Origin of the sequence: Pseudomonas sp. NPDC087029, assembly GCF_044745345.1 — a bacterium.
In the GTDB taxonomy this organism is placed as follows: Bacteria; Pseudomonadota; Gammaproteobacteria; order Pseudomonadales; family Pseudomonadaceae; genus Aquipseudomonas; species Aquipseudomonas faucium.
The window spans coordinates 1-54,421 of record NZ_JBIVAB010000015.1 but is presented as its reverse complement, the minus strand read 5'-3'; the positions used below and the strand labels follow the sequence as shown (position 1 = coordinate 54,421).

Annotated in this window: 56 protein-coding genes and 1 riboswitch; of the genes, 22 read left to right on the top strand and 34 right to left on the bottom strand. The window is 65.6% G+C overall.

Annotated features, from left to right (window positions below):
• Positions 1-8: 8 nt before the first annotated feature.
• From ACIPG5_RS20820 to hutC, 6 genes are all read right to left on the bottom strand, one after another.
• Positions 9-683, bottom strand: coding sequence for a TetR/AcrR family transcriptional regulator (locus ACIPG5_RS20820; RefSeq protein WP_401377783.1), 675 nt, complete (start codon positions 681-683; stop codon positions 9-11).
• 75 nt (positions 684-758) lie between these two features.
• On the bottom strand, positions 759-2,165 hold the full coding sequence (locus ACIPG5_RS20815; RefSeq protein ID WP_401377780.1) for a purine-cytosine permease family protein: 1,407 nt from the start codon (positions 2,163-2,165) through the stop codon (positions 759-761).
• Positions 2,166-2,267: 102 nt separating this feature from the next.
• Entirely contained in the window at positions 2,268-3,413 is a 1,146-nt protein-coding gene (locus tag ACIPG5_RS20810) for an acyl-CoA dehydrogenase family protein (RefSeq protein ID WP_176511521.1), read from the bottom strand.
• 2 nt (positions 3,414-3,415) lie between these two features.
• Complete coding sequence (locus ACIPG5_RS20805; RefSeq protein ID WP_401377777.1) at positions 3,416-4,573, bottom strand: CaiB/BaiF CoA transferase family protein; 1,158 nt, start codon at positions 4,571-4,573, stop codon at positions 3,416-3,418.
• 11 nt (positions 4,574-4,584) lie between these two features.
• Positions 4,585-6,264, bottom strand: coding sequence for a urocanate hydratase (gene hutU / locus ACIPG5_RS20800; RefSeq protein ID WP_401377774.1), 1,680 nt, complete (start codon positions 6,262-6,264; stop codon positions 4,585-4,587).
• 317 nt (positions 6,265-6,581) lie between these two features.
• Entirely contained in the window at positions 6,582-7,331 is a 750-nt protein-coding gene (gene hutC, locus ACIPG5_RS20795; RefSeq protein WP_176517554.1) for a histidine utilization repressor, read from the bottom strand.
• Positions 7,332-7,443: 112 nt separating this feature from the next.
• Here hutC and ACIPG5_RS20790 point away from each other — a divergent pair, with 112 nt between their 5' ends.
• On the top strand, positions 7,444-8,001 hold the full coding sequence (locus ACIPG5_RS20790) for a YdeI/OmpD-associated family protein (RefSeq protein ID WP_401377771.1): 558 nt from the start codon (positions 7,444-7,446) through the stop codon (positions 7,999-8,001).
• A gap of 99 nt (positions 8,002-8,100) precedes the next feature.
• Here ACIPG5_RS20790 and ACIPG5_RS20785 read toward each other — a convergent pair whose 3' ends face one another.
• From ACIPG5_RS20785 to ACIPG5_RS20755, 7 genes are all read right to left on the bottom strand, one after another.
• On the bottom strand, positions 8,101-8,589 hold the full coding sequence (locus ACIPG5_RS20785; RefSeq protein ID WP_401377768.1) for a DUF2878 family protein: 489 nt from the start codon (positions 8,587-8,589) through the stop codon (positions 8,101-8,103).
• A 2-nt stretch (positions 8,590-8,591) separates the two neighbouring features.
• A complete protein-coding gene (locus ACIPG5_RS20780) occupies positions 8,592-9,851 on the bottom strand; it encodes a class I SAM-dependent methyltransferase (protein ID WP_401377766.1) in 1,260 nt (419 codons plus the stop codon).
• Entirely contained in the window at positions 9,826-10,638 is an 813-nt protein-coding gene (locus ACIPG5_RS20775; RefSeq protein ID WP_401377763.1) for a DUF1365 domain-containing protein, read from the bottom strand. The genes ACIPG5_RS20780 and ACIPG5_RS20775 overlap by 26 nt, the downstream gene beginning before the upstream one ends.
• Positions 10,635-11,882: an NAD(P)/FAD-dependent oxidoreductase gene (locus tag ACIPG5_RS20770; RefSeq protein WP_401377760.1), complete on the bottom strand. Its 1,248-nt coding sequence runs from the start codon at positions 11,880-11,882 to the stop codon at positions 10,635-10,637. The genes ACIPG5_RS20775 and ACIPG5_RS20770 overlap by 4 nt, the downstream gene beginning before the upstream one ends.
• Before the next feature lie 6 nt (positions 11,883-11,888).
• Positions 11,889-12,641: an SDR family oxidoreductase gene (locus ACIPG5_RS20765; protein WP_286911896.1), complete on the bottom strand. Its 753-nt coding sequence runs from the start codon at positions 12,639-12,641 to the stop codon at positions 11,889-11,891.
• On the bottom strand, positions 12,638-13,060 hold the full coding sequence (locus ACIPG5_RS20760) for a nuclear transport factor 2 family protein (RefSeq protein WP_176517561.1): 423 nt from the start codon (positions 13,058-13,060) through the stop codon (positions 12,638-12,640). The genes ACIPG5_RS20765 and ACIPG5_RS20760 overlap by 4 nt, the downstream gene beginning before the upstream one ends.
• 61 nt (positions 13,061-13,121) lie before the next feature.
• Positions 13,122-13,919 carry a LysR family transcriptional regulator gene (locus ACIPG5_RS20755; protein WP_401377755.1) on the bottom strand — a complete coding sequence of 266 codons (798 nt, stop codon included), beginning with the start codon at positions 13,917-13,919 and terminating at the stop codon, positions 13,122-13,124.
• A 122-nt stretch (positions 13,920-14,041) separates the two neighbouring features.
• Here ACIPG5_RS20755 and ACIPG5_RS20750 point away from each other — a divergent pair, with 122 nt between their 5' ends.
• The 5 genes from ACIPG5_RS20750 to ACIPG5_RS20730 all read left to right on the top strand — a co-directional run bounded on the left by ACIPG5_RS20750 (position 14,042) and on the right by ACIPG5_RS20730 (position 18,094).
• Positions 14,042-14,773 carry an SDR family oxidoreductase gene (locus ACIPG5_RS20750; RefSeq protein WP_176517563.1) on the top strand — a complete coding sequence of 244 codons (732 nt, stop codon included), beginning with the start codon at positions 14,042-14,044 and terminating at the stop codon, positions 14,771-14,773.
• A 117-nt stretch (positions 14,774-14,890) separates the two neighbouring features.
• Positions 14,891-15,820, top strand: a complete 930-nt coding sequence (locus tag ACIPG5_RS20745; protein WP_401377752.1) for a malate dehydrogenase — start codon at positions 14,891-14,893, stop codon at positions 15,818-15,820.
• A gap of 37 nt (positions 15,821-15,857) precedes the next feature.
• The gene (locus tag ACIPG5_RS20740; RefSeq protein ID WP_401377749.1) at positions 15,858-16,496 is read left to right on the top strand and encodes a dihydrofolate reductase family protein; all 639 of its coding nucleotides are present in this window, start codon (positions 15,858-15,860) and stop codon (positions 16,494-16,496) included.
• A gap of 77 nt (positions 16,497-16,573) precedes the next feature.
• Positions 16,574-17,212 (top strand): LysE family translocator, encoded by a 639-nt coding sequence (locus tag ACIPG5_RS20735; RefSeq protein WP_401377746.1) that lies wholly within the window; start codon positions 16,574-16,576, stop codon positions 17,210-17,212.
• Positions 17,213-17,215: 3 nt separating this feature from the next.
• Entirely contained in the window at positions 17,216-18,094 is an 879-nt protein-coding gene (locus tag ACIPG5_RS20730; RefSeq protein ID WP_176517567.1) for a LysR substrate-binding domain-containing protein, read from the top strand.
• A gap of 36 nt (positions 18,095-18,130) precedes the next feature.
• On the opposite strand, the gene ACIPG5_RS20725 is transcribed toward ACIPG5_RS20730, so the two are convergent.
• Positions 18,131-19,348 carry an amidohydrolase family protein gene (locus ACIPG5_RS20725; protein WP_401377743.1) on the bottom strand — a complete coding sequence of 406 codons (1,218 nt, stop codon included), beginning with the start codon at positions 19,346-19,348 and terminating at the stop codon, positions 18,131-18,133.
• A gap of 327 nt (positions 19,349-19,675) precedes the next feature.
• Between ACIPG5_RS20725 and ACIPG5_RS20720 the strand changes: the two genes are divergently transcribed.
• Entirely contained in the window at positions 19,676-20,830 is a 1,155-nt protein-coding gene (locus ACIPG5_RS20720; RefSeq protein ID WP_401377740.1) for an MFS transporter, read from the top strand.
• Here the strand turns inward: ACIPG5_RS20720 and cynR are convergent.
• Positions 20,778-21,713 carry a transcriptional regulator CynR gene (cynR, locus tag ACIPG5_RS20715; RefSeq protein WP_401377738.1) on the bottom strand — a complete coding sequence of 312 codons (936 nt, stop codon included), beginning with the start codon at positions 21,711-21,713 and terminating at the stop codon, positions 20,778-20,780. The two genes, ACIPG5_RS20720 and cynR, sit on opposite strands and share 53 nt — an antisense overlap.
• A 110-nt stretch (positions 21,714-21,823) precedes the next feature.
• Between cynR and ACIPG5_RS20710 the strand changes: the two genes are divergently transcribed.
• The 3 genes from ACIPG5_RS20710 to ACIPG5_RS20700 are packed head-to-tail and all read left to right on the top strand — an operon-like array spanning position 21,824 to position 24,257.
• Complete coding sequence (locus ACIPG5_RS20710) at positions 21,824-22,483, top strand: carbonic anhydrase (RefSeq protein WP_401377735.1); 660 nt, start codon at positions 21,824-21,826, stop codon at positions 22,481-22,483.
• 24 nt (positions 22,484-22,507) lie between these two features.
• Entirely contained in the window at positions 22,508-22,978 is a 471-nt protein-coding gene (gene cynS, locus ACIPG5_RS20705; RefSeq protein WP_176517572.1) for a cyanase, read from the top strand.
• Positions 22,979-23,033: 55 nt separating this feature from the next.
• Positions 23,034-24,257, top strand: a complete 1,224-nt coding sequence (locus tag ACIPG5_RS20700; protein WP_401377732.1) for an amidohydrolase family protein — start codon at positions 23,034-23,036, stop codon at positions 24,255-24,257.
• A gap of 11 nt (positions 24,258-24,268) precedes the next feature.
• Here the strand turns inward: ACIPG5_RS20700 and ACIPG5_RS20695 are convergent, their stop codons facing one another.
• From ACIPG5_RS20695 to ACIPG5_RS20665, 7 genes are all read right to left on the bottom strand, one after another.
• Positions 24,269-25,198 (bottom strand): LysR substrate-binding domain-containing protein, encoded by a 930-nt coding sequence (locus ACIPG5_RS20695; protein ID WP_401377730.1) that lies wholly within the window; start codon positions 25,196-25,198, stop codon positions 24,269-24,271.
• Between the two features lie 16 nt (positions 25,199-25,214).
• Positions 25,215-25,724, bottom strand: coding sequence for a flavin reductase family protein (locus ACIPG5_RS20690; protein ID WP_401377728.1), 510 nt, complete (start codon positions 25,722-25,724; stop codon positions 25,215-25,217).
• A gap of 25 nt (positions 25,725-25,749) precedes the next feature.
• Positions 25,750-26,781: a methionine synthase gene (locus ACIPG5_RS20685; RefSeq protein WP_401377725.1), complete on the bottom strand. Its 1,032-nt coding sequence runs from the start codon at positions 26,779-26,781 to the stop codon at positions 25,750-25,752.
• A gap of 27 nt (positions 26,782-26,808) precedes the next feature.
• Positions 26,809-27,795, bottom strand: coding sequence for a DUF1852 domain-containing protein (locus ACIPG5_RS20680; protein WP_401377909.1), 987 nt, complete (start codon positions 27,793-27,795; stop codon positions 26,809-26,811).
• A gap of 134 nt (positions 27,796-27,929) precedes the next feature.
• Positions 27,930-28,940: an ABC transporter substrate-binding protein gene (locus ACIPG5_RS20675; protein WP_401377722.1), complete on the bottom strand. Its 1,011-nt coding sequence runs from the start codon at positions 28,938-28,940 to the stop codon at positions 27,930-27,932.
• A 120-nt stretch (positions 28,941-29,060) separates the two neighbouring features.
• A riboswitch (cobalamin riboswitch) is annotated at positions 29,061-29,259 on the bottom strand.
• Between the two features lie 32 nt (positions 29,260-29,291).
• Positions 29,292-30,008, bottom strand: coding sequence for a murein L,D-transpeptidase catalytic domain family protein (locus tag ACIPG5_RS20670; protein ID WP_176517578.1), 717 nt, complete (start codon positions 30,006-30,008; stop codon positions 29,292-29,294).
• 110 nt (positions 30,009-30,118) lie between these two features.
• Positions 30,119-31,153, bottom strand: coding sequence for a L,D-transpeptidase (locus ACIPG5_RS20665; protein ID WP_401377719.1), 1,035 nt, complete (start codon positions 31,151-31,153; stop codon positions 30,119-30,121).
• Between the two features lie 337 nt (positions 31,154-31,490).
• Here ACIPG5_RS20665 and ACIPG5_RS20660 point away from each other — a divergent pair, with 337 nt between their 5' ends.
• Positions 31,491-32,762 (top strand): RidA family protein, encoded by a 1,272-nt coding sequence (locus ACIPG5_RS20660; RefSeq protein WP_401377717.1) that lies wholly within the window; start codon positions 31,491-31,493, stop codon positions 32,760-32,762.
• 11 nt (positions 32,763-32,773) lie between these two features.
• On the opposite strand, the gene ACIPG5_RS20655 is transcribed toward ACIPG5_RS20660, so the two are convergent.
• A complete protein-coding gene (locus tag ACIPG5_RS20655) occupies positions 32,774-33,745 on the bottom strand; it encodes a GlxA family transcriptional regulator (protein WP_401377714.1) in 972 nt (323 codons plus the stop codon).
• 132 nt (positions 33,746-33,877) lie between these two features.
• On the opposite strand from ACIPG5_RS20655, the gene ACIPG5_RS20650 reads away from it, so the two are divergent.
• The 3 genes from ACIPG5_RS20650 to ACIPG5_RS20640 all read left to right on the top strand — a co-directional run bounded on the left by ACIPG5_RS20650 (position 33,878) and on the right by ACIPG5_RS20640 (position 35,941).
• Entirely contained in the window at positions 33,878-34,519 is a 642-nt protein-coding gene (locus tag ACIPG5_RS20650) for an HD domain-containing protein (protein WP_176517582.1), read from the top strand.
• 81 nt (positions 34,520-34,600) lie between these two features.
• Entirely contained in the window at positions 34,601-34,993 is a 393-nt protein-coding gene (locus ACIPG5_RS20645; RefSeq protein WP_401377711.1) for a RidA family protein, read from the top strand.
• Positions 34,994-35,014: 21 nt separating this feature from the next.
• A complete protein-coding gene (locus ACIPG5_RS20640; protein ID WP_401377708.1) occupies positions 35,015-35,941 on the top strand; it encodes an ABC transporter substrate-binding protein in 927 nt (308 codons plus the stop codon).
• Between the two features lie 45 nt (positions 35,942-35,986).
• Here the strand turns inward: ACIPG5_RS20640 and ada are convergent, their stop codons facing one another.
• Entirely contained in the window at positions 35,987-37,063 is a 1,077-nt protein-coding gene (ada, locus tag ACIPG5_RS20635; RefSeq protein WP_401377705.1) for a bifunctional DNA-binding transcriptional regulator/O6-methylguanine-DNA methyltransferase Ada, read from the bottom strand.
• Between the two features lie 79 nt (positions 37,064-37,142).
• The gene (locus ACIPG5_RS20630) at positions 37,143-37,757 is read right to left on the bottom strand and encodes a DNA-3-methyladenine glycosylase 2 family protein (protein WP_314615424.1); all 615 of its coding nucleotides are present in this window, start codon (positions 37,755-37,757) and stop codon (positions 37,143-37,145) included.
• A 69-nt stretch (positions 37,758-37,826) separates the two neighbouring features.
• Here ACIPG5_RS20630 and ACIPG5_RS20625 point away from each other — a divergent pair, with 69 nt between their 5' ends.
• On the top strand, positions 37,827-37,988 hold the full coding sequence (locus tag ACIPG5_RS20625; protein WP_286911926.1) for a DUF2986 domain-containing protein: 162 nt from the start codon (positions 37,827-37,829) through the stop codon (positions 37,986-37,988).
• A gap of 12 nt (positions 37,989-38,000) precedes the next feature.
• On the opposite strand, the gene ACIPG5_RS20620 is transcribed toward ACIPG5_RS20625, so the two are convergent.
• The 7 genes from ACIPG5_RS20620 to ACIPG5_RS20590 form a co-directional block, all read right to left on the bottom strand.
• Entirely contained in the window at positions 38,001-38,384 is a 384-nt protein-coding gene (locus ACIPG5_RS20620; protein WP_176517588.1) for a tautomerase family protein, read from the bottom strand.
• A 302-nt stretch (positions 38,385-38,686) separates the two neighbouring features.
• A complete protein-coding gene (locus ACIPG5_RS20615; protein ID WP_401377700.1) occupies positions 38,687-39,061 on the bottom strand; it encodes a RidA family protein in 375 nt (124 codons plus the stop codon).
• Positions 39,062-39,085: 24 nt separating this feature from the next.
• Positions 39,086-39,772 carry a DUF3726 domain-containing protein gene (locus tag ACIPG5_RS20610; RefSeq protein WP_401377906.1) on the bottom strand — a complete coding sequence of 229 codons (687 nt, stop codon included), beginning with the start codon at positions 39,770-39,772 and terminating at the stop codon, positions 39,086-39,088.
• A gap of 2 nt (positions 39,773-39,774) precedes the next feature.
• Positions 39,775-41,469, bottom strand: coding sequence for a hypothetical protein (locus ACIPG5_RS20605; RefSeq protein WP_401377697.1), 1,695 nt, complete (start codon positions 41,467-41,469; stop codon positions 39,775-39,777).
• A 27-nt stretch (positions 41,470-41,496) separates the two neighbouring features.
• Entirely contained in the window at positions 41,497-43,047 is a 1,551-nt protein-coding gene (locus ACIPG5_RS20600; protein ID WP_401377694.1) for a BCCT family transporter, read from the bottom strand.
• A gap of 52 nt (positions 43,048-43,099) precedes the next feature.
• A complete protein-coding gene (locus tag ACIPG5_RS20595; RefSeq protein ID WP_176517592.1) occupies positions 43,100-44,086 on the bottom strand; it encodes a dipeptidase in 987 nt (328 codons plus the stop codon).
• A gap of 12 nt (positions 44,087-44,098) precedes the next feature.
• Complete coding sequence (locus ACIPG5_RS20590; protein WP_401377691.1) at positions 44,099-45,541, bottom strand: aldehyde dehydrogenase family protein; 1,443 nt, start codon at positions 45,539-45,541, stop codon at positions 44,099-44,101.
• Positions 45,542-45,636: 95 nt separating this feature from the next.
• Between ACIPG5_RS20590 and ACIPG5_RS20585 the strand changes: the two genes are divergently transcribed.
• Together ACIPG5_RS20585 and ACIPG5_RS20580 are read left to right on the top strand one after the other, a co-directional pair.
• Positions 45,637-46,518, top strand: coding sequence for a LysR family transcriptional regulator (locus ACIPG5_RS20585; RefSeq protein ID WP_176517594.1), 882 nt, complete (start codon positions 45,637-45,639; stop codon positions 46,516-46,518).
• A 103-nt stretch (positions 46,519-46,621) separates the two neighbouring features.
• Positions 46,622-47,386: a hypothetical protein gene (locus ACIPG5_RS20580; RefSeq protein WP_286911932.1), complete on the top strand. Its 765-nt coding sequence runs from the start codon at positions 46,622-46,624 to the stop codon at positions 47,384-47,386.
• Positions 47,387-47,394: 8 nt separating this feature from the next.
• Here ACIPG5_RS20580 and ACIPG5_RS20575 read toward each other — a convergent pair whose 3' ends face one another.
• Positions 47,395-48,705 carry an MFS transporter gene (locus ACIPG5_RS20575; RefSeq protein ID WP_401377687.1) on the bottom strand — a complete coding sequence of 437 codons (1,311 nt, stop codon included), beginning with the start codon at positions 48,703-48,705 and terminating at the stop codon, positions 47,395-47,397.
• Between the two features lie 89 nt (positions 48,706-48,794).
• Positions 48,795-50,219 carry an amidase gene (locus ACIPG5_RS20570; RefSeq protein ID WP_401377684.1) on the bottom strand — a complete coding sequence of 475 codons (1,425 nt, stop codon included), beginning with the start codon at positions 50,217-50,219 and terminating at the stop codon, positions 48,795-48,797.
• 124 nt (positions 50,220-50,343) lie between these two features.
• Between ACIPG5_RS20570 and ACIPG5_RS20565 the strand changes: the two genes are divergently transcribed.
• The 5 genes from ACIPG5_RS20565 to ACIPG5_RS20545 all read left to right on the top strand — a co-directional run.
• Entirely contained in the window at positions 50,344-51,120 is a 777-nt protein-coding gene (locus ACIPG5_RS20565; RefSeq protein WP_176517598.1) for an IclR family transcriptional regulator, read from the top strand.
• Between the two features lie 184 nt (positions 51,121-51,304).
• Positions 51,305-51,769, top strand: a complete 465-nt coding sequence (locus tag ACIPG5_RS20560) for a hypothetical protein (RefSeq protein ID WP_401377681.1) — start codon at positions 51,305-51,307, stop codon at positions 51,767-51,769.
• A gap of 65 nt (positions 51,770-51,834) precedes the next feature.
• On the top strand, positions 51,835-52,674 hold the full coding sequence (locus ACIPG5_RS20555; RefSeq protein ID WP_401377678.1) for a DUF692 domain-containing protein: 840 nt from the start codon (positions 51,835-51,837) through the stop codon (positions 52,672-52,674).
• Complete coding sequence (locus tag ACIPG5_RS20550) at positions 52,667-53,401, top strand: DUF2063 domain-containing protein (RefSeq protein ID WP_401377675.1); 735 nt, start codon at positions 52,667-52,669, stop codon at positions 53,399-53,401. The genes ACIPG5_RS20555 and ACIPG5_RS20550 overlap by 8 nt, the downstream gene beginning before the upstream one ends.
• Positions 53,402-53,568: 167 nt before the next feature.
• Positions 53,569-54,421, top strand: an 853-nt coding sequence (locus tag ACIPG5_RS20545; protein ID WP_401377673.1) for a type VI secretion system Vgr family protein, incomplete at its 3' end; no start/stop codon positions are given.

Sequence of the window (54,421 nt, the reverse complement as noted above, 5' to 3'; positions counted from 1 at the left end):
TATCTTGTCTACCCGGCTCGATTGCCTTGCAGACGAACACCCGTGCGAGTCGCCGGTGAAGTGCCTGCCGTAGGCCGAGCAAGGGGCGCCAAGCTGGAGGCAGCGCCCAGGATCATGTCGGTGAGCTGTTCAATGATTTGCCGTTGTGACAGGGTCGAATCGATGTCCTGCGATTGGCAAAGGCTTTCGAGCATGCCGATGACCCTGTTGGCGAAGAACCTGGTCGCCGAGCTATCCAGGCCTCGATGGAGCAGGGTAGAGGCAATGATGGCGGTCAGCTGCTGGGTGTACTCATCGCGCATCGCTGCGTGCAGCCGATACTGTTCTGCCGTCAGGTTGCGCGCTTCACGCAGCATGAGTTGCAACCTTTTGCCCTCGCGCTGTTGAAGCTCGATGAAGGCACTCACGAATGCATGCAGGCGGGCGCGCGAGCCCTGGGCGGCCTTGAGCTTTGCTCGGGTGAGGCTCAGCAGGTCGCTCATGCATTCTTCGATGAGGTCGAAGAGCAGTGCCTGTTTGCTTTCGATGTGGTTGTACAGGGAACCCGCGCCGATACCCAAGCGGGCGGCCAGGTCGCGCAAGCTCGTATTCTGATAGCCCTGTTCAGCGAACAAGTCCACTGCCGCCAGGTACAGGCGCTGCTGTGTCCCGGCCGGTGGGGCAGGTTGTGTGTTGGTGTTCATGGGGTCTCTGGGCTGTTGGTGCCAGGGGCGGGCAGGTGGCTTGCCGCCCAGTGAGGGCGGCAAGCGGCTCAGGGGCTAGTACTGCTTCTGGGTAACGTCTTGCGCGGGAAATGCCTGAGGGTGCCGGGCACCGCGCCTGGCAAGCGAGTAATAGACGAGCGCCGGCAAGATCAAACCCACCAGCCAGGAAATGTCCGTCTCACCCAGGTATTGCACCAGCGGGCCGGTATAGAAGCTGGTGGCAATGAAGGGCATCTGCACCATCACCCCGAACCCGTAGGTGCCGATACCTACCCAGTTCCAGCGGCCATAGCGGCCATCGGGGTCGTCCAAGGCCGCGATGTCGTAGCGTTCCTTGGTGATGAAGTAGTAGTCCACCAGGTTGATGGCACTCCAAGGCGTGAAAAATGCCAGCAGAAACAGCAGGAAGGACTTGAACGCGCTGAGGAAGGAATGCTGCCCGATCAGCGCAAGGGTGGTGGAGATGCCGACAATACAGAGCACGAATACCAGGCGCTGGCCGGAGGACACCGTGAAGCGTTTGTGAAACGCACTGACAATGGTGGCGATGCACATGAAGCTGCCATAGGCGTTCAAGGTGGCGATGGTCACTTTGCCAAAGCCGATGCTGAAGAACAGCAGGCTCGCAATCAGCCCGCTGGCGCCCAGGCTGACGATGTAATTCACCTCATGCCCTGAGAAGGCACTGCCTGCCAGGGCGGCAGCGAACACGCCGAGCACCATGGAGGTCTGTGAACCGAGCACTGAGCCCAGGCCTACGGCAAGGAACGTGCGCAACGGGGAGGTGGCACTGGGCAGGTAACGCGAGTAGTCGGCCACGTAGGGGCCGAAGGCGATCTGCCACGAGGCCGAAAGCGAAATGGCCAGAAGGAACGTGTTCCAACCGAAGTGTCGGTTATCGAGCAAGGTGGCGATATCGTTCACCGAGAACATGCGAACGAAAAGGTAGGCGAATGCCACCAAGCCGAGCGCACTGGCAACCCGCCCCAGCAGGTGAATCACCCTGTAGCCACACACCGTCAGGGCCACGATCACGGCGGCGAAAACGAGGATGCCGCCGGTATCGCTGATATTGGCCATGCGGCCGATGGCCTGGCCGGCCAGCACCGTGCCGGTGGCATTGAACCCGATGTACATGATGCAGACCAGTACCAGCGGTATCACTGCACCGAACACACCGAACTGCACGCGGCTGGAAACCATTTGCGGCAGGCCCAGACGCGGGCCTTGAGCGCCATGCAGCGCCATCACGATGCCGCCGAACACCTGGCCGATCAACAGGCCGATCAATGACCAGAACACATCGCCACCCAGCACCACTGCCAAGGCACCGGTGACGATGGCCGTTATCTGCAGATTGGCACCGAACCATAAGGTGAACTGGCTGAAGAGGCGACCGTGGCGTTCGCTTTCGGGGATGTAATCGATGGATCGCGTTTCTATGAGGGGCTTGCCAGACATGAGCGTGTCTCCTGTGGCGCCACTGCCCATGGCGCCTCTATTGTTGTTATGTGACCGATGCCCTTTGAGCCTGAACGGCTGCTGCCGCCCAGGCTGACCACCTCACGCGCGGGCGGCGTCTAGTACGGCGCGGGAGATGATGATTTTCTGCACCTCCGAAGTCCCTTCAAAAATGCGCAGGATGCGTGCATCGCGCACCAGGCGCTCCAGCGGCAGGTCGCGAATGTAGCCATAACCGCCATGCAGTTGGAGTGCGGCATCGGTGATGAAACCGGCCGCCTCGGCGGCGAACAGCTTGGCGGTGGCCGACTCCAGGCTGAAGCGCCCGCCCGAATCACGGCTGGCCGCAGCGTGCAGGGTCAGCAGGCGCGCTGCCTGCAATTGGCTGTGCATGTCTGCAAGACGCCACTGTGTACCCTGGTAGGCAGCCAATGGCTTGGGGCCGATCTGGCGCTGCTGGGCCCAGCTGAGGCTGTGCTCCATGGCGGCGCGGGCGATGCCCAAGGCCATCGCCGCCACTTCTACCCGGCCGCGATCCAAGACCTCCATCGCGGTCTTGAAGCCATGGCCTTGCTCGCCCAGCAAGGCGCTGGCGGGCAGCCAGCAGTCCAGCGACAGCTCATAGATCGTGCTGCCGCGCAGGCCCATGGTCTTTTCCGGGCTGGAAAAGGTGATGCCCTGCGTCCCTTTGGGAATGACAAAAGCGCTGATGCCGTGATGACCCGCGTCGCCGTCGGTCTTGGCGTACAGCACGATGAAATCGGCTTCGCGGGCATTGGTGATGTAATGCTTGCTGCCACGGATCCGCCAGCCATCATTCTCCTGGCTCGCTCGGGTGCGCATATCGGCCGGGTTGGAGCCGGCCGCAGGTTCGGTCAGCGCGAACGCGCCCAGCAACTCGCCAGTGGCGGCGCGGGGCAGCCATTGCTGACGCTGCGCCTCGGTGCCACCGATGAGCAGCGAGTCGGTGGCCAGAAAATGCGCGGTCATTGCCGACGCGGTGGAGGCGCAGGCCGCGGCCACCGCCTCCACCACGCGGCTCATTGCAAGGCTTGTGATGCCAAATCCGCCATAGGCCTCAGGCAGATTGATGCCCATGAACCCCAGATCACCCAGGGCCTTGAGGCTGTCGGCGCAAAACGCCTCGGACTCATCAAGGCCCTGGGCCTTGGGTTTCAGTACGTCTTGAGCAACGCGCTCGGCAGATTCGATGATTGCCAGTTCCGCGGCGTCCAGTTCGTAGTTCATTGTTATTCTCCAGTGTGGGGCAGGCCGAACAGGGCATTGGCTTCGCCCAGGCGGGGGGCAGGCGAAGCGGCGTGGGGTTTGCTTGCGTTGAAAAACACCGGCTGCGGTACCAAGGGCGACTGTGCACCGCCCTCTATCAGCAATTGGCGCACCTGGGCTTGCTCGCTGCTGGTGGCCTGGGCCAGATCCCATACAGGCGAGGCGGGCACCCCGGCGTCCAGCAGCAAGTCACAGATCTGTTCAACGCGTTGGGTGCTCGTCCAGGACTCGATCCGTGCTTTCAAGGCCGCTTCGTTGGCGGTGCGCGAGCCGTCGTCGACGAAGCGCGGGTCATCGCCCAAGGCCTGGCATTGCATGGTCTGGCACAAGCGGCGGAACAGCTTGTCGCTGGCGACTGCGATCACCACCAGCCCATCAGCGGCGCGGTAGGTGTCGAATGGCGTCGAGACCGGGTGACGGTTGCCCACCAGCCCCGGGGCGCGACCCTGAGCAAACAGATTGGAGAGGCCGGTCATTTGCAGGCTGACCAAGACGTCGAACATCGCCACATCCAGGTACTGTGCGCCAGCGGCGTGGAACTCACGGGCGAACAGCGCCGAGCTGATTGCCCAGGCGGCGTAGACGCCAGCGCAGAGATCGCCAAGTGCTTCGCCACTGCGGGTTGGGCCGGTCTGGGGGAAACCTGTCACGCTCATCAGGCCGGACATGGCCTGGGCGACGATGTCGTAGGCCGGGCGGGTGGACAGTGGCCCGCTCTGGCCGAACCCGGAAATACTGGCGTAGATCAGCCGAGGGTTGAGTGCCTTGAGGCTGTCGAAATCGATGCCCAATCGCTGGGTCACGCCGGGGCGGAAATTTTCCACCACGACATCGGCATCGGCCACCAGTGCGTGAAAGCGCTGAAGCTGGGCCGGGTCCTTGAAATCAAGTTCGACGCTGCGCTTGCCACGGTTGATCAGGCCGAAATAGACGCTCTCGCCATTTTCGCCAAAAGGGCCCAGGTGGCGGCTGTCATCGCCATGCCCCGGCACTTCGAACTTGATCACTTCGGCGCCTAGGTCAGCCAGCATCGCAGTGCAGTGCGGGCCGGCCAGTACACGGCTCAGGTCCAGCACACGCACCCCTTGCAGCGGCTTGGGAGCGCAGTTCTGTGGATTCATGGCTTGGCTCCTCACGGCTGGGTGCTGGTGATCATCGGCAGGTTCAGGCCCTGCTCCTTGGCGCAGTCGATGGCGATCTGGTAGCCCGCATCGGCATGGCGCATCACCCCGGTGGCCGGGTCGTTGGTCAGCACGCGGGCAATGCGCTCGGCCGCCTCATCGGTGCCGTCGCAAACAATCACCATGCCAGAGTGCTGCGAGAAGCCCATGCCGACACCGCCGCCGTGGTGCAGGGAGACCCAGGTGGCGCCGCTGGCAGTGTTGAGCAGGGCATTGAGCAGCGGCCAGTCGGACACGGCATCGGAGCCATCCTGCATGGCTTCGGTTTCGCGGTTGGGGCTGGACACCGAACCGGAGTCCAGGTGGTCGCGGCCGATCACGATCGGCGCCGACAGCTCGCCGCTGCGCACCATTTCGTTGAACGCCAGGCCCAGCTTGGCGCGCAGGCCCAGGCCAACCCAGCAGATGCGCGCCGGCAGGCCCTGGAAGCTGATGCGCTCGCGGGCCATGTCCAGCCAGCGGTGCAGGTGGGCGTCGTCGGGGATCAGTTCCTTGACCTTGGCGTCGGTCTTGTAGATGTCTTGCGCATCACCCGACAGCGCAGCCCAGCGGAACGGGCCGATGCCGCGGCAGAACAGCGGGCGGATGTAGGCCGGCACGAAGCCTGGGAAGTCGAAGGCATTGGCCACGCCCTCTTCCTTGGCCATCTGGCGGATGTTGTTGCCGTAGTCGAAGGTCGGCACGCCTTGCTTCTGGAAGTCCAGCATGGCTTGCACGTGCACGGCCATGGACTGTTTGGCGGCCTTGACCACGGCGGCCGGCTCGGTCTGCGCGCGGTCGCGGTACTGCTCCCAGGTCCAACCGGCTGGCAGGTAGCCGTTGAGCGGGTCGTGGGCGCTGGTCTGGTCGGTGACCATGTCCGGGCGCACGCCACGCTTGACCAGCTCTGGCAGGATTTCGGCGGCGTTGCCGTGCAGGGCGATGGAGATGGCCTTGCCTTCGGCGGTGTACTTGGCGATGCGCGCCAGGGCGTCATCGAGGTCGCTGGCCTGTTCGTCGACGTAGCGGGTTTCCAGGCGGAAGTCGATGCGGCTCTGCTGGCATTCGATGTTCAGCGAGCAGGCACCGGCCAGGGTCGCGGCCAGTGGCTGGGCGCCGCCCATGCCGCCAAGGCCTGCGGTCAGTACCCACTTGCCCTTGAGGCTGCCGCCGTAGTGCTGGCGGCCGGCCTCGACGAAGGTCTCGTAGGTGCCCTGGACGATGCCCTGGCTGCCGATGTAGATCCAGCTGCCGGCGGTCATCTGGCCGTACATGGCCAGGCCCTTGGCATCCAGCTCGTTGAAGTGTTCCCAGTTGGCCCAGTGTGGCACCAGGTTGGAGTTGGCGATCAGCACGCGCGGGGCGTTGGCGTGGGTCTTGAACACGCCGACCGGCTTGCCCGACTGCACCAGCAGGGTTTCGTCGTCGTTGAGGTGGGTCAGGCTCTCGACGATCTTGTCGTAGCAGGCCCAGTTGCGCGCGGCGCGGCCGATGCCGCCGTACACCACCAGTTCCTTGGGGTTTTCGGCGACCTGCGGGTCGAGGTTGTTCATCAGCATGCGCAGCGGCGCTTCGGTCAGCCAGCTTTTGGCCGTCAGCTTGTTGCCACGCGGGGCGCGGATTTCGGTGTCACGGAATCGGGAAGCTTTCATGGCGGTTTCCTTCTTATGAATGCAGTGCAGAGGTGGGTGTTGTTAAGTCTTATACATACAAACATATATCAACCTGTATATACAACATGGGGTGCGCCAATGTGCCTGATGCCAGGTGAAAGGTTTCATCTGCGTCGGGAAAAAAAAGAATTGGCTTTGTTTTCAGTAGCTTGCGACTGAATAGAGCGCGGTCAAAGAGGAGGGAAAAGCGGGGTTTGACGACGGAAGGTCAAAAAAATTTTTGATCGATGCCTAACGCGATGCGCACGCGGTCATCGATCAAGCTCAGTCGATGACCCTGGCGGAGGAAAGCGCGGTTACTGCCCGAAACGGCCTTCCAAGCGGTAGCGCGAGCCTGGATAGATCAGCCGGGCGCAGCCAACTTGCCTTTTACCCGACCAGCTGCGGCGCCGGATGAGAAGACAAGGGTCGGTGCGTTTGATGTGCAGCAGTTTGCACTCCGCGGGTGTTGCCTGGATGGCCTCCACCATGTGCTCGGCTTCGGTCAGCGGCGCGAGTTGGATCAGGTAGGCAAACGGCGTGATACGGGTGAAATCCTGCTTGAGATAATCGGGGGCGATGTCGGCATTGACGAAGCGTTCCTCGATTTGCACTGGAATTTCGTTTTCGTAGTGCACCAGCACCGAGTGGAACAGGTTCTCGACCTCATCCAGGGAGAACAGCAGCGAAGCCGGGAGCGGCTCTGCAAGCGCCTCGAGCCGGACCACTTCACTGCGATGCAGGTGTCCGCGCTTGGTGATTTCCTCGGCGATGTCGTGGATCTGAAACAGTGCGGCATGCCCTTTGACCTCTGCCACGAAAGTGCCTACGCCTTGCAGGCGCACCAGCACGCCTTCGATGGTGAGTTCGCGCAAGGCCCGGTTGATGGTCATCCGGCTGACGCCCAGCTGGTTGAAGAGCTCACTCTCGGAGGGCAGCTTGAAGTTGGGGCCCCAGACGCCGGTGCGGATCTGTTGAAGGATGATGTCTTTGACTCTTGCATAAAGCGGGGCGGGGCTTTCTAGGGCAAATGCGGCCAAAGATGCACGATCGTCAGGTTGGGGCACTGTTTTTTCCTGGTGAGAGGGAGTGACTAGCGAAGCAGTTTAACCTTTACTTCAGGTTCCTCGCCATGGCGGGCAAACCCCTGAACGTAGCGTCGTGATAGGAGGCGTTGCAATGCCAGCAACCGATGCGACATCCCGCTTCGAAGCAACGCTTCGTCGCCCGGCAAAGCCCGGCGACGATTCCTCGTGGGCGTTCGTGATACTGCCAGAAGAGGCCAGTGCAAAACTGCCGAGGCGTGGAAGGACGAGCGTTGAAGGCACGATCAACGGGCGCCCGTTTCAGGCGACCTTGGAGCCGGATGGTCAACTGAGCCATTGGCTGCGGATTAGTGCGGCGTTGCTCGAAGCGGCACAGGCAGCCATCGGGGATACCGTCACAGTGGAGTTGGCGCCTGCGGAGCAGGAGCTCGAACCTGATATCCCGGCGGATTTTCAAAAGGCCCTGGCAGCCACGCCTGAGGCCCATCGGGTTTGGAGCAGTACGACCACCCTCGCACGGGTGGACTGGATTCACTGGATGACGTCGGCCAAGCAATCCGCGACGCGCGCAAAGCGCATAGCGGATGCATGCGACATGCTTGCATCCGGCAAGAAGCACGTTTGCTGTTTTGACTCGTCGGGCTATTACAGCAAGGCGTTTCGTGCGCCTGAGGCGGAAGATGACGCCTAGGGGCGGTCCCAGTGGATGGCACCGGCTGCGCCGGTGTTCGCGGGGCAAGCCCGCTCCCACAAGAAAGAAAGTGGATAGTGCCAGCTTTTGGGGGTTGGGCTAGCTTCTTGCTGCGAAACGCAAGGTCAGTGGCAGTACCAGCATCCAGATTGGCGCGAGGATGAGCCCGGTAAGCAAAGGTCCTAATGGCAACTCGATGCCCGCCACCCTGGCTCCGGCGAGGTAGGCCAAGGGGCCGCCCAGCAGGCCCAGCAACGCGGCGCGCCAGAGCGGTCGGCCGGCCCAGGCCAGGCTGTGGCGCAAGCCGCTGGCCAGCACCAGCCACAGCAATGCCAGCCATAACGGCAAGGGCCCTTGCGCGAAGCGAAACACCCCCAACAGGCCCAGCACGCTGTCGAGCAGGCAGCCGGCCAGGGCCACCCACAGCAAAACCCGCACCTCACTGCGCAGGCGTGGGCACAGGCACAGGTGCACCACCAGCCCCGCCAGCACCAGCCACAGCAGCCACGGCTGCCGCGCGCCCAGCACGCAGGCCCACCAGCCGGCCTGCAGCCACAGGGCATTGCCCAGCAGCCAGCCGCGGGCCATGTTCATGCCCCTGGCAAGGGCGCCCGGCGCGCCAGGGGCGCGGCCCAGAGCATCTGTGCCACGCCGATGGTGCGCTCCTCGAAACCGCCCTGGCAGTAGCACAGGTAGAACTCCCACAAGCGCTGGAAGGTTTCGTCATAGCCCAGCGCCGTGAGCTCCGAGCGCGCCAGGCGCAGGTTGTCGCGCCAGTGGCGCAGGGTGCGGCTGTAGTCCTGGCCGAAATCTTCCAGGTGCACCAGGTTCAGCGCGGTCTGGCGGCTGGCGGTGTCGAGCAGCACGCTCAGCGAGGGCAGGGCGCCACCAGGGAAGATGTAGCGCTGGATGAAGTCGACCGAGCGGCGGGCCTGGGCGTAGCGCTGGTCGCGGATGGTGATGGCCTGCAGCAGCATCAGGCCGTCGTCCTTGAGCAGCGCCGCGCACTGGCGGAAGAAGGCCGGCAGGTAGCGGTGGCCGACGGCTTCGATCATCTCGATCGACACCAGCTTGTCGAAGCGCCCGCGCAGGTCGCGGTAGTCCTCCAGCAGCACCGTGACCCGCTGCTCCAGGCCCAGGGCCTTGACCCGCTGCAAGGTGTAGGTGTGTTGCGCGGCGGAAAGGGTGGTGGTGGTGACCCGGCAACCGTATTCCAGGGCGGCGTGGAGGGCCAGGCTGCCCCAGCCGCTGCCGATTTCCAGCAGGTGCTCATCAGGCTTGAGCTCGAGCTGCTGGCAGATGCGCTCAAGCTTGCGCCGCTGGGCCTGCTCCAAGGTTTGCCCGGGGCTGTCGAAGCGTGCGGCGGAGTACATCATGCTGGGGTCGAGCAGGCGTTCGAACAGCGCATTGCCCAGGTCGTAGTGAGCCAGGATATTGCGCCGCGCACCGTGCCGGCTGTTGCGGTTGAGCCGGTGCAGCAGGCGCAGCGGCGGGCGCGCCAGGCGAGCCAGGCCGCCCTCCATGGCATCGAGCACCTCCAGGTTGGCGACGAACAGGCGCGTGACGGCGGCAAGGTCGGGGCTGCGCCAGTAGCCGTGGATGTAGCCTTCGCCGGCGCCGATCGAGCCGTTGCCGGCGACCAGCCCCCAGGCGGCGTTGTCGAGGATCTCCACTTCCGCGTACAGCGGGCTTGCGACGTCGCCGAAGGTCCATTGCTGGCCCTGGCTGATCAGCCGCAGGTGGCCGTGGCGCAAGCGGCGCAGCTGCGCCAGCACGGCGTGCCGGGCCAGGCCGCCGAGCAGGGGCGCGAGGCCGGCCGATTTGCTAATGCTCAAGGTCGGTGCGGGCATGGTCGTGCTCCTCGCGGGCAGGTTGGCCGAGCGCCAGGTCGTGCTGGCTGGTGAAGTGGTCGTGTACGGGGGTGCGCTTGAGCAGCAGGCGCAGGGCTTGCCAGTAGATGGCGCTGACGGTGCGCAGGCTCATCCACGGGAACGCCAGCAGGTAGCGCCGCAGGCTGGCACGCGAAAGTGGCTGGCGCTGCAGGGCCAGGTCGGCTTCGAAGCATTTTTGCCCGGCGCGCCAGTTTTCCATGTGGATGCGCACGTGCTGGGCGTCGAGGGCGAAGCGCAGGTGGTAGTCCATGTCCGCTGGCAGGAACGGCGAGACGTGGAAGGCCTTGGCCACGCTCAAGGGCTGGCCCAGCTCGCCCTGCACCGGCAGCACGTAGTGGAAGCGCTCGCGCCAGGGCGTGTTGCGCACCTCCAGCAGCACGGCGGCAACCTGGCCGTGGCGGTCATGGCAGAAGAACACGCTCACCGGGTTGAACGACAGGCCCCAGCTGCGCGGCTGGGTCAGCAGGTGCACGGCGCCTTCGGGCACCTGCCCGGTGGCCTGGCCGACCAGCAGCCGCGCGGCCTCGGCCAGCGGCATGCCCTGGCGGGTGAGGGCCGGCAGGTAGTCGGTCTGCCGCCAGCACAGCGGCGCCAACCGCGAGCGCCCGAGCCAGCGGCTCAGGCCTGGCAGTTGCGCTTGCTCGGCGAGGTCCAGGTAGAACATGCCGATGCGGTAGCCAAACGCATGGGGTCTGGGGGCCAGGCGCCGGTGGCTGACCCAGCCGTGGCAAAGGCTGCTGTTCACAGCTGTTCTCCAAAGTGTTCGGCCACCTTCAGCGCACTGAGCACGCCATCTTCATGAAAGCCGTTGGCCCAGTAGGCGCCGCAGTAGTAGCTGTGCAGCGGGCCTTGCAGCTCGGCGTGGCGGGCCTGGGCGGCAACGGCGCCGAGGCTGTACTGCGGGTGCGCGTACTGGAAGCGGGCCAGCACCTGCTGCGGGTCCACCAGGGCGCTCTGGTTGAGGCTGACGCAGAAGGTCACCGGCGCCTCGATGCCCTGCAGGATGTTCATGTTGTAGGTGAGCGCGGCAGGCGCCTGCGGGCTGCTGCCCAGGCGATAGTTCCAGCTGGCCCAGGCCTTGCGCCGGCGTGGCAGCAGGCGCTGGTCGGTGTGCAGCAGCACCTCGTTGGCGGCGTAGCGGATGGCACCGAGGATCGCCCGCTCCGCATCGCTGGGCGCCGCCAGCAGGGCCAGGGCCTGGTCGCTGTGGCAGGCGAACACCACCTTGTCGAAACGCTCGCTGCCGGCTGCGCTGCTGACCTGCACCCCTTGTGCGTCGCGCTCCACCCGCTGCACTGGGCAGCCCAGCCGGATGCGTTCGGCGAACGGCTGGCACAACGGCGCCAGGTAAGCCCGGGAGCCGCCTTCGATCACCCGCCATTGCGGGCGCTTGCTGACCGACAGCAGGCCATGGTTGCGGCAGAAGCGCACGAAGAACTGCAACGGGAACGCGAGCATGTCGGCCCGTGGCATCGACCAGATCGCCGAGCCCATGGGCACGATGTACTGGTCGATGAAGCGCTGCCCGTAGCGCTGCTGGTGCAGGTAGGCGCCCAGCGTGGTGTCGCTGGCGATCCGCTGCTGGTCGAGGTCGGCCAGGGCCTGGCGGTTGAAGCGCAGCACGTCGCGCAGCATCCCCCAGAAGCCAGGGCGCAGCAGGTTGCGGCGCTGGGCGAACAGGGTGTCCAGGTTGTGGCCGTTGTACTCAAGGCCCGTGGCCGGGTCATGCACCGAGAAGCTCATTTCGGTCGGCCGGCTGGCCACGCCCAGCTGTTGCAGCAGGCGAATGAAGTGCGGGTAGGTCCAGTCGTTGTAGACGATGAAGCCGGTGTCCACCGCGTAGGCCTGCCCTTGCCATTGCACGTCGACGGTATGGGTATGCCCGCCCAGGCGCGGCTCGGCCTCGTACACCGTGACCAGGTGGCGGCGTGACAGGAGGTGGGCGCAGGTCAGGCCGGCGATGCCCGTGCCGATGATGGCGATGTGCATGCTGGGCTAACCCTGGGGCTTGCGCGCGATGCGCCGGCCCAGTGCCAGGCGCCAGGCCGGCGGCAGGGCGCCGAGCAGGCGCAGAAGGCGAGTGAAGCCGCCGGGGAAGGCGATTTCCAGCGGGCGCCGGGGCAGGCGCGCGAGGATATGCGCGGCGGCGCGTTCGGCGCTCCACAGCTGCGGCATGGGGAAGTCGTTGCGCCGGGTCAGCGGGGTGTCGACGAAACCAGGGCTGACCAGGGTAACGTCGATGCCTTCGCCGACCAGGTCGATGCGCAGCGATTCCACCAGGTAGCGCAGCGCCGCCTTGGAGGCGCCATAGGCGCCCGCGCGCGGCAGCGCCAGCCAGCTGACCGAGCTGCCCATCACCACCAGGTGCGGCTGCTGGCCACGGCGCAGCAGGGGCAGGGCGGCGGCCAGGCAATGGCTGGTGCCGTTGACGTTGGTGCGCATCACCCGCTCGACCAGGGCCGGGTCGAACTGCCCCGGCTCCAGGTACTCGCAGGTGCCGGCGTTGAGTATCACCAGGTCCAGCGCGCCCCATGCCTGTTCGATCTGTGCGGCAATCTGCGCCACCTGCTCGGGCTGGTCGAGGTCACCCACCGCCAGCAATACCTGGCCCGGAAAGCGCGTGGCCAATGCTGCCAGGCTGTGTGCCTGGCGAGCACCCAGGGCGACCTGGTGGCCTTGCTCCAGCAAGCGCAGCGCCAGGGCCGCGCCGATGCCGCTGCTGGCACCGGTCAGCCAGCAACGGCTCATGCCAGCCGGCCCTTGAGCCAGCGGATCGCGCCGCCCATCAGCGGGAGATGCTCGTAGAGCAGGGCGCCTGCGTCGAAGTAGTCCTGGTGAAAGTGCACCCGCTCGTGCCAGCGCAGGTGGCTGCAGCCCTGCAGGCTGATCCGCCTGCCGCCGGCCAGGCGCGGGTGGCGGTAGTGCAGGGTCCAGCGGATGTAGCCGTGGCCGGGCTCCAGTTCGTCGGTGCCCTCGAAGTGGTACTGCACCTCGGACACGTTGGCGTACAGCTGGGCGAAGTAGGCACGCAGGGCAGGGAGGCCGTCGATCTGGTGCAAAGGGTCGCGGAAGGCTACATCCGCGCTGTACAGGTCGCCCAGTACCTCGAGATTGTGTGTATCCAGCGTGGCAAAGCGTTCGACGAAGCGTTGCAGGAAGGCGGACATGCACAATACCTGTACAAAAGTAAGGTTCTGTACAAGGTATAGTGCAGGTGCCTGGATAAATCTATACAGCAGAACTGTTTTGTACAATTTTCTCCTGCAGGGCATCACGCAGCTGGATCACCCCTTCGAGCGCTAGCGCCTGGGCTGAGTAACACAGGCCGATGCGCCGGCGCAGGTCCAGCTGCGGCAACGCTTCGCTGCGCACTTCGCGGTGTTCGGCGGCAAGCGAGGCCGGCACGATGGCGCTGCCCAGGCCGGCGGCAACCATCTCCAGGGCCAGGCCGAAGGTCTCGGCTTCGGCCACCGGGCGGCTGTCGTAGAACGGCAGCAGGCGCTGGTGGCTGGGTTGCGCGGGGCAGGTGACCCAGCGCCTTGCCTCGCCCGCCTGCGGCGACGCCAGCACGAAAGGGTCGCTGTGCAGGGGCAGGAACAGTTCGTCCTCGCAGCGCAGTTCTTCGCTGGCCAGGCGCGCCGCGCCCGCGCAGCCGGTAACCAGCTGCAGCTGCAGCGCAGGGCTGAGGGTCGCCGCCGCCTGCACCACCTGGCGCAGCACCGCAGCGCCCACGTCCTGCTCGACGCCGATCTGCAGCGGCGCCTGTTCCCGGTCGTGCTTGAAGCGGGTCAGCAACCGGCCGGCATCGGCCACCATGCGCTGCGCCTCGGGGTACAGCGCGCGGGCATCCTCGGTCACCTCCACGCCCCTGGCCTGGCGCACGAACAGCGTGGTGCCCAGGGCTTGCTCAAGCGCCTTGATGCTGCCGGACAGGGCCGGTTGGCTAAGGTGAACGGTGCGCGCGGCGGTGGTGATGTTGCGCGCCTCGAAGACTGCGATGAAGGCGCGAAGCTGACGATAATCCATGGTTTACCCATAAGTGATGCCGATGGCTGCCAAAAGAATATCCCATTTTTCGTGCCTGGAACTGGCTCCTATACTGCCAGCGCTACCTACCCATAGACATTTCGGATAACAGGACGCTTGCCATGACCGCTACCCACAAACCCCTGGTCGTCATCACCGGTGCCAGCTCCGGTATCGGCCTGGCCACCGCCAGGCTGCTCTCCGGCCGCGGCCACGCGCTGTTGCTGCTGGCCCGTCGGCTGGCGCCGATGCAGCAGCTGCAACTGCCCAACAGCCTGGCCCTGGCCGTGGACATCACCGACCGGGCGGCGGTGCTGGCTGCCGTGGCCGAGGCCGAGGCGCAGTTCGGCCCGGTGGACGCGATCATCAACAATGCCGGGGTGATGCTGCTGGGCAGCATCGCCACGCAAGACCCAAGCGAATGGGACCGCATGCTCGACGTCAACGTGCGCGGGCTGCTCAACGGCATCCACGCGGTGGCCGGCGGCATGGTCGCGCGCAAGCGCGGCACCATCATCAACGTCAGCTCCGTGGCCGGGCGCAAGGCGTTCCCCAACCACGTGGCCTACGTCGGCACCAAGTTCGCGGTCACCGGGTTGTCCGAGAACCTGCGCGAAGAGCTGGCGCCAAGCAACGTGCGGGTGATCACCATCGAGCCGGGGGCAGTGGATACCGAGCTGCTCAGCCACACCACCGACGACGCCATCAAGGCCGGCTACGACGACTGGAAGCAGGAGATGGGCGGGGTGCTCAGCGCCGAGCACATCGCCGAGGTGATCGACTTTGCCTATGGCCAGCCGCAGTCGGTGTGCGTGCGCGAGATCGTGGTCTGCGCGACCCGGCAACAGGCCTGACGCACCACGGCCGGCAAGACCTCAGGTCACCTGCGGGTGGCCTTTTGGCTTGCGCGGTCAATACTTCCCTGTACAGGCGGGCGTGTTGCGGGTTTCGCGCGCCGCGGGAGGTTACCGATGAACAAGCTAGCAATTGTGGGTGCCGGGCTGGTGGGCGAGGCGGCAGCGCAAATCATCGCCCGGGAAGAGTTGTGCCATGAACTGGTGTTGCTCGATGTGCAGGGCGAACTGGCCAAGGGCAAGGCGCTGGATATCTGGCAGGCGGCCATCGAGTCGGGCTCCGATACCCGGGTGGTGGGCGGGGCCGATGCGCAGATGCTGCAAGGTGCCGACCTGGTGGTGATCACCGCGGGCGTGCCACGCAAGCCCGGCCAGTCGCGCCAGGATGTGTTGAGCATCAACCTGCCGATTCTCGACGGCATCCTGGCGGATATCAGGCGCCATGCGCCGGCTGCGACGCTGTTGGTGGTGTCCAACCCGGTGGATGTGCTGACCTACCGGGCCTGGTCGGTCAGCGGGCTGGGGCGCGACAAGGTATTCGGCCAGGCCGGGGTGCTGGATACCGCGCGCATGAAGTGCTTCATCGCCGAGGAAACCGGCTTTTCCGCACGCGATATCACCGCGCTGGTGCTGGGCGGGCACGGCGACAGCATGGTGCCGCTGATGCGCTACTGTGCGGTCGGTTCGGTGCCGCTGGCGCAGTTTCTGTCCAGCGAGCAGATCGAGCGGATCGTGCAGCGCACCCGCCAGGGTGGCGGCGAGATCCTGGGCTTGAAGAAGGTCGGCAGCGCCTGCGATGCACCGGGTGTGGCGATTGCCCAGATGGTCGATGCCATCGCCCATGGGCGCAACCGCATCTTGCCGACGGTGGCGATCCTCGAGGGCGAATACGGGCGCACGGATATCGCCATGGGTGTGCCCTGCGTGCTGGCCAGGCAAGGGATTGCCCGGGTGATCGAAATGCCGCTGGATGCGCAGGAGCAGGCGATGTTCGACCACTCGGCCGATCAGGTCGCGCGTGATATTGCCGAAATGAAGGCACTCTAAAGCGCTCCCACAATGCCCACCACACAAGAGGCAAACCATGAGCAAGGTATTCGTCAACATCGGCCTGAGCCTTGACGGCTACATGGCACCGGACGGCATGAGCATCGAGCACTGGGACCACCCCGAGTACAAGGACTGGGGCGCCAAGTGGGGCGCGCTCATGAGCTGGATTCTCAAGCAGCAGTACTTTCGCGAACACCTGCTGTTCGCCAAAGGCGGCGAAACCGGCCCGGTCAACGACATGCTGCGCAGCACCATGGAGCGTGCCGGCGCCTACATCATGGGCAAGCGCATGTTCGATGCCGGCGAGCGCAGCTGGCCAGAAGAGGCGCCATTCCACGCTCCGGTGCTGGTCCTCACTCACCAGCAGCGCGAGCCGTGGGTGCGGTCGGGCGGCACCACCTTCCACTTCTTCAACCACGGCCCGGCCAAGGCGCTGGAGCAAGCCCGGGCACTGGCGGGCGGCCGCGACATCCGCATCTCGGGCGGCGCCGATGTGATACAGCAGTACCTGAACCTCGACGCCATCGACGAACTGGAGATCGCCCTGGCGCCGGTCATCTTCGGCAGCGGCCGGCGCCTGTTCGAGCACCTGCACGGCCCCGCCCCGCAGTTTCGCATCGACAAGGCCCTGCATACGCCAGACGCCACGCACCTGCGCTACGTGCGTGGCTGAAACCGCCAGTCCTCCCTGGCGGTGAGTTTCTGGCATCATGCACCGGCCCTTTCCGAACGCTGAACGAGCCTGAAACCATGGACCCGCATACCTTACTGGCCTTCACCCTGGTCGCCGCGATTGCCATCGCCAGCCCCGGCCCTGCGACACTGATGGCGATCAACAACAGCCTGGCCCATGGCCAACGCAGCACGATCTGGTCCTCGCTGGGCAACGCCAGTGGCCTGTTCTGCCTGTCGGCAGCCGCGATGCTCGGCCTGGGCGCGTTGCTGGCCAGCTCCGAATGGCTGTTCAACCTGGTGAAGATCGCCGGCGCCGGTTACCTGTTGTACCTGGGCGTGAAGCAGCTGCTGAACAAACGCCCGCTGCTGGCAGGCGACATCCAGGCAGGGGAGGCACGCAGGCCGACGCGCCGCAAGTTGTACCGCTCGGCGTTCTTCACCGCGCTGTCCAACCCCAAGGCGACGCTGTTCTTCACGGCGCTGTTCCCGCAGTTCATCGACCAGGGCGCCGCCTTGTTCCCGCAGTTTCTGATCCTGACGGCGATTTTCATGACGCTCTCGGTGTCGTCGCTGAGCCTGTACGCCGCGCTGGCCTCGCGCGCCAAGGGCGTGCTGCAGCGCCCCGAGTGGTCGCGCTGGGTCAGCCGCGGCGTGGGGGCGACCTTCATCGGCTTTGCGGCCGGGATCCTCGCCATGCGCCGGCAGACGGCCTGAGCCATGACCGACAGTGCAAAACCCAACCGGGCCATCTACGACCTGGACATGCTCCGCGCCGTGGTGATGGTGGCCGACTGCGGCAGCTTCACCACCGCTGCCGCCCGCCTGCATTCCACCCAGTCGACGGTCAGCCAGAAGGTGCGGCGCCTGGAAGAAATGGTCGGGCACCAGCTGCTCGACCGCAGCAACCGCGAAGTGCACCCCACCGATGCCGGCGAGACCCTGCTGGGCTACGCGCGGCACCTTCTGGCGGTGAGCAACCAGTTGAGCGAAGCCTTGTCGGGTGGGGTGACGGTCACCGTGCGCATCGGCCTGCCCGACGACTTCGTCGCCGGCAAGACCGTGCAGGCGCTGGCGGCTTTCAACCGGCGCAACCCCAAGGTCAAGCTGGAGATCACCGGCGGCCTGAGCCGTGACCTGATGAGCGCCTACGACCGTGGCGAACTGGACCTGGTGCTGGTCAAGCAGCGGCGCCACAGCCGCGAGGCCAATGCCTGCCAGCCGGAGCGCATCGAGTGGTTCGACAGCGCCCAGTACCCGTGTTTCGCCCAGGACCCGATCCCGCTGGTGACCTTCCCACCGCGCGGGCTGTACCGCGACGACATGATCAACGCCATCGAGGCCATGGGCCGCAGCTGGCGCATCGGCTTTACCAGCTCGAGCCTGGCCGGCATCCAGGAGGCGGTGGCCAATGGCCTGGGCGTGAGCCTGCTGCCGCTGCGCGTGGTCACGCCGGAGCATCGAATTCTGGGGGCAAAGGAGGGGTTCAAGCCGATCAAGGTGTTCGAGGCGGCGATCTTCCATGGGCCCACGGCGGACCCTGTGGTCAAGGAGCTGGCCGATATCCTGATCGGGATTCTCAGGGCCGAGGCTGAGTAGTGCCGGGGGGCGGCAAGCGCCCCCCGCTGGCCGTTTTCAGCGGCGCAGTTCCTGGGCGAATTGCGCTGCCTGCAATTGCAGCACCGCAGGCCCGCCGCAGAACGCGCCACGGCGCACGATCACCCGTTCATGCAGCGCCGCCGCCACCGCCGCGGCCGCATTCGGCGCCTTGAACAGCACGAAACTCGCCTCGTTGCCGACCTTCAGCCCGTAGTCCTGCTTGCCCATCACGCCGGCACTGGCCTCGGTCGCCATGTGCAGCGCCACGCGCAGTTCCTCGTCGGTGTTGAAGCCCGAGCGGTAGCTCACCAACATGGCCCGTTGCAGCATGTCGCCGTTGCCGTAGGGCCACCAGGCGTCCTGGATGTTGTCGTTGCCGGTGAACACCCGCACGCCACCGGCACGCAGGCGCAGCACCGGTGGGAAGGCGTGCTCGCCCGGTGCGTTGGTCATGATCGACACACCGGCCTTGGCCAGCACCTGGGCGGTGCGGTCGACCACGCTGTCGCTGACGTCGCCCAGGCCATAGGCATGGCTGACCGCGACCAGCCCTTGCATGCCCAGTGCCTGGGTGCGCGCGGCGATGCGTTCGAGCTGGGCGATGCAGATGTCGCCGGGCTCGTGCAGGTGGATGTCGACCTTCACGCCATGGCGCTCGGCGATGCCGAAGACGATGTCGAGCTGGCCCTCGGCGTCGCCGTCCAGGGTCGTCGGGTCGATGCCGCCGACCACCTGGACCCCTTCACGCACGGCTGCCTCCATCACCTCGGCGGTGCCGGGGCAGCTCACCACGCCGGCCTGGGGGAAGGCCACCAGCTCGATGTCGACCAGGTCCTTGCAGGTTTCACGGGCCTGGAGGATGGCCCGCAGGTTATCCAGGCCGGTGGTGGCGTCCACGTCCACATGGCAGCGCATGGCCAGGGTGCCGAACGAGGCGGCCTGGCGAATCAGCGCCTCGGCGCGCTCGACGATCGGCGGGGCGCTGGCCAGTTCGCGCTTTTCCACGGCCAGGCGCTCGCGCAGGCTGGCGACCACCTGGTGGGGGTGCCAGCGGTCGCCGACGAAGCTCTTGTCCAGGTGGATATGGCCGTCGACGAACCCTGGCAGTGCCAGCAGGCCTTCGAGGTCGATGGTTTCGCGGGCCGGCTCGGCGGCGCGCTGCGCGCCGAGGTGGCTGATGCGCCCGTTCTTCACGGCGATGTGCAGTGGCAGGCCATCGGCGTCGATGGCGTTGATGAACTCACGGTCGTTCATGGGAGGCCCTTGTGCAGCAGGGCCGGCTCGGCAGTACGCACCAGGCGAGCTGGCCCCTTTGGTTGTCAGTAGCGGTACACGGTAGGGAAGATGCCCGTGCCTCACAAATTAATTATCAGGATCGATTGCAGTGCGTTTCTGGATACAGCCCGGCAAACTTCGCCTGCATTAAAAAGCCCACTGCAGTCGATTTCGATATTTAACTTTCCAAGCTTTCGAACAGGCCCCAGGATTGACCGCGAACCGGCCTGAAAGCTGTCTATTACGGCACTGGCGGCGCGGTCGGTACACACAATAAAAACAACAGCCGTGTTCGGGGATCTGTTCATGATCAATGATTCCAGGCGCCTGCGCGCCGCCCTTATCTTCATTGCCTGCACTTCATTCATCGTCTGTGGCGTGCAGCCCATCTTCATGGGCTTGCTGACGGAACGCCTGAACCTGTCACTGGACCTGCAGGGCTGGGTGGTGTCGGTCGAGATGATCGGCATGACCCTGGGCACCTTGTTGTGCCCGCTCATGATGAAGCGCCATGGCGGGCGCAGCCTGTGCCTGCTGGTCGGCCTGCTGTGCGTGGCCTTGAGCATCGCCACCGCCTTCGCCACCACCCACACCGTGCTGCTGGCCGTGCGCCTGGCGGCCGGCACCTGCGCCGGGCTGGTGTATGCCTACGCGGTGTCGACCCTTGGCCGGCTGCCCAACCAGGACCGCTCGTTCGGCCTGATGCTGTTGCTGCAAACCCCGGAGTACTCGCTGTTTTCCGCCGCATTGCCGGTGCTCGCCGCGCAGAGCGGGGCGGTCACGGCCTTATGCTCGTTCGGCCTGTGGTACCTGTTGATCTGCGCCGCCGCCCTGGCCCTGCCGCGCCGCCCCGCAGCGCTGCTGGCCAGCGGCGAAGGCTCGCCGGCCCAGGGCGGCTCGGCGCGTACCGGGCGCACGGCATTGGTGGGCATGCTGTTCATGCAGATCGCCATCTACTGCGTGTGGGGCTTCATCGACCAGCTGGCACGCGACCAGGGCATCGACGGCGTGGACATCGGCTGGGCCTTCGGCCTGTCGGCGCTGGGCGGCTTGCCCGGGGCCGGGCTGCCGAGCCTTCTGGGTGCACGGGTCAACCGCCAGGTGATGATCGCCGTGGGCCTGGTGGCGGTGTTCATCTCCATCGCCATGCTCACCGGCCATACCCGCACGCCGACGCAGCTGTGCGTTGCGCTGCTGCTGATCAACTTCGGCTGGGTGCTGTCGCTGTCGTACTACATGGCGCTGATCACCACCAACGACCCGACCGGCAAGCTCACGCCGCTGGTCAGCATCACCCTGATGGGCGCCGCGGCGGTGACGCCTGCGCTGATCGCCATGCTGGTGGAAGGCTCCAACCAGCAGCTGATCTTCGTGCTGGGCACGGCGGCGCTGGTGATCGCGTTTGCCGTCACGTGCCTGGGCGCGGGGCCGAAGGCGCTGCGCGGCAAGGCCGCTTGCTGAACAGGCGTTCCCCCACCACCTCGTTGGCCAGTTCGATGAAGGCCCGTGCTGCAGCGCTCTGGTAAGCCCCCCGGCGCTGCATCAGCACGGCGGTGCGCTGCAGGCGCACCGGGTCCAGCGCAATGGCCAGCAGGTCTTCATGGGCCAGCGCGATGGTTGCGGGCAGCAGGGTGGCCAGGGCCGTCCTGCGCACGATTTCGATCACCGCGCTGATGGCGTTGGCCTCCATCCGCACCTGCGGGCGAATGCCGTGCTGCTGGCAGAAGCGGTCGATCTGCTCGCGGGTGGCGAACTCGGTGCCCAGCAGAATCAGCGATTGCGCGCTCAGCGCCTGCAGCCCGACGGACTGCGCCGTGGCCAAGGGGTGGCGGTCGTTGACCACCAGGGCCAGGGTTTCCACCAACAGCGGGGTGGCTTCGATGTCCTGGGCCTGCACCTGCTCGAAGGCGATCCCCACATCCAGCCCATCGGCGAGCAGCAGCGCCTCCATGCGCTCCTGGGACAGCTCGCGCACATCCAGGGTGATGTTCGGGTAACGGCTGTGAAAGGCCTCCACCAATGGGCCTACCAGGTAGGTGGTGAAGGTCGGCGTCACGGCAATGCGCAGCGCGCCGCGGCTGAGGTCGCCGACATCGTGGATGGCGCGCTTGGCTTCCTCCAGCTCCTGCGCCGCCCGCCGGGCATAGCGCAGGTACACCTCACCGGCATCGGTCAGGCGCGTGGTGCGCCCACTGCGGTCGAACAACTGCGCGCCCAGGCTTTCCTCCAGCTGCCGGACCTGCTGCGACAAGGCCGGCTGGGACACGTGCAAGGCTGCGGCGGCGCGGGTGAAGCTCAGGTGTTCGGCCACCGCGAGGAAGTACTGGATGTGTCGGGCAAGCATGGCTACTCACATAAGATTATCTGATGTACCTAATCATAAATGAGACTTTTACCTTATGTCATGCGCTGCGTAACCTTTGCCTCACACCACGCCAGACAGAGGCAACAGCCATGAAAGAGATCATCGACGGCTTCCTGAAATTCCAGCAAGACGCCTTCCCCGAGCGGGTCAAGCTGTTCAAGGACCTGGCCACCCAGCAAAGCCCACGGGCGCTGTTCATCTCCTGCTCCGACAGCCGCCTGGTGCCGGAGCTGGTCACCCAGCGCGAACCGGGCGAGCTGTTCGTCATCCGCAACGCCGGCAACATCGTGCCGTCCTACGGCCCCGAGCCTGGCGGCGTGTCGGCCTCGGTCGAGTATGCGGTGGCCGCGCTGCAGGTCGCCGACATCGTCATCTGCGGGCACTCGGATTGCGGCGCCATGACCGCCATCGCCACCTGCAAGTGCCTGGACCACATGCCCGCCGTGGCCGGCTGGCTGCGCTACGCCGACTCCGCCCGGGTGGTCAACGAAGCCCGCCAGCATCAGGACCGGCACAGCAAGGTCGAGGCCATGGTGCGCGAGAACGTCATCGCCCAGCTGGCCAACATCCAGACCCACCCCTCGGTACGCCTGGCCCTTGAAGAAGGCCGCGTCACCTTGCACGGCTGGGTCTACGACATCGAGAGCGGGCGCATCGACGCCTTCGATGGCCGCACTGGCCAGTTCCTGCCGCTGGCCGCCAACCCGCAAGTACACGCCGTATCCCATCAACCCAAGCACGTTGCCTGAACCATTACCCCAAGGAGACACCCCATGATCCAGTCCCAAGCCACCCAGAGCGTTCGCCAGGCCCTGACCGAAGTCATCCTCATGGCCAAGGCCCGCAAGGACCTGTCGTATGCGCAGATCACCGAGGGCACCGGCCTGTCCGAAGCCTTCGTCACCGCCGCCTTGCTCGGCCAGCACCCGCTGCCGGCCAGCGCCGCCCAGGTGGTCGGTGACAAGCTTGGCCTCGACGTCGATGGCATTGCCCTGCTGCAGACCGTGCCGGTGCGTGGCTGCATGGAGCGCGGTGTGCCGACCGACCCGACGATCTACCGCTTCTACGAGATGCTGCAGGTCTATGGCACCACGCTGAAGGCGCTGGTCCACGAGAAGTTCGGTGACGGCATCATCAGTGCCATCAACTTCAAGCTCGACATCAAGAAGGTCGAAGACCCCGAAGGCGGCTCCCGCGCGGTGATCACGCTGGATGGCAAGTACCTGCCGACCAAACCTTTCTGATACCCCGCTGATCGGCCTGGCGCACCACGGCGCCGGGCCTGCAGGAGTGAAGCGCATGGACCTGATCTTTCGAAGTGTGCGCATCGATGATGCGCAACCGCTGCAGGATGTCGCCGTGCAGGGCGGCAGGATCGCAGCGATCGCCCCGGCCATTGCCGGCCAGGCCAGGCAAGAAGTGCAGGGCAACGGCAAGGTGCTGATCCCAGGCTTCGTCGAGGGCCACCTGCACCTGGAAAAAGCCCACGTCATGCACCGCAAGGCCAACCGTTCCGGCACCTTGCAAGAAGCCATCGCCGTGACCGCCGCACTCAAGCCAAGCCTTACCCGTGACGACATCCTCGCGCGTTCCACCCAGGTGCTGCGGGCACTGGTGCAGGCGGGCAGCACCCATGTTCGCGCCCACGCCGAGTTCGACCCGGCGCAGGGCTTCACCGGCCTGGACGTGGTGCTGGAGCTGCGCGAAAGCTTCCGCGATTTCATCGATATCCAGGTGGTCGCCTTCCCCCAGGAAGGCATTCTCAAGCTGCCTGGCATGCAAGACATGATGGTCCAGGCGATGGAAAAGGGCGCCGATGTCGTCGGCGGCATCCCCTATAACGACAGCTCGCCCCATGAGCACATCGACTTCGTCTTCGACCTGGCCAAGCGCTTTGGCAAGGATATCGACCTGCACCAGGACTTTGCCGACGACGCCGAGCGCATGAGCATCGAATACGTGGCCCGCAAGACAATCGCCGAGGGCTACCAAGGGCGTGTCAGCGTGGGCCACCTGACCAGCCTCGGCGCGGTCGCCCCCGAGCGCCAGGCGCCGATCATCGCGCTGCTGCGCGAGGCGGGCATCAGCGTCATGTGCCTGCCCGCCACCGACCTGCACCTGGGCGCCCGCGGCGACAGCCACAACGTGCGCCGCACCTTGACCCCCGTGCGGGCACTGCGTGATGGCGGGGTGAACGTGTGCCTGGCGACCAACAACATCCGCAATGCCTTCACCCCCTATGGCACCGGCGACCTGCTGAACATCGCGCAACTGGCCTTGCCGGCCTGCCACCTGGGCGGTGCGGACGACCAGGCCACCTTGCTGTCGATGCTGACGACGGCGCCGGCCAAGGCGCTGGGGCTACAGGACTACGGGCTGGCCGTGGGCAAGCACGCCGACCTGGTGCTGCTGGACACCCGTGCGGTCAGTGATGTGGTGCTCGACCTGCCGGCGCGGCTGATGGTGCTCAAGCGCGGCAGGGTAGTGGCCACCTGCGAACATCGCCGCTCGGTGGGGTTCTGAGCGCGTGACGCTCAGTGCACGTTGCTGGTAACGGCGTTGACGCCCTCCAGCGTTGCAAAGGAGATGTCTTTGGCCGTGAGCAAGAAATCACTCATGTAGGGCACTTCGAGCATGTCACTGCGCACCGCCGCGAACAGCGTGGCCTGCAAGCCTTTGGCGCCCAGGCGCTTGGCGATGACATAGCCGCGTGTGGTGTATTCGTGCAGCGCCCAGTTCGGCAGGCAGCACACGCCCCGGCCGCTGGCCACCAGCTGCATCATCATCACGGTCATCTCGGCGGTGCGCACCTGGGCCGGTTCAAGGTCGGCCGGGTCGAAGAAGCGGGTGAAGATGTCCAGCCGGTTTCGCTCGATCGGGTAGGTGATCAGGGTCTGGCCGGCGATGTCGGCAGCTTCCAGGTAGGGCTTTTCGCGCAGGGCATGGTGCTTGTCGATGGCCAGCATCGCCTCGTACTCGAACAGCGGCACGTAGGTGATCCCGGGCAGGGGCAGCGGGTCGGAGGTCACCACCAGGTCGAGGTCGCCGCGCTCCAGGGCCGGCAGGGGCGCGAAGGAAAGGCCCGAGGCCAGGTCCAGTTCGATTTCAGGCCAGGCGCCGCGAAATTCGTCGAGCGAGGGCATCAGCCACTGGTAGCAGCTGTGGCACTCGATGGCGATGTGCAGCCGCTCCGCTGTGCCGCCCGCCAGCCGGGTCAGGTTGCGCTCTGTGCTGCGGATCAACGGCAGCACCTGGTCGGCCAGCTGCAGCAGCTTGAGGCCGGCGGTGGTGAAACGCACCGGTTTGGACTTGCGCACGAACACCGGCATGCCGATGCGGTTTTCCAGCTCGCGGAACTGGTGGGACAGCGCCGACTGGGTCAGGTGCAGGCGTTCGGCGGCCTCGGGCAGGCTGTCGGTTTCGCGCAGGGCATGCAGGGTGCGCAGGTATCTCAAGTCGATCATGGGCGAAGGCAAGCGCTCAGGCCGCGCCAGGCGCGGCGAGGTTGCAATATTGTCCTTTGTAGTACAGCAAGGGTTGAGTGGCGCCCGTGTCGTGCAGGTTCAGCGCTTTGACTTCGCCAATCACGATCAGGTGATCGCCGGCGGCGTGTTCGGCGTGGATTTCGCAATCGAGCCAGTGCAGGCTGCCGGCAAGCAGCGGGTTGCCCAGCGGCGAGGGTTGCCATTGCACGCCCTGCCACTTGTCGCTGCCCTTGCGGGCGAACTGGTTGGAAATGCCCACCTGTTCGCCGGCAAGGATGTTCACCGCGAACCGGCCCGCCTTGCGCATGCCGGGGTAGCTGGCCGATTCGCGCATCACGCTGAACGACACCAGCGGCGGGCTCACCGACACGCTGTGGAACGACTGGCAGGTGAAGCCGATCGGCTGCTCATCGACCAGTGAGGTGATCACCGTGATGCCGGAGGCGTAATGCCCGAGCGCCTTGCGAAAGCTCAATGGCTCGATGGCAATACTGGAAGGTGACATGGCAAGTCCTGAGGTTTGGCGGCCTTTAACGGCCCGAGAGTTCGCTGCGAACGATGGCTGCCCCGGCGCTCAGGGCATTGAGCTTGCCGCGCGCGACCTGGCGCGGCAGCGGGGCCATGCCGCAGTTGGTGCACGGGTAGAGCTTGTCGGCATCGACGAATTGCAGCGCCTTGCGCAGGGTGTTGGCGACTTCCTCCGGGGTCTCGATGGTGTGGCTGGCCACGTCGATGGCGCCGACCATCACTTTCTTGCCGCGAATGAGTTCGATCAGCTCCATCGGCACGTGCGAGTTGTGGCATTCCAGCGAAACGATATCGATGCTCGATTGCTGAAGCTTGGGGAAGGCTTCTTCGTACTGGCGCCATTCAGAGCCCAGGGTCTTCTTCCAGTCGGTGTTGGCCTTGATGCCGTAGCCGTAGCAGATATGCACGGCGGTTTCGCACTTGAGGCCTTCGATGGCCCGTTCCAGGGTCGCCACCCCCCAGTCGTTCACCTCGTCGAAGAACACGTTGAACGCAGGCTCATCGAACTGGATGATGTCGACGCCGGCAGCTTCCAGCTCGCGGGCTTCCTGGTTGAGGATCTTGGCAAACTCCCAGGCCAGTTTCTCGCGGCTCTTGTAGTGGCTGTCGTACAGCGTGTCGATCATGGTCATGGGGCCTGGCAGCGCCCACTTGATGGGTTGCCCGGTTTGCTGGCGGAGGAACTTGGCGTCCTCGACGAACACCGGCTTGCGCCGCGCGACGGCACCCACCACCGTGGGCACGCTGGCATCGTAGCGGTCACGGATCCTGACGGTTTCACGCTGCTCGAAGTCAACGCCGTCCAGGTGTTCGATGAAGGTGGTGACGAAGTGCTGGCGGGTCTGTTCGCCATCGCTGACGATGTCGATGCCTGCCTGTTGCTGCTCTTGCAACGCCAGGCGCAGGGCGTCCTGCTTGCCGTCGAGCAAGGCCTGATCCTGCAGTTTCCAGGGCGACCAGAGGGTTTCGGGCTCGGCGAGCCAGGAGGGTTTGGGCAGGCTGCCGGCAGTCGAAGTAGGTAACAGCTTATTCACGAGAAAAGACCTTGTAGTGTCTGAATGTCAGGCAGCGTAGTGGCTGGACCACTGCTCAAGTACCGCGCCGTAAGGTTTGATGAAGTGTTCTTCGACAAACCGCCCTTGTTCGATGGCCAAGCGGCTGCGTTCTTCCCGGTCATAAACAATACGCGTCAGCGAATAATCCTCGTGCTGCAAACTTGGCTGATAAGACGTGCCGGCGGCAGAGTTGGCGTTGTAGATTTCCGGGCGGTAGATCTTCTGGAAGGTATCCATGGTGCTGATGGTGCTGATCAATTCAAGGGCGGTGTAATCGCTGAGCAAATCACCGGCAAAATAGAATGCCAGTGGCGCAACGCTGTTTGCCGGCATGAAGTAACGCACGCTCAGGCCCATCTTCTGGAAGTACGCATCGGTCAGGGAATACTCATCTTGCTGGTATTCCTGGCCGAGCACCGGGTGCTGGTTTTCAATGCGCTGGTAGGTCTTGCTGCTGGACACGCTCAGGCAGATGACCGGCGGCTTGGCAAAATGCGCTTTATAGGCGCTGGAATTGACGAAGGCCTTGAACAGCTTGCCGTGCAGCTCGCCAAAATGTGCCGGTGTGCTGAACGCCGAGGCGCCTTGGTTGTGCCCCAGCAGCAATACGCTGAAGTCGTAATCGCGCACGTAGGATGAAAAATTGTTGCCCACCACGCCTTCGATGCGCGCGCCGGTGTGTCGGTCGACGATGCAGGTTTTCAGTATTTCGATCAACGGCAGGGCGTTATCGCTGCGTGCGGCATCCAGGGTCATTGCCACCGAAATGATTTCAAGCTCGACGCTGTAGCGGTCGCCTTTGGGATTGTCCCAATGGGCCAGTGCATTGAAGCGGTTATCGATCATGCGCAGGGTATTGCGCAAGTTCTGCTGGCGGCTCGCGCCCCTGGCCAAATTGGCAAAGTTGGTGGTGAGGCGAGTATTTTCAGCAGGCTGATAATGTTCGTCGAAACGAATGCTGTTGATCGCGAAGTTGAAAATGTCCTGCGTCATGATTGGCGGTCCCACTCGAATATTTATAATCGCTTAATTGAGGCGCATTTTAGGTTGAGGTATTGAGTGAGTGGAACTGAAACGAATTCACAAAACCTTTAGCCCTGTTCATGACGCACGCTGGGCAAACGTATTTATTGCCCGGCATCACCGGTTGCGAATGCGCTCGACAGGGTTTCAAGGCCGCGGAACAGGCGAATCCCCGCCTGCATGGCGTCGGCGTCGAGGATGATGATGCGCCCTTGCCTGACCGCCTCCATCTGCCGGGTCACCGGGTCGTTGCGCAGGAATTCGAGTTTTTTCTGGTGGTCGTCCGCCGGGAAGCGGCGGCGGTCCATGCGGGCGATGATGATCCAGGTGGGGTTGGCTTTTGCCAGGGTTTCCCAGCCGACCGTTGGCCATTCCTCGTGGGACTGCACGACATTGCGCACGCCAAGGGTCTGCAGCATGAAGTCGGCCACCCCTTGGCGGCCGGCCACGTAAGGGTCGAGGGCAAGGTCGGCGCTGGAGAACCAGAACAGCGCCGAGGTGTTCGACAAGTCCTTGCCGGCGAGCCGTTGCCGGGCATGTTCCAGCTGCCCCTGCAGCTGTTGGTTCAGCGCCTCGCCGCGGGCCTGCACATCGAAGATCGCCGCCAGCTGGCTGACACTTTTGTAGAGGGTCTCGATCCTGAAGGGCTGGGTACGGGTACCGTCGGCGCCGACCAGGTTGTCCTTGCCTTCGCAGTCCGAAGGCAGCAGGTAGGTCGGGATCTTCAGCTCGGCGAACTGCTCGCGGGTGGCGACCGCGCCCTGGGGGCCGACCATCCACTCGAACTGCACCGTCACCAGCTGCGGGCGCTTGCCGACCACGGCCTCGAAGCTCGGTTCGTTGTTGGCCAGGCGCTCGACCTTGGCGTCCTGCGCCTGGAACTCAGGCAGCACGTTGTTGAACCACAGCGAGGAGCCTGCGAGCTTGCTGCCAAGGCCCAGGGCATAGAGCATCTCGGTGCCGGCCTGGCCGATGCTGACGGCGCGTGCCGGGGCCTGGGCAAAGGTCTGCGGCGCACCGCAGTTGTCGATCGTCAGGGGGTAGTGCGTGGCGCCAGCCTGGGCCAGGCCTGGCAGGCTCAATGCGCCGAGCAAGGCAGCGATGCGGGGCAGCATGGGGCGATCTCCTGTCGAACGTTGCGCGGCACAGGCGCACGGACAGGCATCACCTTGCCCCGTGCAGGCACGGGGCAGGCCCAGGGCAGGGCAGAGGATGGCCATCCCGGACACCCCGCCGGTTGGTGAATGTGTGCCGGCAGGTCTCCTGACTGGTGCGTCATGGCCCGGCTCCTGCCTTCCCGGACAGTGTCCAGTGGCGTTTCAGGAGCGGGCTCGGCACCTACAGTTGCGGGGGCAGTTCCGTTTGGCTCGCATGCGGGCGAGCGACGGATTCCCTATTAGTTCCGTGATGAAAACCGGCGGGCGGCATCCTAGACCATCTGCCAGGCGATGGACAAGGGCGTGGGCCTACTTGCTGGCAATCGACTGGTTCGGCAATGGGCAGCTCTGGTCGTTGAGAAAGTGCGATTTCTTCAGCCAGTCCTGCTGCGGGTAATAGGCGAACACGTAGCTGCCACGCTGCAGCGTGTCGATCAGCTTGCCGGCGATTGCCGGGCGCACCGCAGGGCAGCCCTGGCTGCGGCCCAGGCGGCCGAGCCCGGGCACCACCTTGGGGTCGGCATAGGCGGCGGCATGCATGACGATCGCCCGCGACATGCTGTTGTCGTTGAACCCAGGCTCCAGCCCCTGCAGGCGCAACGAGCGGCCGTGCTTGCCGCTGTAGGTCTGGCCGGTTTCATACAGGCCGATGGAGGACTGGTAGCTGTTCGGGGCGTTGGAGAACGTGCTCGGCACATCGGCGCCGCTGTTCTTGCCGTGGGCCACCCACTCTTCGAACAACAGCTTGCGGGCGTTCAGGTCGAACACCCACAGGCGTTTGTCACGCGAGGCCTTGGAGTAGTCGATCACCGTCAGCAACTTGCCCGGGTCGTTGTGGCTGGCGCAGGTGTAGGCGGTGAGTGCCAGGGCCAGGGTCTCGACGCTGGCGTTCGGCGCCAGTTGCTGCAGTTCGGCGGCGCTGGGCAGTGATTGCGCCTGGGCGGGTAGCCAGGCGCCGAGGAAAAACAGGCCAATACTGGCCGCTGAGAGCCGCAGGGCTCCCCGCAAAGGTTCGAACATCGACATGGATTATCCTGTTGAAGACCTGTCTGGGGTCGCAAGCAAGATCAAGCGAAGATTCAGCTTGATTGAAGGCCAAAGGCCGCTACTTTGCTTGAAATTCACAGGTTTGCCGATCATTTCTTGACCAATGGCTTAGCATCCTCGCCGTCGTCGGTGCTGATCACGGTGAATTGGCCGTTGCTGCGGGTATCGCGGGTGGAGGCCCAGTCGGTGATCACCAGCATGGTGCCGACGTCCATCGCCGCACGCAGGTGATGGCGAAATTCCGGGCTCATGTTCAACTGCCCCAGCTGCTCGTAGGGCGTGTCCCCGTACTCCGGGTTGCTCAGGCCCACTACCGACCAGCGCAACGGCAGCGCGCCGTCGAGTGCCAGGGCAGACGGTTTTTGCAGCAGCGAATACACCGCCATGCCGCTGCGATGGCGGCTGCTTTCCAGGGTCAGGGCCGGCGCCGAGCCAATCAGCTGGCCGCCGCGAAACACGTAGGCGCGAAGGTCGGCGCGGCTGATCAGGATCGACAGCGGCCCGGCGGCAGGGTCGGGGTCGTTCCAGAACTGCTGGTTGTTCAACACCAGCGGGCCCTGGGCCTTGCCATCGCTGACCGTCGGCGCCAGCACGCCCGGGTGGTAGACCTCTACCGGGGCACTGTGGGTGTCGGAGACGATCACGGTGGTCGAGCTGAACCCGGTGACCTCATACAGCTTCTTGGCAAATTCCATCGGCAGCCGCACGCAGCCATGGGAGGCGGGGTAGCCCGGCAGATGGCCCGCGTGCAGGGCAATGCCGTCCCAGGTCAGGCGCTCCATGTAGGGCATGGGGGCGCTGTTGTAGAGGCTGGATTTGTGCTCGACCTTCTTCTGCAGAATGCTGAACACCCCGGTGGGGGTTTCGCGCCCGGCCTTGCCGCTGCTCACGGTACTGACGCCGATGGCGATGCCATTGCGATAGACGTAGGCACGCTGCTCGGTGAGGCTGATCACCACCGTGACCGGGCCCACCGGCGAGACTTGCGGGTACCAGAGAAACTGGCCCGGCTTGAGGCTGTCGAGTTGGCTCCTGAGCTGGGCCGGGCTGGGCACCTTGAGTGGGGCTGCCGTGGCCAGTGCGCCGGCAAGTAACAAAGCCATTCCTAGCGATACACGCAACATCGATTCCATCCTCATGGCGCCATGCGCGCAGCTTAATCGCAACCTTCGTTATCCGGCAAATCAGTGCAGTTTTGCCAACTAATCCCACACCCGCGCTATTGCAGTTATTCCAAATCAATCTGTCAGCCAGCCACTTCGCTTCGATTATTGCGCCCGGTCAATGGCGCGATACCCAGCGCTCACTACAATTGCCCTGCTTCATCCCTCCTGACACTCGCTCACCCGCCCTCAAGGCAGTGAACCAGTCGCCCGGCCCCACAGTGGCAGCCTTCGATCGCGCAATGGATTATCTGCTTGCCACTCAATCTGTGAAATCCAGAAAGATGGGAGTACTAGCATGAGTGGCTACAACGCCGTATTGGCAAGAAATACCGGCAATGCTCCAGAAGGCATTGGCCCTTATTCGCAAAGTGTCGCGTTCTCGCACTACAACAACCTTAGCGCCCAGTTACCCATCGACCCCGCATCCGGTGCCGTGGTGGCAGGGGGTGTGAAGGCGCAGGCGGAGCAGTGTTTCAAGAACATCAAGGCCGTGGTGCAAAGCGTCGACCACACACTGGAGGATGTGGTCAGGCTCAGCATCTTCCTGCGCAACATGGCCGATGCCGAAGTCGTCAACAGCGTCTATTCGGCCTATTTCCCAGGCTATGTGCCGGTGGTGACGACTGTCGCGGTTGCCGCATTGCCGATGGATGCCCTGGTGCAAGTGGAAGCCTTGCTTTCCAATGGCGTCGGCACGATCCCCAACGCCCCCCAGGCCGGCGACCTGATCAAGACGGTGTGCAATACCGAGCGTGCGCCGGCAAGCGCACTGTCCGCGCAGGCCGTGGCTTTTTCGCACTACAACAACTTGTCTGCGCAACTGCCGATCGACCCGCAAACCGGCAAGCTGGTGGCAGGCGGGGCCAAGGAGCAGGCGGCGCAGTGCCTGAAAAACATCAAGGCGATCCTCGAAGGCATGGACGTGCCTTTCGATGACATCGTCAAGATCACCCTCTTCGTGAAAAACCTCTCGGACCTCGCGCAGGTCGACCAGGTGTACAAGACCTTCTTCCCCGACTCGGCCATTGCCAGGGCAGTCGGTTACTTCCCCGCGCGCACGGTCGTGGTGGCCTCAGGGTTGCCCATGGATGCGCTGGTGCAGATAGAAGCCGTCATCTCCCACGGCGATGGCACGCCACCGCAAGTTGTCGAAGACCGCCACGGGATTGTCATCAAGGCAAACAACACGCCCCATGCGCCCCTGCACCCGCTGTCCACGCAAACGGTCGCCTTCTCGCACTACAACCACCTCTCTGCGCAACTGCCTTTGAACCCCAGTACCGGGAAGTTGGTGAGCGGGGGTGTGAAAGAGCAAACGCAGCAATGCCTGAACAACGTCAAGGCGATTGTCGAAAGCATCGGCCACGCCCTGAGTGATGTGGTCAAGGTCAACGTCTTCCTTGCCGATATCCAGGACCTTGCCGCCGTGGACGAGGTGTACACGGCGTTCTTCCCCGATGGCGTGCCTGCACGCAGGGTGGTTGGCGTGTCCGCGCTGCCCGAGAACGCGCGGGTACAAGTCGATGTGGTGCTGGCAAACGCTGAAGGCACCCCGCCAGGCCAGTAGCCGGCGAACCTTCAGCCCACGCGTCCGTAGCGCTTGCGGTACTCCGCAGGCGTTACCCCGACGTGGCGGACGAAGGCGCGGCGCAAGGTGTCGGCATTGGCAAAGCCGCAGGCGGCCGCCACCTGCTTGGGCGCTTCGCGGCCTGCTTCCAGGCGCGCCCTGGCGGCGTTGACCCGGGCCAGTTCGACCCAGGCCGCCGGGGTCATGCCCACCTCGCTGTGGAACACCCGGGCAAAATGCCGCGGGCTCAGGCCGACACGGGCGGCGAGGGCGGCAATGCCATGGCCCTCGGCCGGGTTGGCGGCGATGTAGCGCTGCAGGCCCTGCAGCGCCGAACGCCCGGCCGGCGAACTGGCGCCTTGGCGGCTGAACTGCAATTGCCCGCCCGGGCGCTTGAAGTACATCACCAGATGCCCCGCAACCTGTTTGGCCATTTCGTGGCCCAGGTCTTCTTCGACCAGGGCCAGGGCCAGGTCCAGCCCGGCGGTTACCCCGGCTGCGGTGCGCAGCTTGCCGTCGTGCACCTGGATGGCATCGGCATCGACCTGTACCGCGGGATAGCGCGCAGCCAGCGGCGCCGCCACCGACCAGTGGGTGGTCACCCGCCGCCCATCCAGCAGCCCCGCAGCCGCCAGGGCAAAGGCCCCGGTGCACACCGAGCCGTAGCGCCGGCAGGCGCCTGCGCGCTGGCGCAGCCAATCGAGAATGCCGGGGCGCAGGTACTGCTCGGCCGCCTGCGGGGTGCCCGCCACCAGCAAGGTGTCGAGCGCCGGCAGCGCCTCGCCTATCCAGCCATCGGCCAGCAGCCGCGTGCCCGAGGAACTCACCAGCGGCCCCGGTTCGCAGGCCAGCAACAGCAGGCGGTAGGCCTGATGGCCGAGCTGCCGGTTGGCCTCGGCGAACACATCGAGCGGGCCGCAGGCATCGAGCAGTTGAACGCCCGGCAACGCCAGGATGGCAAGGGTGATCGGCTGTTTGGGCATGGCGGTTTCTCAAGGGGCGCGGGCAAGGCTGTATGGCGCCGACAATGGCAGTATCTGACTGGTCAAGTCAATTGAGGACATAGGCGGCGACCAGCAGACTGGACGGGTCATCCACCCACCCGAGGTACGCACATGTCCACATCCATTGCCGGTATCCACATCCCCGACAGCGCCATGGCGCGAGAAATCACCGAGCTGGTGCGCGACACGGCATCGCCGCTGCTTTACCACCATTCCAGCCGGGTCTTCTATTTCGCCGCCCTGGCCGGCCAGCGCCTGGGGCTGAAATACGACAGCGAGCTGCTGTACGCCGGCTGCATGTTCCATGACATGGGCCTGACCCACTCGCACAGCAGCGATTGCTGCCGCTTCGAGGTCGACGGGGCCAACGCCGCGCGCGATTTCCTGCAGCGCCACGGCGTCGACGAGCGCGATGTCGAGCGGGTCTGGACGGCCATTGCCCTGCACACCACGCCCGGCATCCCGGAACACATGCACCCGCTGATTGCGCTGGTGACCGCAGGTGTCGAAACCGACGTGCTCGGCCTGCACCACGAAGGGCTCGGCAGTGCGGCGCGAGAGGCCGTGGTGCAGGCGCACCCACGTGGCGAGCAGTTCAAGGAAGCGATCATCCAGGCTTTCTACGAAGGCATCCGGCACAAGCCGCAGACCACCTTCGGCAACGTCAAGGCCGATGTGATCGCGGACAAGGAGCCGGGCTTTCGGCCTGGCAACTTCTGCAGCGTGATTCGCCAGTCGTGCTGGCCCAGTTGAACGCTGGCGCGCACATGCATGGACGGCACGCACGTAGTCGCGTAGGTTTGCCATCCGTCCATTTCCTGAGTTAGCCAGGCCATGACCGATCGCCAGATCATCATTCCAGAGCAGATGAAGTTGCTTAGCGAGCAGGCGGGTTACGCCCCAGCGGTAAAAGTTGGCAAGACGCTCTACTGCGCAGGCCAGGTAGGGCGTACCGCGCAGCTGACAGTCATCGAAGACCCGCAGCAGCAGTTTCTGGCCGCATGGGAAAACCTGCGGCTGGTCTTGAGCGCCGGTGGCTGCAACTTTGAAGATGTGGTGGAGATGACGACCTATCACGTCGACATGCACCGCCACATGCCAACCTTCAGGCGTGTGAAGGATCAGGTCTTTCCAAGGGGCACCTGTGCATGGACGTGCATAGGCGTCAGTGAACTCGCAAGGCCGGGCCTGCTGGTGGAGATCAAGTGCATTGCCGTGCAGCGCTAGCGCTTTTGGAGAGCAAATTCCATGAGTAAGGCTTGGGGGCTGTTGCTTGCAGCGCTTTTCACCGTGCCGGCCGTGGCCGGCACTTACCGCAACTGCGCGCAGCAGTGGAGCCTGCCCCCGTCGCCACCTTCGCGCATCGTTGCCCTCAACCAGCATGCGGCCGATCTGCTGCTGGCGCTGGACGCCGGCCCTGCGCTGGTCGGCGTGGCCTACCTCGATGACAATGGCGCGGGTTGGCGCCAGGGGCAGTACGCCGGCGTGCCGGTGATCGCCCGCGAGTACCCGGCCAGCGAAGTGCTGTACGCGCAAAGGCCCGACTTGGTGGTGGGCGGTTTCGCTTCGGCGTTCGGCGCCGGCATCACCTCGAGAAGCGCACTGGGCGCCAATGGCATTGCCTCCTACCTGCTGGAGTCAGCGTGCGACGGCCATTCGCTGGATTACTTCGGCCATGTGCGTCACGACCTGGCCACCCTGGGGGCGTTGCTGGGCCGGCAACGGAAGGCCGGCGAACTGATCACCTCCATGGACCGCGACCTGGCCCGCGCCCGGGCGCTGGGCAGCGCCAGCAAACCGCTGTCGGTGTTCTACCTGGACAGCGAAATCAAAGGCCTCGACAGCCAGGGCAAGCGCGGCTTCGTCACCCAGTTGTTGGCGGCTGCCGGGGCGCGAAATGTGTTTGCCGACATCGACCTGTACCGCGTCAACGCCAGCCGCGAGACCTTGTTGCTGAGTGACCCGGACGTGATCCTGCTAGCCGACGCCGTGTGGTCGCCCGCCAGCCGCAAGCGCCAACTGCTGCTGCGTGACCCGGTGCTGTCGCGCCTGCGCGCCGTGCGCGAGCAGCGCATGATCGACATCCCGTTCACCCACCTGATGCCCACGCCGGCCAGCGGCCGTGTGGCGCTGGCGCTTGGGGAGCAGTTCAAGGCATTGCAGGCGGCGGATTGAGGGGCTTGCCGTCATTGCCCAGCAGCCGCCACAGCCGTGGCGCAGTCAATGGCCGGACTCGCGATCGAGCAGCTCGCGCTTGCGCTCCACGCCCCAGCGATAACCCGAGATGTCGCCATCACGGCGCACCACCCGGTGGCAGGGGATCGCCACCGCGATGTGGTTGGCCGCGCAGGCCTGGGCCACCGCCCGCACGGCCTTGGGCACGCCGATGCGTTCGGCGATGTCGCTGTAGCTGGCCGTCGCACCTGGCGGGATCTCGCGCAGCGCTTGCCAGACGCGCTCCTGAAACGCCGTGCCCTGGATGTCCAGGGGCAGGTTCAGGCCCAGCGAGGGCGCTTCGATGAAGCCCACCACCTGGGCGACCAGGGCTTCGAACTGCGCGTCGGCGCCAATCAGCTGGGCCTTGGGAAACTGGTCCTGCAGATCGGTCAGCAGCGCCTCCGGGTCTTCGCCCAGGAGGATCGCGCAGATGCCGCGCTGGCTCTGGGCGACCAGGATCGCCCCAAGCGAACAGGCGCCGATGGCAAAGCGAATGGCCGTGCCCACGCCGCCATCCCGGTAGGCCTTCACGCGCATGCCCAGCAGTTGCTCGGAGGTGGCGTAGAAGCGGCTGTTGGAATTGAAGCCAGCGCCGTAGATGGCGTCGGTCACCGAGGTTTCGCCCTGGCCCAGTTCTTCGCGCAGCTTGCGGGCGCGGGTGGCCGAGGCATACGCCTTTGGCGTCAGGCCGGTTTCGGCCTTGAACAGGCGGTGGAAGTGAAAGGCACTCAGGCCCAGTTGCGCCGCCAGTTCGTCGAGCGTGGGTGGCGTGGGCGAGGCGTCCATCAGCCGGCAGGCCTTGGCCACCAGCGCGGCGCGCTGTTCGCGGGCGCCGGTCTGGTCGCGCGAGGCGCGCAGGCTTGGCCGAAAACCGGCGGCCTCGGCCTGCGCTGCGTCGTTGAAGAACACGACGTTTTCGCGCTTGGGGCGGCGCGCGCTGGAGCTGGGCCGGCAGTAAACGCCGGTGGTGCGCACGGCATACACGAAATGCTCGTCCGCGGCGGGGTCGCGGGCCTGCACGGCGGCCCAGCGTTGTTCATCCGTGTTGAAAGGGGCGCTCGACGGCTTGGGCAGGTTCATGGCGCAATCTCGCTAAGGGGGAGTGGGGCCAGTCTATGAACCCCTCGCCGCGCAAGCACTCCGGTTCTTGCGCTTGAATTCACCTGGCCTGGGGCACGCGCCACAGGTACCAGGCCGCGGTGGTGCGGTGGGGGCTCCAGGGTTCGCCGATTTCGCGCATCTGGCGCGGCGTCGGGGCTTTTTCCAGGCCTTTGAGGCGCCGGTAACCCTCGCGCACGCCAAAGTCGTCGACCGGCAGGATGTCGGCCCGCTCCAGGCTGTAGATCAGGAACATTTCCACCGTCCAGCGGCCGACACCGCGCAGCGACACCAGGCGCTCGACCAGCTCGGCGTCGCTCATCGCCTGGGCCTCGGCCAGCGTCGGCACCACGCCATCCAGGCGCGCCTGGGCAATCGCGCGGACAGTCGCCAGCTTGTTCGCGGAAAAGCCGCAGGCCCTTTGCCGTTCGGCGTCCGTGGCCAGCAAGGCGTCGGCAGCGGGGAATGCTTGGCCTGGATAGAGCGCAAGAAACCGCCCCAGGATCGCATCGCCGGCCTTGACGTGCAGTTGCTGGTAGGCGATGGCGCGAATCAGCGCTTCGTAGGGCTCGCGGGCCGGTTTGGTTTCATGGCGGCAGGGGCCGATGGCGCTGATGTGGCGCGCCCATTCGTCGTCCAGGCCCTGCAGGAACAGGGCGGCATTTGCATAAGTCACGGCGGGCGCTCCAACAGCCAGCGTTAACAGTGTAGGCTGCAAGCGTATCTCTTTTTTACCGAGCTCCGTATGAACCGCCGCAAGAAAATCAAACAGCTGATGCAAGCCCACGCCAAGAAAGCCAGCGCCAAGCTGGCCCCGCGCAGCAAACCCAAGTACATCTGCAAGGCCGAGCGCCTGAAAATGGCCGAACAGGCCGCCCTCGACGGCAACGCTGTCGTTCAAGAGTGACGCCTGCGGCGGTCAGTTCGCGTACTGGGCGATGCCGTTGCCGAACGACCAGTTCTCCTTGCGCACCTCGACCAGGTTGATGAACACATCCTCCGGGCGCACGCCGGCTTCGCGCTCGAGCCCTTGCGCGATGGCCAGGTACAGCGCTTTCTTCTGCTCCAGGGTGCGGCCCTCGTTGAGGGTGATCTGGATGAACACCTGGGCCTCGGTGCGCTGGATGCCCAGGTAGTGTGGGTCGTTCACCAGCTTGTCGCTGTCGTGTTCGGTCAGCACCTGGAAGTTGTCGTGCTCCGGCACGTTGATGGTCTGGCGCATGGCGGCGTAGACCACCTTGCCCAGGGTCTGCAGGTGGGTGGGGTTGGGCTGGCGTCTGATGTCGATGCGTACCAGTGGCATGTCGGGCTCCTCGAAGGGGAACGCTGCTGTGGGTTGGCAGTGCGACAGTAACGATAGCTGGGTGGGGCAGTACTATCCAAAAGCGTGCGCGCTGCTCTTCCTGTGGGAGCCTTGGCTTGTGGGCTCTCGATGGGGAACGCTGCGGCGGGTGGCAGTACTATCCAAAAGCGTGTGCGTTGCACCTACTGTGGGAGCCGGCTTGCCGGCGATGGGGCCCGAGCAGACGCTCAGGGTTGCCTGCCCTGGCCTCATCGCCGGCAAGCCGGCTCCCACAGGAGAAGTGTGCGACCCTTGCTTGTGGGCTAAGGCACACAAGCGTAGACAACCAGCTCCACCAGCATCTCTTCGCGGGCGAGCCCGGCCACCACCACGGCGGCGCGGTTGGGGTAGGGGGGCTGGAAGTACTGGCCATAGAGGCTGTTGACCGTCGCCAGATAGCTGCGGTCGGTCACATAGATCAGCACCTGGGTCACGTCGTCCAGCGAGGCGCCCGCCACCTCCAGAGTGTGGCGCAGGTTGTCCAGGGTCTGGCGGGTCTGGGCCTCGATGCCGCCGGGCACCACCTGGCCCTGGGCGTCGATCGGGATTTGTGCGGTGTACAGCGTGCCATTGCCCACCACCGCCCATTCCAGCGGTGCCTTGGAGGCATACAGGTCGGTCTTGATCGCATGTTTCATTGAAGGGTTCCTGAAGGTTGGCAATCAGTCGGCATCGCTACCGCCGCCGGCGCCATGACGGCGCGAGGCTTCGGTGCTCTCGACCAGGATCTGTTCGGCGAACTGCTGCAGCCGCTGCCAGGTCTGCTCGCTCACCACGAAGCCCTGGCTCAGCGTGCCAACGCGGGTGACCGCCGCCGTGGCGGCTTGCGGCGGCCGGCTGAACAGCACGGTGATGCTTTGTTCTGCGCAAGGTTCGGCGGTTTCGCTGTGCAGGGCGGGGCAGCTGGCGCCAGCGGCGAACGTCGCCACATGCCGCTGGCGTGCATCGCCCCACTGGGCGCGCACCGCAAGGCCGCGTTCGGCGGCCCGGCTCAGGTAGCCCAGCAACAGCAGGCGGTTGTGGCACTGCTGGATGCGCAGCACGGCCTGGCCGTCGCGCAGGGCCTTGCCCAGTGCCAGCTCCACCACGGTGGCGGCGCAGCGCAGCACGCTCTGGCCCTGGGCGTCGATCACCAGCAGGGCGCTGTCTTCATGGCACAGGCTGTAGGGCCGTGCGGCTTCGCTGTGCAGGTAATCCAGCGCCTTGGCCAGCGTGCCGACGCCGTCCAGCCCTTGCAGGTGCAGCCAGCCGACCAGCTCGGCGGCATCCTCGCAGTCACCGGGCGCAAAGCCCATGCCTTCGAAGGCCTTGCGGCACATCACCTGGATCTCGTTGAGCGATACGCGCATGGTCACACACCCTCCTGCGGCATCACCGCGAAATTCCAGTCATCGGTGAACGGCTGGCCGATGTCGGCAACCAGGGGCGCACCCTGGAACAGCGTGATGCGCACCCAGCGGCTGGATTTCGGGTCGAACTTGCCAGCGCCGAAGAACGCCAGCTTGCAGCGCAGCAGGTGGATCGGCAGCATGCCCTCGGCCAGCAGGTTGGCGCGGATCTCGCCATAGGCGGTGCGCGCCATGCCTTGCAGGCGGCGGACCGTGCCCTTGAAGCCGGGTTGGGCGATCAGGAAATGCGCCGTCAGCGCCTGGGGCTGGGTGCCCAGGTGGGCGAGCAGGGCGCTGTGGCAGCGCTGGATATTGCGCGCGATGCCCAGCTGCATTTCCTTCTCGGCGCCCGGCTCCTGGTGGCGCATGCCTAGGCGGGGTTCTTCTTTTTCCGCAGAGCGGTACCAGAAGAAGTGCTCGGCCTGCACGGCGCTGAAGTCGTAGGCCAAGGCCCAGGCATAGTGCTGTTCGATCAGCTCGCGCAGCTGCGCAAGCGGCATCTGCGCATCCAGCTGGCAGCCTTCGACCACGCCCATCTGCTCGGCCAGCGGCGTGACCTGTTCGGGGTACAGCTCCAGCAGCAGGCTGACCAGCAGCTCCTGGCAACCCACGCCGGCCTGGGCTTCGCTCCAGCCCTGCAGGCGCTGCCAGAGGCCGGCGCTGCAGGCTTGGGTGTCGAGCCAGTCGCCGAGGCGGGCGAGCTCGGCGAGGGTGCGCAGGTCTTGCTCGTGCTGGCGCTGGTCTTCGGTGCAGGTCTGTGCAAGGTGCGCCTGGGCCCTGGCCAGCAAATCGCGCAGGCGGGCCAGCCGTTCAGGGCTCGCGGCTTGTGCCAGCACCAGGGCCAATGCGCCTTCGCGCGTGGCGATCCAGCGTTCGACCAGCTGCGGGTGGTTGATCAGGAACGGCGCCATCCCCAGCCCGGTGGCATTGCCGACCCCCAGGTAACGCTGCAGCGCCGGCGCCAGCGGCACCGCCCGTTGTGGGGCGAGGGCGCGGGCCATGTGCTCGATTTGCTCGATGCTGAAATGGCGCAGCAGGTACACCGTGAACATCTGCGCGCTGAACGGCTGGTCGAAGTCCGGGTTGCCCTGCAGGCAGGCGAAGTCGGCGATGCCGAACTTGCCATTGCCGTACACCGCGGTGGTGCGGTACAGGTAGCCGACTTCGGCCAGCTGGCGCGGGTCGGGCTGGTTGCCTTCGGCCAGCGCCGCGAGGAAGCGGTCGAAGTTGCGCAGGCTGCGGTTGGCCCGCGACAGCACCAGCACCCGGGCATCGAAGCGGCCGGCTTCCTGTAGCGGCACATTGCGCTGCAGGTCGGCCAGTTGCGCCGCGTCGACGTCACCTGCCAGCAGCACGAAGGCCACGTCCCACTGGTCGGCGATCACCCGGTCGCTGCGCTTTTCCGGGGGCAGGTAGGCCGAGAAGATCACGCAGTGGTAGTGCGCGTTGGGCGTGTCGATGCGGTAGATGGCGGTGCCGAAGCCGTTGCCGTCGAGGTCGAAGCGGCTGCGGCTGATCTGCCAGCGCTGGTTCATCATCCGCCGCAGGCTGCTGCGCACGAAGCTCAAGGGGCTCTGGAAGTGGCTGCCCAGGCGGGCCAGGTCCATGACCTGGCTGGCCGGGCGCAGCCCTGTGGGTGCGAACGCGGGGTTGCTCATTGTTGTTGTACCTGCATGCATCATGGTTCAGACGCCTTGTTCGCGGGCCATGTGCCGGGCGATGCGCACGGCATCCCACAACGCTGGCAGAATCACCAGTGACACCGGCACCGCGGTGATGACGATAAAGGATTGCAAGGCCGTGACACCGCCTGCGCCGATGGTGATCAGCACCACCGCCGCCAGGCCCATGCCGATGGCCCAGAAGCCGCACAGCCATTTCTTCGGTTTGTCGTTGCTGGACATCGCCAGGGCCACGGTGAAGGCCATGGCATCACCATTGGTGGCCACCGAAATGAAGCTCAGGAACAGGAACAGCGCGCTGATCAGGCCGCCCCACGGCAGGTTCTGGGTCACCCCCAGCAGCAGGTCCTCGGCCTGGGTGCCATGGGCGGTGACGATGCCGGGGGTCTGCAGTTCCAGGCCGATGCCGGTGCCGCCGACCACGGTGAACCAGAACATGGTCACCAGCGGGGCGATGATCGACAAGGTCATGATGATCTCGCGAATGGTGCGGCCCCGCGAGATCCGCGCGACGTACAGCGCCACCATGGGGGCATAGCCGATGAACCAGCCCCAGTAGAACACCGTCCACCAGTCCAGCCACTTAGGGTCGGCGCGGAACAGCGTCATCGGGATGAACTGCTCGACGTGCAGGGCAAAGGCCGCCGGGAAGCCGCCGAGGATGAACAGCGTCGGCCCGCACAGCACCATGAACAGCGCCAGGCCGATCATTAGCCACACGTTGATCTCGCTGACGAAACGGATGCCCTTGAGCCCCACCAGGCACGACACGGTGTACATCGCCGTGACCAGGACGATGGTCAGCGACTGGGTGACGATGCCATTGGGCACGCCCCACACCGCGTGCATGGCGCTGCTGATCTGCAGGCCCAGAAAGCCGATCGGGCCGATGGTGCCGGCGACCACGGCGATGATCGAGGTGGCGTCGGCCAGGGTGCCGATCGGCCCTTTCAGCGCACGCTCGCCGAACAGCGGGTAGAGCAGGGTGCGCGGGGCCAGCGGCAGGCCCTTGTCGTAGTGCAGGTGCATCAGCACGATCGCCAGCAGGCTGCCGAGTACGGCCCAGGCAAGAAAGCCCCAGTGCACGAACGACTGCGCCAGCGCCGCGGTGGCTGCTGCTTCGCTGTGCGGCTGCACGCCGGCGAACAGCGGCGGTGGGCTGGCAAAGTGCATCAGCGGCTCGGCCGCCGCCCAGAACGCGCCGCCACCGGCGAGCAGGGCGCACATGATCACCGCGATCCAGTTGAAGGTGCTGATGTCCGGGCGCTGCTCGACGCCGCCCAGACGCACCCGCCCGCAGCGCGAGAAGCCGATCACCAGGCTGACCGCGAAGGTCGCCAGCATCAGCACCTGCCAGTACAGGCCAAAGAACCGCGTCGACCAGGCGAACAACGTGTTGACCAGCGCCGACACCGCGTCGATGTCGACCAGCGCCGCAACCAGGAACGCGGCCAGGAAACCGCCGCTGATCAGAAACAGCGGCCAGTCGATGTCCCGCGCCAGCGGCAGGCCCAGGGCCTGGCCTTCGGCCGGCAGGGTGGTGGGGTTTTTCATGAAGCCTCCGGAAGCTGCTTTGTTGTTATTGTCGATGCTGTCCGTGCGCGGCTCAGGCGTGCGGCGTGCTGGCGGTTTCCAGCAGGCGCAGCCAGTTGAGCCCCATGATCCTGCGTACATCGTCTTCGGCAAAGCCCCGGGCGCGCAGGCCCCGGGCGATGTTGGGGAAATCGCGGCTGTCGCGGAACCACTGCAGCGGCGCCGGCCAGTTGGCGTTGTCCTTGGAGCCCTCGCCGTAGTCCTTGTCCTTGCTCCAGCGCCCGTTGCGCATCCATTCCAGCACCGCCAGCGGCTGCGCCTGGCACAGGTCGGTGCCGATGCCGATGTGCTCCACGCCCATCAGGTCGGCCGTGCGCGCGACCATGTCGCAGAAGCTTTCCAGGCTGCACGCCGAGGCGTCCTTGAGGTGGAAGGGGTAGGTGCTGAAGCCGAGCAGCCCGCCGGATTCGGCGATGCCGCGCAGCACCGCGTCAGACTTGTTGCGCTTGGCGGCATGGAAACTTGCCGGGTTGGCGTGCGACACGATCACCGGCCGGCTGGACAGCTCGATGGCTTGCAGGGTGCTGCGTTCGGCGCTGTGGGACATGTCGATGAGCATGCCGACCCGGTTCATCTCGGCGATCACCTGGCGGCCGAAGCGGCTGATGCCGTTGTCCTCGCTTTCGTAGCAGCCGCTGGCGAGCAGGCTCTGGTTGTTGTAGGTGAGCTGCATGACGAACACGCCGAGCTGGCGAAACACCTCGACCAGGGCAATGTCGTCCTCGATCGGCGAGCAGTTCTGGAAGCCGAAGAAGATGCCCACCCGGCCTTCTTGCTGGGCCAGGCGGATGTCGCCGGCGCTGCGCACCGGGCGAATCAGCTCGGGCCAGGTCTCGAAGCGGCGGTTCCACTCGCCCAGGCGCGACAGGGTTTCGCGGGCGTTTTCGTGGTAGGCGATGGTGGCGTGCACCGCGCTCAGGCCACCGGCCTGCATCTGCTGGAATATTTCCGGGCTCCAGTTGGAGTACTGCAGGCCGTCGATCATCAGGAGGTCGTTCATGCTGGTCATCCTTCAGGGCCGCAGGTAGGTGGTCTTGACCACGGTGTAGAAGTCGCGGGCGTACTGGCCTTGCTCGCGCGGGCCGAAGCTGGAGGCTTTGCGCCCGCCGAACGGCACGTGGTAGTCGGTGCCGGCAGTGGGCAGGTTGACCATCACGCAGCCGGTCTGGGCGCGGCGCTTGAATTCGCTGGCATGGCGCAGGGACTGGGTGATGATGCCGGCGGTCAGGCCGTAGGCGGTGTCGTTGAGCGTGGCCAGGGCTTGTTCGAAGCCGCTGACGCGGATCACGCAGGCGATCGGGCCGAACACTTCCTCGCGGTTGATGCGCATGTCGTTGCGGGTATCGACGAACAACGCCGGGCGCATGTAGTAGCCGTCGCTCTCCAGCTGCAGGCGTTCGCCGCCCTCGATCAAGGTGGCGCCTTCGGCCTGGGCCAGGCGCAGGTATTCCAGGTTCTGCTCCAGTTGCCGGGCCTCGGCCACCGGGCCGATCTGCACCCCGGCGTGCAGGGCGTGGCCGACCTTGAGCTGGCGCATGCGCAGGCGCAGCGCGTCGACGAAGCGGTCGTGGATGGCGTCGCAGACGATCAGCCGCGAGGAGGCGGTGCACTTTTGCCCGGTGCCGAAGAACGCGCCATTGAGCGCGCATTCCACCGCCAGCTCGAGGTCGGCGTCATCCATCACCACCAGGGCATTCTTGCTGCCCATTTCCAGCTGGCAACGCACCAGGTTGGCGGCGGTGGCGACGGCCACGCGGCGGCCGGTCTGCAGCGAGCCGGTGAAGGTCAGGGCGTCGATATCGGGTGATTGCACCAGGGTTTCGCCGACGCTGGCGCCACTGCCCATGACCAGGTTGAAGGTGCCATGGGGCAGGCCCTGGCGGCTGATGATCTCGCTCAGCGCCCAGGCGCTGGCCGGCACCAGGTTGGCCGGCTTGAACACCACGGCGTTGCCGAAGGCCAGGGCCGGGGCGATCTTCCAGGCGGCGGTGGCCATGGGGAAGTTCCACGGGGTGATGACGCCGACCACGCCCACCGGCTCGCGGTGCACTTCGATGTCGATGCCGGGGCGCACGGAGCTGGCGGTTTCGCCCATCTGGCGCAGCACTTCGGCGGCGTAGTAGTGGAAGAACTGGCCGCTGCGCTGCACTTCGCCGATGCCCTCGGCCAGCGGCTTGCCTTCTTCACGCGAGAGCAGCTCGCCGAGCTCGGCCTTGCGTGCGATCAGCTCGTCGCCGATGGCCATCAGCACCTGCTGGCGGGCTTCCAGGCCGCTGGCGGCCCACTGCGGTTGCGCGGCGCGGGCGGCCTGGATGGCTTGCAGGGCCTGCTCGGCGGTGGCCTGGTGGTACTCGCCGATCAGGTCGCGGGTGTCGGAGGGGCTGTGGTTGGCGATGCAGCCCTGGCCCTCGCACCACTGGCCATCGATGTAGTTCTTGTAGGTGTTGTGTGACATGGATGAAAGCCTCTGTTTGCCTGGCGTTCATCTTGCGAGCAATATGGGGCAAATAAAAATTAATAAAAAAAATGCTTTGATAAGGAACGCTAACCATGTTGCCCGAGCTGAAAATCGCCCAGCTGCGCTACTTCGTGCTGGTCGCCGAACTCAAGAGCTTCCATGCCGCCGCCCGCCAGGCCTGCCGCACCCAGCCGGCAATCTCGCTGGCGGTGCGCGAGCTCGAGCAGAAGCTCGATCAGGCCCTGGTCGAGAAGGGCGGTGGCCGGGTGGAGCTGACGCCCTTCGGCGAACACTGCCTGCCGCTGTTTCGCGGCCTGCTCGAACACCACGACCGCATCGCCCGCGAGGTGACCCTGCTGGCCCACCACGAAATCGGCCAGGTCAGCATCGCCACCGTGCCCTCGGTGGCCAGCCGCCTGCTGCCGGGGCCGTTGGCGCGCTTCGTGGCCGAGCACCCGAACGTGCAGGTGAGCATCCAGGACGCCACGGCCGAGCGGGTGCAACAGCTGCTGGCCCAGGGGCAGGTGGATTTCGGCATCAGCAGCCTGTGGGCGCAGGATGAGCAGCTCGACTTCGCGCCGCTGCTGCACGACCAGGTGGGCGTGGTGTGCCGCGCCGACCACCCCTTGGCGCAGGCCGGCGCGCCCTTGCACTGGTCGCAGCTGCAGGGGCTGGCGATGGTGCGCAACGGCACCTCGCGGCTGCTGGAGGGCAGCGAGGCCGAGGCGCTGCTGGCGCACAGCCGCTTGTTCGTGTCCAACATGATTTCGCTGATCGCCATGCTGGAGCAGGGCGTGGGCATTAGCACCTTGCCTTACCTGGCCTTCCCCCAGGAGAACGAAAAACTTGCCTTCCTGCCCCTGGCGGCGCCCAAGGTCGAACGGCAGATCGGCCTGCTGACTCGCAAGGGGCGCAGCCTGTCGCCGGCCGCGCAGGCGCTGCGCGAGTTTCTGCAGGCGCAGATGGCGGGCTGACGTTCAGCCGTTGGCGGCATGGCTGAGCAGGCTGTCGGCATCGGTGCCGCTGCTTTGCTGAGGTATGATGCCGGTCCGTGTCCCAGAGCCTGCCGTGCCTTTCATGACTGCCTTCTACCTGAAATTCCTCATCACCCCCACGCTCATGCTGGCCATCTCGCTGGCGTCCAAGCGCTGGGGCACCAAGATTGGCGGCCTGCTCTCGGGCCTGCCGGTCACCTCGGCGCTGGTGATCCTGTTTCTGAGCCTGGAGCAGGGCGCGGGGTTCGCCTTGCAGGCTGTGCCCGGGGCCTTGGCGGGGCTGGCTGCGGTTCAGGCCACCTACCTGTTCTACTTCCTGGTGACGCGGCGGGTTTCGGCGCTCATCGGTTGCCTGGCGGCGTTGGCGGTGTACGCGGTCAGTGCCTGGCTGATGAGCCGGCTGGGGGTGCTGGCGGCTTCTGTTGCAGTGACCCTGGCGCTGCTCAGCGTGATCATCGTGGTCACCCGGCCCAAGGCTGACAGTGCCCCGCCCAAGGTGGTGGCGTTGCCGCGTTGGGTCATCCCCATGCGCATGCTCACGGCCACCTTGCTGCTGGTGGCGATCACGGCCAGTGCCGAGTGGCTGGGGCCGGTGGCCAGTGGCTTGCTGGCGCCGATCCCGGTGATTGCCTGGCCGCTGGCGGTGTTCGCCCACGTTCAGGGCGGGCACCAGGAGCTGGGGGCGATCGTGCGCGGCAATGCCATTGGTGCGGTGGGCGTGCTGGGCTTCTACCTGGCCGTGAAGGCCTCGATCGAAACCTGGGGCACGCTGCCATCGATCGCCACCGCCGTGGTGCTGGCGGTGGCGGCGACCTTCCTGTTGGCGCGCCTGCTGGACCGGCGCTAAGGCGTGCTTCAGGCGTAGCTGGGCTGCAGCAGCGGGCTGCGGCGGCGCATCAGCAGCAGCACGCAGGCGAACGAGATGAACGCCAGCAGCGAGTAGAACAGCGCCAGCGGCCACCACTGGCCTGCGGCCTGGCCGGCGATCAGCGTGCCGACCATCGGCGTGGTGCCGCCGATCAATGCGCCGCAGGCCTGGTACGCCAGCGAGATCCCCGAATAGCGCTGGTACACCGGGAACACGTTGACGATATAGCCGGCGATCACCGCGTAGAACGCCGAGGAGAACACCTTGGCCAGGGAAATGCCGAGGATGATCATGCTGTTCTGCCCGCTGGCCACCAGGCTGAACATGGCATAGGGCACCAGCATGCTGGCGGCGGAGGTCAGCAGCAGGAAGCGCCCGGCGCCGACCTTGTCCGCCAGCCACGCGGCGATGGGCTGGTTGATCAGCTGCACGATGGCCACCACCGACAGGCACTCGAGGATCACCGAGCTCTTGATGCCCAGGTACTGGGTGGCGTAGGCGATCATGAAGGTGTTGGTGAAGTAGGCCGAGGAAATGCCGATGGAGCAGGCACCCATCACCAGCAGGATCAACGGCCAGGCATCGCGAACCACGCTCTTGACCGGCGACTGCTCGGGCTTTTCCTGCTTGGCCTGGGCTTCGAACTCGGGCGATTCGTGCACGCCGCGGCGGATCACGAACGCCAGCAGCAACAGCAGCACACTGCCCAGGAACGGCAGGCGCCAGCCCCAGCTGTAGAGGTCGGCATCGGGCAGTTCGGTGATCAGGCGAAACACCATCAGCGACAGCACCAGGCCCGCCGGGCTGCCCAGCTGGGCGAACGAGGCGTAGAAGCTCTTCTTGCCCTCGGGCGCATGCTCACTGGCCAGCAGCACCGCGCCGCCCCATTCGCCACCCACGGCGATGCCTTGCAGGATGCGCAGGGCCACCAGCAGCACCGGCGCCAGCAAGCCGACCTGCTCGAACGAAGGCAGCAGGCCGATGCCGACTGTGGAAACTCCCATCAATACCAGGGTAAGAATCAGCGAATACTTGCGCCCGAAGCGGTCGCCCAGGTGGCCGAAGATCACCCCACCCAGCGGCCGGGCGAGAAAGCCCGCCGCCAGGGTGGCGAACGACGACAAGGTGCCCACCAGTTGGCTGCTGCCGGGGAAGAACACATGGCTGAAGATCAGCGCCGAGGCGGTGGCGTAGATATAGAAGTCGAACCATTCGATCAGGGTGCCGAGAAACGACCCGGCGGCCGCGCGAATCGGTTGCCGCGCGCGGGTGGGCGATGCGTGGGGTGAAGTGGACATGGGGCTTCCTTTGACTGTTATTGGCATTGTTCAAAAGGCATCAAGCCGGCGTTGTGTGTGCGTCTGTCGCGCCTTGCCAGCGTTGCGGGTCAGCCCGCCAGCGGGCGGTCTACATAGGGGCGGTTGAGCGTTTCCAGTGCCTGGGCAAAAGCCAGCAGGCGTTGTTCGTCGCGGTAGCGGCCGACGATCTGCAGCCCCACCGGCAGGCCTTGCTCGCTGAAGCCGCACGGCAGCGAAAGGCAGGGGTGGCCGCTCAGGGTGATCAGCGAGCAGCTGTTCATCCAGTCGATGTAGGTGTGCATGGGCTGCTCGCCAATCTGCTGGACGAAGGGTTGTTCCACCGGGAACGGCAGCACCTGGCTGACCGGCGCCACCAGGAAATCGTACCGCTCCAGCAGCGCCTGGGTGTCGCGGAACAGGCGCGCGCGTACCGCTTCGGCATCGATCACGTCCTGGGCGGTGAACTGGCCGGCCTGCTCGATGTTCCACACCACGGTGTCCTTGAGCTGCGCGCGGTGGCTGGCGAGCAGATGGCCGTAGCCGCTGGCGTAGGTCAGCGCGCGCAGTACCTGGAAGGCGCGGGCGCCGCCGCTGAAGTCCGGCTCGGCCAGCTCCACGCTGCAGCCCAGGTCGGCCAGGCGGCGCACGCCGGCTTCGGTCACGGCGCGTACTTCAGGCTCCACGGGCAGGCCGCCGAGGTCCGGGCTGTAGGCGATGCGTGCACCGCGCCAGTCGCCTTGCAGCTGCGCGTCCAGGGGCAGCGTTGTTGATTGCAGGGACAGCGGGTCACGGCAGTCTTTTCCGGCAATCACGCTCAGCAGCAGGGCCACGTCCGCCACGCAGCGGCCCATGGGGCCGGCCACCGTCAGTTGGCCGAAGCTGTTGCTGTTCGGCCAGTTCGGCACGCGGCCGATGGAGGGGCGCAGGCCGACGATGTTGCAGAAGCTCGCCGGGTTGCGCAGCGAGCCGCCCATGTCGCTGCCGTCGGCCAGGGCCACCATGCCCGTGGCCAGGGCCACCGCCGCGCCGCCGCTGCTGCCGCCGCAGGTCATGGCCGGGGCGTAGGGGTTGCGGGTGGCGCCGAAGACCTGGTTGAACGTCTGCGAGCCGGCGCCGAACTCCGGCAGGTTGCTCTTGCCCACCAGGATAGAGCCGGCTGCGGCCTGGCGGCTGACGATCAGCGAGTCTTGGCTGGGCACGTGCTCGGCATACACTTGCGAGCCCCAGGTGGTGCGCATGCCGGCGGTGAGGAACGAATCCTTGTGCGCCACTGGCAAACCATGCAGCGGGCCAAGCGCACCGCCCTTGGCCTGGTGCTCGTCGGCAGCCGCGGCCTTGGCCAGGGCGCCTTCGGCATCGACGGTGACCAGGGCATTGAGCGCCGTGTTGTGCCGTTCGACTTGCACCAGGCACGCCTCGGTCAGCTCACGCGCCGACAAATGCCCTGCGCGTATCTGCGCCGCCAGCTCCCAGGCGGGCCGGGTGGCCAGGTTGGAGGAGGGTTGACCAGGCATTCGAATCTCCTTAACGTATCGCTATGCAATACTAATTATTGTTGGGTGATACTATGTATATGCCAGGTCGCGCCCAGCGGTCAAGATGGCCTATGCTTGGCCACCCGAATGGAGGCACCGCCACGTGAGCGAGAAAGACCCGCGCCAGCAGCACCCGCAGTTCATCGAAACCTTGGAAAAAGGCATTCGCGTGCTGGAAATCTTCCGCGACGGCCAGCCCTCGCTGGGCCTGACCGAGCTGGCCGAGGCCTGCGACATGACCAAGAGCGCGGCCCAGCGGTTCACCCACACCTGGTGCGAGCTGGGCTACCTGGCCAAGGACGAACGCTCGCGGCGCTACAGCCTCACCCACAAGGCGCTGGAGCTGGGCTTTCTGTACCTCAATGCCTCGCCGCTGATCAGCCGCGCGCTGCCGGCGCTGAAACTGATTCGCGAGCGCTGCAACCTGACTGTCAACCTGTCCGTGCTCAGCGGCCACGACATCGTCTACGTCATGCGCATTCCAGGCCCCAACCAGACCCACGCAGAAATGCTGCCCGGCCGCCGCATGCCGGCCTGGTGCACGTCGGCCGGGCGCGTGCTGCTCGCCGACCTGCCGCCTGCGCGGGTGCAGGCGAGCCTGGCCGAGGTGGCGCCGGTGGCCTACACCGCCCACACCGAAACCGACCGCCAGGTGCTGCTGGAACGGGTGCAGGAAGCCGGCCGCAACGGCTATGCCATGACCCGCGAGCAGGTGCTGGTCGGCCAGGTGGGCATCGCCGCGCCGATCCGCAACGTGCACTTCCAGGTGGTGGCGGCCATCAACATCACCGCCCAGCTCAGTGCCTGGCCGGTGGAGAAGGTGCAGCAGGAGCTGGTGCCGCTGCTGATGGAAGTGAGCCAGGCGGTGACCCTCGGCTGAGCCGGTGTATCACCGTGTATCACGCCGCCTGCATGAGCCGTTCGCTTACAAAACCCGCTGCATCCTGATACGCCCCGGACACAGGCCTGAGGCCAAATGAGCCAGCCCCAACGCCCAGCCAGACGGCTGCGTTGCCAGGCCCATTTCGCCCTTGCGGCATGACCGAACCATTCAGGAGCAGCCTATGTCCCGTATCCAACGCCCCACCAAGACCCGCCTCGGCCTGCTGAGCATCGCCTTGCTTGGCGGCATCAACCTCACGCCCTCGGCCTTTGCCGTCGAGCCACTGCCCCAGGGCTATCAGCTGGCCGCCGCAGAAAAGGCCGGGGAGGGCAAATGCGGCGAAGGCAAATGCGGGGCCAGCGGCGCCTCGGCAAAAGCCACCCAGGCCGAGGGCAAGTGTGGCGAAGGCAAGTGCGGCGACGCCTCGTTCGCACGCACTGACACTGACCACGATGGCCGCGTCTCGCGCGCCGAACTGCTGGCCAAGGCCCCGGGCGCCAATGCCGAATTCGACGCGATCGACGCCAATCACGACGGCTACTTTTCCGAAGCCGAGGTCTATCAGTTTCGCAAGCATCAGTTCGACGCCAACGGCAAGCCGTTCCCCAGCGACCTCTACAGCAAGCTGAGCCAGGCCCGCGACTGACCTTCGCTGGCGTCCTCCCCGGGCCCATGCCGGGGAGGACACTCCACCCTCCAGGAGCTTGCCCCATGAACACACCCTCCGCGCTGCAGGGCGCAGGCCTCGGCTTGCGTCGAGCCCTGCTGCCCGAACTGCTGACCCTGGACGCCGGGGCCGTGGACTTTCTCGAATGTGCGCCAGACAACTGGATCGGTGTCGGCGGCGCCTATGGCCAGGGCCTGGCGCAACTGGCCGAGCGCTTCCCGCTGGCCTGCCACGGCCTGTCGCTTTCGCTCGGGGGCCCGGCGCCGCTCGACCACGTTTTCTTACGCCAGATCCGTGGCTTTCTCGATCACTATCGCGTGCCGCTGTTCAGCGAACACCTGAGTTACTGCGCCGATGACGGCCACCTCTACGACCTGATTCCGCTGCCGTTCACCGACGAAGCCGTGCGCCACACCGCCCGGCGCATCCTTGAGGTGCAGGATGCCCTGGGCCGGCGTATCGCCGTGGAGAACATTTCCTACTACGCCGCGCCCTACCAGGCGATGAGCGAGATCGACTTTCTTCAGGCCGTGCTCCGCGAAGCCGACTGCGACCTGCTGCTGGACATCAACAACCTGGTGGTCAATGCCTGCAACCACGGCTATGACGCCACGGAGTTTCTCACCCGCCTACCGCCTGGGCGGGTGGCCTGCCTGCACGTGGCCGGGCATTACGACGAAGCGCCGGGGCTGAAGATCGACACCCATGGCGCCAGCGTCCAGGCCGATGTCTGGGCATTGCTCGGCGATGCCTACCAATACCTGGGCCCGCGCCCGACGTTGCTGGAGCGCGACTTCAACCTGCCGCCGCTGGCCGAATTGCTGGGCGAGGTGCAGCACATCCGCACCTTGCAGGCTCCGGCAAGGCAGCGGCGCCATGGCTGACACCCTGCAAGCCCAGCAGCTGTGCATGAGCCGCCACATCCGCGACCCGCAGGGCAACCCACCGCCGCCGGGGATCGAAGCCCGGCGCCTGGCGGTGTATCGGCGACTGTTCTTTGGCAACGTGCTGACGTTACTGACGGGGAGTTTTCCGGTGCTGCAGGCGAGCCTGGGGCCTGAGCGGTGGCGAGCGCTGATTGAAGGCTTTTACGCCGACCATCGTTGCACCACGCCCTTGTTCACGGAGGTGGCGGGGGAGTTGCTGGACTATCTGCAAGCTCGCGCGGACCTACCGGGGTGGGTGGCGGAGTTGGCCCATTACGAATGGGTCGAGACCGCGTTGCTGCTGAGCGATGTTTGCGAGCCTAAGGATGATGCCAGTGCCGATGTGCTCGATGACGTGCCGGTGCTGTCCGGGCTGGCCATGCCGCTGGCCTATGCCTGGCCGGTCAGCCAGATCGGCCCTGGGAGCATTCCACGGCAGGCGCCACAGGCGCCGACACTGCTGCTGGCGTACCGGGGCGCCGACTTTCAGGTGCACTTCTCGCGTTTGGCGCCGCTGGCCCATGCGCTACTGGTGTCGTTGCAGCAGCAGCGATGCAGTGGCCGTGAGCACCTTGCTGCCCTGGCGCACAGGGCTGGCGTTGAACTGGCGCAGATCGAGCAGCAGGGGCTGGCTTTGTTGAATGCTTTCCGGGCCCAAAACGTGGTGGTTGCCCTGGCGCAGTAAGTGTGGGAAGGGCCAGAACTTGGCCCTGGTTTTCGGCGCAGGATGTAACCTTTATGTAGGACAATTTTCAGTCAGATGTAGGAGCTGTCTATATTTCCCTGGAAGGGTGGCCCCACCAAAGAATGTGCGCCAGGGTTCGGAACTTCACTGCAGTGGAGTTTCGAAAAATGTCGCAAGGCGTCTTTGATCACAGCCAGCACAAACTGGCAGTGGAGGGTTTGGCCGCAGCACTCGATGTGTTGTCCTTCGAAGGCAGGGAGCAGCTCAGCGAACCCTTCTTCTACCGCGTGGAATTCACCTCGGCAGAACAGGACATCGCCGTCGAGCTCATGCTCGGCAAACGCGCCACCTTCAGCCTGCACCCACTCCCCAGCAAGCTGCCCCTGCTGGGCCTGCCCGCACCCCAGATCAAACCGCTGCGCACCGTGCATGGCGTGGTCACCGGCTTTGAGCGCCTGTCCAGCTCGCGGGACGAAGCCCGCTATCAGCTGACCTTGCAGCCGCGCCTGGCGCTGCTGGGCCGCGGCCAGCAATACCGTATCTACCAGCACCAGTCGGTGCCACAAATCGTCGAGCACATCCTGCGCAGCCGCCATGAGTTCGAGGGCCAGCACTTTCACTTCGACCTGGTGCGCGAATACCCCCGCCGCGAGCAGGTGATGCAGTACGGCGAAAGCGACCTGGCGTTCATCACCCGGCTGCTGGCCGACGTCGGCATCTGGTACCGCTTCAGCAGCGATGACCGGCTGCGCCTGGACGTGGTCGAGTTCCACGATGACCAGCGCCGCTACCAGTTCGGCCTCGCGCTGGCGTGCCGGCCGCCGTCAGGCCTGAGCAGCACCGGCGAGGATGCGGTGTGGGCACTGCAGGCGCGCCACCAGGTGGTGGAGCAGCGCATCAACATGCGCAGCTACCAGCACCTCACGGCCCGCGCGTTTCTCGATGGCGAGGTCGACCAGAGCCGTGGCGCCACCACCACCTACGGCGAAAGCTACCGCTACGCCGAGCCCTACGCCGAGC

Excerpts from the sequence above, each read along its gene's own strand:
- ACIPG5_RS20820 (WP_401377783.1), bottom strand. The coding sequence starts at position 683 with ATGAACACCAACACACAACCTGCCCCACCGGCCGGGACACAGCAGCGC.
- ACIPG5_RS20815 (WP_401377780.1), bottom strand. The coding sequence starts at position 2,165 with ATGTCTGGCAAGCCCCTCATAGAAACGCGATCCATCGATTACATCCCC.
- ACIPG5_RS20810 (WP_176511521.1), bottom strand. The coding sequence starts at position 3,413 with ATGAACTACGAACTGGACGCCGCGGAACTGGCAATCATCGAATCTGCC.
- ACIPG5_RS20805 (WP_401377777.1), bottom strand. The coding sequence starts at position 4,573 with ATGAATCCACAGAACTGCGCTCCCAAGCCGCTGCAAGGGGTGCGTGTG.
- hutU (WP_401377774.1), bottom strand. The coding sequence starts at position 6,264 with ATGAAAGCTTCCCGATTCCGTGACACCGAAATCCGCGCCCCGCGTGGC.
- ACIPG5_RS20790 (WP_401377771.1), top strand. The coding sequence starts at position 7,444 with ATGCCAGCAACCGATGCGACATCCCGCTTCGAAGCAACGCTTCGTCGC.
- ACIPG5_RS20785 (WP_401377768.1), bottom strand. The coding sequence starts at position 8,589 with ATGGCCCGCGGCTGGCTGCTGGGCAATGCCCTGTGGCTGCAGGCCGGC.
- ACIPG5_RS20780 (WP_401377766.1), bottom strand. The coding sequence starts at position 9,851 with ATGCCCGCACCGACCTTGAGCATTAGCAAATCGGCCGGCCTCGCGCCC.
- ACIPG5_RS20770 (WP_401377760.1), bottom strand. The coding sequence starts at position 11,882 with ATGCACATCGCCATCATCGGCACGGGCATCGCCGGCCTGACCTGCGCC.
- ACIPG5_RS20765 (WP_286911896.1), bottom strand. The coding sequence starts at position 12,641 with ATGAGCCGTTGCTGGCTGACCGGTGCCAGCAGCGGCATCGGCGCGGCC.
- ACIPG5_RS20760 (WP_176517561.1), bottom strand. The coding sequence starts at position 13,060 with ATGTCCGCCTTCCTGCAACGCTTCGTCGAACGCTTTGCCACGCTGGAT.
- ACIPG5_RS20755 (WP_401377755.1), bottom strand. The coding sequence starts at position 13,919 with ATGGATTATCGTCAGCTTCGCGCCTTCATCGCAGTCTTCGAGGCGCGC.
- ACIPG5_RS20750 (WP_176517563.1), top strand. The coding sequence starts at position 14,042 with ATGACCGCTACCCACAAACCCCTGGTCGTCATCACCGGTGCCAGCTCC.
- ACIPG5_RS20745 (WP_401377752.1), top strand. The coding sequence starts at position 14,891 with ATGAACAAGCTAGCAATTGTGGGTGCCGGGCTGGTGGGCGAGGCGGCA.
- ACIPG5_RS20740 (WP_401377749.1), top strand. The coding sequence starts at position 15,858 with ATGAGCAAGGTATTCGTCAACATCGGCCTGAGCCTTGACGGCTACATG.
- ACIPG5_RS20735 (WP_401377746.1), top strand. The coding sequence starts at position 16,574 with ATGGACCCGCATACCTTACTGGCCTTCACCCTGGTCGCCGCGATTGCC.
- ACIPG5_RS20730 (WP_176517567.1), top strand. The coding sequence starts at position 17,216 with ATGACCGACAGTGCAAAACCCAACCGGGCCATCTACGACCTGGACATG.
- ACIPG5_RS20725 (WP_401377743.1), bottom strand. The coding sequence starts at position 19,348 with ATGAACGACCGTGAGTTCATCAACGCCATCGACGCCGATGGCCTGCCA.
- ACIPG5_RS20720 (WP_401377740.1), top strand. The coding sequence starts at position 19,676 with ATGATCAATGATTCCAGGCGCCTGCGCGCCGCCCTTATCTTCATTGCC.
- cynR (WP_401377738.1), bottom strand. The coding sequence starts at position 21,713 with ATGCTTGCCCGACACATCCAGTACTTCCTCGCGGTGGCCGAACACCTG.
- ACIPG5_RS20710 (WP_401377735.1), top strand. The coding sequence starts at position 21,824 with ATGAAAGAGATCATCGACGGCTTCCTGAAATTCCAGCAAGACGCCTTC.
- cynS (WP_176517572.1), top strand. The coding sequence starts at position 22,508 with ATGATCCAGTCCCAAGCCACCCAGAGCGTTCGCCAGGCCCTGACCGAA.
- ACIPG5_RS20700 (WP_401377732.1), top strand. The coding sequence starts at position 23,034 with ATGGACCTGATCTTTCGAAGTGTGCGCATCGATGATGCGCAACCGCTG.
- ACIPG5_RS20695 (WP_401377730.1), bottom strand. The coding sequence starts at position 25,198 with ATGATCGACTTGAGATACCTGCGCACCCTGCATGCCCTGCGCGAAACC.
- ACIPG5_RS20690 (WP_401377728.1), bottom strand. The coding sequence starts at position 25,724 with ATGTCACCTTCCAGTATTGCCATCGAGCCATTGAGCTTTCGCAAGGCG.
- ACIPG5_RS20680 (WP_401377909.1), bottom strand. The coding sequence starts at position 27,795 with ATGACGCAGGACATTTTCAACTTCGCGATCAACAGCATTCGTTTCGAC.
- ACIPG5_RS20675 (WP_401377722.1), bottom strand. The coding sequence starts at position 28,940 with ATGCTGCCCCGCATCGCTGCCTTGCTCGGCGCATTGAGCCTGCCAGGC.
- ACIPG5_RS20670 (WP_176517578.1), bottom strand. The coding sequence starts at position 30,008 with ATGTCGATGTTCGAACCTTTGCGGGGAGCCCTGCGGCTCTCAGCGGCC.
- ACIPG5_RS20665 (WP_401377719.1), bottom strand. The coding sequence starts at position 31,153 with ATGTTGCGTGTATCGCTAGGAATGGCTTTGTTACTTGCCGGCGCACTG.
- ACIPG5_RS20660 (WP_401377717.1), top strand. The coding sequence starts at position 31,491 with ATGAGTGGCTACAACGCCGTATTGGCAAGAAATACCGGCAATGCTCCA.
- ACIPG5_RS20655 (WP_401377714.1), bottom strand. The coding sequence starts at position 33,745 with ATGCCCAAACAGCCGATCACCCTTGCCATCCTGGCGTTGCCGGGCGTT.
- ACIPG5_RS20650 (WP_176517582.1), top strand. The coding sequence starts at position 33,878 with ATGTCCACATCCATTGCCGGTATCCACATCCCCGACAGCGCCATGGCG.
- ACIPG5_RS20645 (WP_401377711.1), top strand. The coding sequence starts at position 34,601 with ATGACCGATCGCCAGATCATCATTCCAGAGCAGATGAAGTTGCTTAGC.
- ACIPG5_RS20640 (WP_401377708.1), top strand. The coding sequence starts at position 35,015 with ATGAGTAAGGCTTGGGGGCTGTTGCTTGCAGCGCTTTTCACCGTGCCG.
- ada (WP_401377705.1), bottom strand. The coding sequence starts at position 37,063 with ATGAACCTGCCCAAGCCGTCGAGCGCCCCTTTCAACACGGATGAACAA.
- ACIPG5_RS20625 (WP_286911926.1), top strand. The coding sequence starts at position 37,827 with ATGAACCGCCGCAAGAAAATCAAACAGCTGATGCAAGCCCACGCCAAG.
- ACIPG5_RS20620 (WP_176517588.1), bottom strand. The coding sequence starts at position 38,384 with ATGCCACTGGTACGCATCGACATCAGACGCCAGCCCAACCCCACCCAC.
- ACIPG5_RS20615 (WP_401377700.1), bottom strand. The coding sequence starts at position 39,061 with ATGAAACATGCGATCAAGACCGACCTGTATGCCTCCAAGGCACCGCTG.
- ACIPG5_RS20610 (WP_401377906.1), bottom strand. The coding sequence starts at position 39,772 with ATGCGCGTATCGCTCAACGAGATCCAGGTGATGTGCCGCAAGGCCTTC.
- ACIPG5_RS20605 (WP_401377697.1), bottom strand. The coding sequence starts at position 41,469 with ATGAGCAACCCCGCGTTCGCACCCACAGGGCTGCGCCCGGCCAGCCAG.
- ACIPG5_RS20600 (WP_401377694.1), bottom strand. The coding sequence starts at position 43,047 with ATGAAAAACCCCACCACCCTGCCGGCCGAAGGCCAGGCCCTGGGCCTG.
- ACIPG5_RS20595 (WP_176517592.1), bottom strand. The coding sequence starts at position 44,086 with ATGAACGACCTCCTGATGATCGACGGCCTGCAGTACTCCAACTGGAGC.
- ACIPG5_RS20590 (WP_401377691.1), bottom strand. The coding sequence starts at position 45,541 with ATGTCACACAACACCTACAAGAACTACATCGATGGCCAGTGGTGCGAG.
- ACIPG5_RS20585 (WP_176517594.1), top strand. The coding sequence starts at position 45,637 with ATGTTGCCCGAGCTGAAAATCGCCCAGCTGCGCTACTTCGTGCTGGTC.
- ACIPG5_RS20580 (WP_286911932.1), top strand. The coding sequence starts at position 46,622 with ATGACTGCCTTCTACCTGAAATTCCTCATCACCCCCACGCTCATGCTG.
- ACIPG5_RS20575 (WP_401377687.1), bottom strand. The coding sequence starts at position 48,705 with ATGTCCACTTCACCCCACGCATCGCCCACCCGCGCGCGGCAACCGATT.
- ACIPG5_RS20570 (WP_401377684.1), bottom strand. The coding sequence starts at position 50,219 with ATGCCTGGTCAACCCTCCTCCAACCTGGCCACCCGGCCCGCCTGGGAG.
- ACIPG5_RS20560 (WP_401377681.1), top strand. The coding sequence starts at position 51,305 with ATGTCCCGTATCCAACGCCCCACCAAGACCCGCCTCGGCCTGCTGAGC.
- ACIPG5_RS20555 (WP_401377678.1), top strand. The coding sequence starts at position 51,835 with ATGAACACACCCTCCGCGCTGCAGGGCGCAGGCCTCGGCTTGCGTCGA.
- ACIPG5_RS20550 (WP_401377675.1), top strand. The coding sequence starts at position 52,667 with ATGGCTGACACCCTGCAAGCCCAGCAGCTGTGCATGAGCCGCCACATC.